The sequence below is a fragment of the Herbiconiux sp. A18JL235 genome (genome assembly GCF_040939305.1).
Taxonomy (GTDB): domain Bacteria; phylum Actinomycetota; class Actinomycetes; order Actinomycetales; family Microbacteriaceae; genus Herbiconiux.
Genome location: NZ_CP162511.1, coordinates 395,630 through 453,300, shown reverse-complemented (window position 1 = coordinate 453,300; position 57,671 = coordinate 395,630). Strand labels below are relative to the sequence as shown.

Annotated in this window: 47 protein-coding genes (2 of these 47 running past the window's edge); 24 read left to right on the top strand and 23 right to left on the bottom strand. The window is 71.4% G+C overall.

Annotated elements, in window-relative coordinates:
• From ABFY20_RS02075 to ABFY20_RS02055, 5 genes are all read right to left on the bottom strand, one after another.
• On the bottom strand, window positions 1-245 hold the 5' end (the start) of the coding sequence (locus ABFY20_RS02075; RefSeq protein ID WP_368498295.1) for an enolase C-terminal domain-like protein. It extends 1,024 nt beyond the left edge of the window; only the first 245 of its 1,269 coding nucleotides appear in the window; the start codon lies at window positions 243-245; the stop codon falls past the left edge of the window.
• Between the two features lie 29 nt (window positions 246-274).
• Window positions 275-1,153: an NAD-dependent epimerase/dehydratase family protein gene (locus ABFY20_RS02070; RefSeq protein WP_368498293.1), complete on the bottom strand. Its 879-nt coding sequence runs from the start codon at window positions 1,151-1,153 to the stop codon at window positions 275-277.
• Window positions 1,150-2,100, bottom strand: coding sequence for a carbohydrate ABC transporter permease (locus ABFY20_RS02065; RefSeq protein WP_368498292.1), 951 nt, complete (start codon window positions 2,098-2,100; stop codon window positions 1,150-1,152). Before ABFY20_RS02065 ends, ABFY20_RS02070 begins: the two co-directional genes overlap by 4 nt.
• Window positions 2,097-3,041 (bottom strand): carbohydrate ABC transporter permease, encoded by a 945-nt coding sequence (locus ABFY20_RS02060; RefSeq protein ID WP_368498291.1) that lies wholly within the window; start codon window positions 3,039-3,041, stop codon window positions 2,097-2,099. Before ABFY20_RS02060 ends, ABFY20_RS02065 begins: the two co-directional genes overlap by 4 nt.
• Before the next feature lie 74 nt (window positions 3,042-3,115).
• Window positions 3,116-4,477, bottom strand: coding sequence for an extracellular solute-binding protein (locus tag ABFY20_RS02055; RefSeq protein ID WP_368498290.1), 1,362 nt, complete (start codon window positions 4,475-4,477; stop codon window positions 3,116-3,118).
• A gap of 250 nt (window positions 4,478-4,727) precedes the next feature.
• Between ABFY20_RS02055 and ABFY20_RS02050 the strand changes: the two genes are divergently transcribed.
• From ABFY20_RS02050 to ABFY20_RS02035, 4 genes are all read left to right on the top strand, one after another.
• Complete coding sequence (locus ABFY20_RS02050; protein WP_368498289.1) at window positions 4,728-8,297, top strand: sugar-binding protein; 3,570 nt, start codon at window positions 4,728-4,730, stop codon at window positions 8,295-8,297.
• Window positions 8,298-8,395: 98 nt separating this feature from the next.
• The gene (locus ABFY20_RS02045; RefSeq protein ID WP_368498288.1) at window positions 8,396-11,143 is read left to right on the top strand and encodes a family 78 glycoside hydrolase catalytic domain; all 2,748 of its coding nucleotides are present in this window, start codon (window positions 8,396-8,398) and stop codon (window positions 11,141-11,143) included.
• A gap of 51 nt (window positions 11,144-11,194) precedes the next feature.
• Window positions 11,195-12,385 carry a mandelate racemase/muconate lactonizing enzyme family protein gene (locus ABFY20_RS02040; RefSeq protein WP_368498287.1) on the top strand — a complete coding sequence of 397 codons (1,191 nt, stop codon included), beginning with the start codon at window positions 11,195-11,197 and terminating at the stop codon, window positions 12,383-12,385.
• Entirely contained in the window at window positions 12,378-13,184 is an 807-nt protein-coding gene (locus ABFY20_RS02035; RefSeq protein WP_368498286.1) for an SDR family NAD(P)-dependent oxidoreductase, read from the top strand. Before ABFY20_RS02040 ends, ABFY20_RS02035 begins: the two co-directional genes overlap by 8 nt.
• A 24-nt stretch (window positions 13,185-13,208) precedes the next feature.
• Here ABFY20_RS02035 and ABFY20_RS02030 read toward each other — a convergent pair whose 3' ends face one another.
• Window positions 13,209-14,504 (bottom strand): GNAT family N-acetyltransferase, encoded by a 1,296-nt coding sequence (locus ABFY20_RS02030; protein ID WP_368498285.1) that lies wholly within the window; start codon window positions 14,502-14,504, stop codon window positions 13,209-13,211.
• A 223-nt stretch (window positions 14,505-14,727) separates the two neighbouring features.
• Here ABFY20_RS02030 and ABFY20_RS02025 point away from each other — a divergent pair, with 223 nt between their 5' ends.
• The 8 genes from ABFY20_RS02025 to ABFY20_RS01990 all read left to right on the top strand — a co-directional run bounded on the left by ABFY20_RS02025 (window position 14,728) and on the right by ABFY20_RS01990 (window position 25,510).
• Window positions 14,728-16,044: a sugar ABC transporter substrate-binding protein gene (locus ABFY20_RS02025; protein ID WP_368498284.1), complete on the top strand. Its 1,317-nt coding sequence runs from the start codon at window positions 14,728-14,730 to the stop codon at window positions 16,042-16,044.
• 65 nt (window positions 16,045-16,109) lie between these two features.
• The gene (locus ABFY20_RS02020; RefSeq protein WP_368498283.1) at window positions 16,110-17,003 is read left to right on the top strand and encodes a carbohydrate ABC transporter permease; all 894 of its coding nucleotides are present in this window, start codon (window positions 16,110-16,112) and stop codon (window positions 17,001-17,003) included.
• Window positions 17,000-17,875 carry a carbohydrate ABC transporter permease gene (locus ABFY20_RS02015; protein WP_171706298.1) on the top strand — a complete coding sequence of 292 codons (876 nt, stop codon included), beginning with the start codon at window positions 17,000-17,002 and terminating at the stop codon, window positions 17,873-17,875. The genes ABFY20_RS02020 and ABFY20_RS02015 overlap by 4 nt, the downstream gene beginning before the upstream one ends.
• 47 nt (window positions 17,876-17,922) lie before the next feature.
• Window positions 17,923-20,757 (top strand): hypothetical protein, encoded by a 2,835-nt coding sequence (locus ABFY20_RS02010; RefSeq protein ID WP_368498282.1) that lies wholly within the window; start codon window positions 17,923-17,925, stop codon window positions 20,755-20,757.
• A gap of 104 nt (window positions 20,758-20,861) precedes the next feature.
• Entirely contained in the window at window positions 20,862-21,662 is an 801-nt protein-coding gene (locus tag ABFY20_RS02005; protein WP_368498281.1) for an IclR family transcriptional regulator, read from the top strand.
• Between the two features lie 175 nt (window positions 21,663-21,837).
• Window positions 21,838-23,103, top strand: coding sequence for an aspartate aminotransferase family protein (locus tag ABFY20_RS02000; protein WP_368498280.1), 1,266 nt, complete (start codon window positions 21,838-21,840; stop codon window positions 23,101-23,103).
• Window positions 23,100-24,638, top strand: a complete 1,539-nt coding sequence (locus ABFY20_RS01995; RefSeq protein WP_368498279.1) for a M81 family metallopeptidase — start codon at window positions 23,100-23,102, stop codon at window positions 24,636-24,638. The genes ABFY20_RS02000 and ABFY20_RS01995 overlap by 4 nt, the downstream gene beginning before the upstream one ends.
• A complete protein-coding gene (locus ABFY20_RS01990) occupies window positions 24,635-25,510 on the top strand; it encodes a fumarylacetoacetate hydrolase family protein (RefSeq protein WP_368498278.1) in 876 nt (291 codons plus the stop codon). The genes ABFY20_RS01995 and ABFY20_RS01990 overlap by 4 nt, the downstream gene beginning before the upstream one ends.
• Here ABFY20_RS01990 and ABFY20_RS01985 read toward each other — a convergent pair.
• From ABFY20_RS01985 to pdxY, 4 genes are all read right to left on the bottom strand, one after another.
• Entirely contained in the window at window positions 25,486-27,543 is a 2,058-nt protein-coding gene (locus ABFY20_RS01985; RefSeq protein WP_368498277.1) for an acyl-CoA thioesterase/BAAT N-terminal domain-containing protein, read from the bottom strand. The genes ABFY20_RS01990 and ABFY20_RS01985 overlap by 25 nt on opposite strands.
• A 3-nt stretch (window positions 27,544-27,546) precedes the next feature.
• Window positions 27,547-28,620: an alpha/beta hydrolase gene (locus ABFY20_RS01980; RefSeq protein ID WP_368498276.1), complete on the bottom strand. Its 1,074-nt coding sequence runs from the start codon at window positions 28,618-28,620 to the stop codon at window positions 27,547-27,549.
• A gap of 67 nt (window positions 28,621-28,687) precedes the next feature.
• Window positions 28,688-29,614, bottom strand: a complete 927-nt coding sequence (locus tag ABFY20_RS01975) for a hypothetical protein (protein ID WP_368498275.1) — start codon at window positions 29,612-29,614, stop codon at window positions 28,688-28,690.
• 54 nt (window positions 29,615-29,668) lie between these two features.
• Window positions 29,669-30,520: a pyridoxal kinase PdxY gene (pdxY, locus tag ABFY20_RS01970; RefSeq protein ID WP_368498274.1), complete on the bottom strand. Its 852-nt coding sequence runs from the start codon at window positions 30,518-30,520 to the stop codon at window positions 29,669-29,671.
• A gap of 89 nt (window positions 30,521-30,609) precedes the next feature.
• Between pdxY and ABFY20_RS01965 the strand changes: the two genes are divergently transcribed.
• From ABFY20_RS01965 to mnhG, 6 genes are read left to right on the top strand one after another with little or no spacing between them, the layout of a single operon-like run.
• Window positions 30,610-33,621, top strand: a complete 3,012-nt coding sequence (locus ABFY20_RS01965) for a Na+/H+ antiporter subunit A (protein ID WP_368498273.1) — start codon at window positions 30,610-30,612, stop codon at window positions 33,619-33,621.
• Window positions 33,618-34,130, top strand: a complete 513-nt coding sequence (locus ABFY20_RS01960; protein ID WP_368498272.1) for a sodium:proton antiporter — start codon at window positions 33,618-33,620, stop codon at window positions 34,128-34,130. The genes ABFY20_RS01965 and ABFY20_RS01960 overlap by 4 nt, the downstream gene beginning before the upstream one ends.
• Window positions 34,127-35,725, top strand: coding sequence for a Na+/H+ antiporter subunit D (locus ABFY20_RS01955; protein ID WP_368498271.1), 1,599 nt, complete (start codon window positions 34,127-34,129; stop codon window positions 35,723-35,725). The genes ABFY20_RS01960 and ABFY20_RS01955 overlap by 4 nt, the downstream gene beginning before the upstream one ends.
• A complete protein-coding gene (locus ABFY20_RS01950; protein ID WP_368498270.1) occupies window positions 35,722-36,294 on the top strand; it encodes a Na+/H+ antiporter subunit E in 573 nt (190 codons plus the stop codon). Before ABFY20_RS01955 ends, ABFY20_RS01950 begins: the two co-directional genes overlap by 4 nt.
• Window positions 36,291-36,554 carry a monovalent cation/H+ antiporter complex subunit F gene (locus ABFY20_RS01945; RefSeq protein WP_368498269.1) on the top strand — a complete coding sequence of 88 codons (264 nt, stop codon included), beginning with the start codon at window positions 36,291-36,293 and terminating at the stop codon, window positions 36,552-36,554. Before ABFY20_RS01950 ends, ABFY20_RS01945 begins: the two co-directional genes overlap by 4 nt.
• Window positions 36,554-36,928 (top strand): monovalent cation/H(+) antiporter subunit G, encoded by a 375-nt coding sequence (gene mnhG, locus ABFY20_RS01940; RefSeq protein ID WP_368498268.1) that lies wholly within the window; start codon window positions 36,554-36,556, stop codon window positions 36,926-36,928. The genes ABFY20_RS01945 and mnhG overlap by 1 nt, the downstream gene beginning before the upstream one ends.
• A 94-nt stretch (window positions 36,929-37,022) precedes the next feature.
• On the opposite strand, the gene ABFY20_RS01935 is transcribed toward mnhG, so the two are convergent.
• Window positions 37,023-37,388 (bottom strand): UBP-type zinc finger domain-containing protein, encoded by a 366-nt coding sequence (locus ABFY20_RS01935; RefSeq protein ID WP_368498267.1) that lies wholly within the window; start codon window positions 37,386-37,388, stop codon window positions 37,023-37,025.
• Between ABFY20_RS01935 and ABFY20_RS01930 the strand changes: the two genes are divergently transcribed.
• The gene (locus tag ABFY20_RS01930) at window positions 37,387-39,084 is read left to right on the top strand and encodes an FAD-dependent oxidoreductase (protein WP_368498266.1); all 1,698 of its coding nucleotides are present in this window, start codon (window positions 37,387-37,389) and stop codon (window positions 39,082-39,084) included. The two genes, ABFY20_RS01935 and ABFY20_RS01930, sit on opposite strands and share 2 nt — an antisense overlap.
• A gap of 56 nt (window positions 39,085-39,140) precedes the next feature.
• Here the strand turns inward: ABFY20_RS01930 and ABFY20_RS01925 are convergent, their stop codons facing one another.
• Genes ABFY20_RS01925 through ABFY20_RS01915 form a run of 3 tightly spaced genes read right to left on the bottom strand, consistent with a single transcriptional unit; the run spans window position 39,141 to window position 41,496 of the window.
• Complete coding sequence (locus ABFY20_RS01925; RefSeq protein WP_368498265.1) at window positions 39,141-40,457, bottom strand: molybdopterin molybdotransferase MoeA; 1,317 nt, start codon at window positions 40,455-40,457, stop codon at window positions 39,141-39,143.
• Window positions 40,454-40,741, bottom strand: coding sequence for a DUF6457 domain-containing protein (locus tag ABFY20_RS01920; RefSeq protein WP_368498264.1), 288 nt, complete (start codon window positions 40,739-40,741; stop codon window positions 40,454-40,456). The genes ABFY20_RS01925 and ABFY20_RS01920 overlap by 4 nt, the downstream gene beginning before the upstream one ends.
• Window positions 40,738-41,496 carry a molybdenum cofactor guanylyltransferase gene (locus tag ABFY20_RS01915; RefSeq protein ID WP_368498263.1) on the bottom strand — a complete coding sequence of 253 codons (759 nt, stop codon included), beginning with the start codon at window positions 41,494-41,496 and terminating at the stop codon, window positions 40,738-40,740. The genes ABFY20_RS01920 and ABFY20_RS01915 overlap by 4 nt, the downstream gene beginning before the upstream one ends.
• Window positions 41,497-41,641: 145 nt before the next feature.
• On the opposite strand from ABFY20_RS01915, the gene fdhD reads away from it, so the two are divergent.
• The 5 genes from fdhD to ABFY20_RS01890 all read left to right on the top strand — a co-directional run bounded on the left by fdhD (window position 41,642) and on the right by ABFY20_RS01890 (window position 47,303).
• A complete protein-coding gene (gene fdhD, locus ABFY20_RS01910; RefSeq protein ID WP_368498262.1) occupies window positions 41,642-42,574 on the top strand; it encodes a formate dehydrogenase accessory sulfurtransferase FdhD in 933 nt (310 codons plus the stop codon).
• Window positions 42,571-44,877, top strand: coding sequence for an FdhF/YdeP family oxidoreductase (locus ABFY20_RS01905; protein ID WP_368498261.1), 2,307 nt, complete (start codon window positions 42,571-42,573; stop codon window positions 44,875-44,877). Before fdhD ends, ABFY20_RS01905 begins: the two co-directional genes overlap by 4 nt.
• Window positions 44,878-45,025: 148 nt before the next feature.
• Window positions 45,026-45,601: a TetR/AcrR family transcriptional regulator gene (locus ABFY20_RS01900; protein ID WP_368498260.1), complete on the top strand. Its 576-nt coding sequence runs from the start codon at window positions 45,026-45,028 to the stop codon at window positions 45,599-45,601.
• 188 nt (window positions 45,602-45,789) lie between these two features.
• Window positions 45,790-46,731 carry a DMT family transporter gene (locus ABFY20_RS01895; RefSeq protein WP_368499848.1) on the top strand — a complete coding sequence of 314 codons (942 nt, stop codon included), beginning with the start codon at window positions 45,790-45,792 and terminating at the stop codon, window positions 46,729-46,731.
• Window positions 46,732-46,790: 59 nt separating this feature from the next.
• On the top strand, window positions 46,791-47,303 hold the full coding sequence (locus ABFY20_RS01890) for a hypothetical protein (protein ID WP_368498259.1): 513 nt from the start codon (window positions 46,791-46,793) through the stop codon (window positions 47,301-47,303).
• Between the two features lie 495 nt (window positions 47,304-47,798).
• On the opposite strand, the gene ABFY20_RS01885 is transcribed toward ABFY20_RS01890, so the two are convergent.
• The 9 genes from ABFY20_RS01885 to ABFY20_RS01845 all read right to left on the bottom strand — a co-directional run.
• Complete coding sequence (locus ABFY20_RS01885; RefSeq protein WP_368498258.1) at window positions 47,799-49,322, bottom strand: aldehyde dehydrogenase (NADP(+)); 1,524 nt, start codon at window positions 49,320-49,322, stop codon at window positions 47,799-47,801.
• A gap of 33 nt (window positions 49,323-49,355) precedes the next feature.
• On the bottom strand, window positions 49,356-50,498 hold the full coding sequence (locus tag ABFY20_RS01880) for a LacI family DNA-binding transcriptional regulator (RefSeq protein ID WP_368498257.1): 1,143 nt from the start codon (window positions 50,496-50,498) through the stop codon (window positions 49,356-49,358).
• Complete coding sequence (locus ABFY20_RS01875) at window positions 50,495-51,715, bottom strand: fumarylacetoacetate hydrolase family protein (protein WP_368498256.1); 1,221 nt, start codon at window positions 51,713-51,715, stop codon at window positions 50,495-50,497. Before ABFY20_RS01875 ends, ABFY20_RS01880 begins: the two co-directional genes overlap by 4 nt.
• 157 nt (window positions 51,716-51,872) lie before the next feature.
• Window positions 51,873-52,667 (bottom strand): enoyl-CoA hydratase/isomerase family protein, encoded by a 795-nt coding sequence (locus ABFY20_RS01870; protein WP_368498255.1) that lies wholly within the window; start codon window positions 52,665-52,667, stop codon window positions 51,873-51,875.
• Window positions 52,664-53,905 carry a hypothetical protein gene (locus ABFY20_RS01865; RefSeq protein ID WP_368498254.1) on the bottom strand — a complete coding sequence of 414 codons (1,242 nt, stop codon included), beginning with the start codon at window positions 53,903-53,905 and terminating at the stop codon, window positions 52,664-52,666. The genes ABFY20_RS01870 and ABFY20_RS01865 overlap by 4 nt, the downstream gene beginning before the upstream one ends.
• Entirely contained in the window at window positions 53,902-55,194 is a 1,293-nt protein-coding gene (locus ABFY20_RS01860; RefSeq protein WP_368498253.1) for a CaiB/BaiF CoA transferase family protein, read from the bottom strand. The genes ABFY20_RS01865 and ABFY20_RS01860 overlap by 4 nt, the downstream gene beginning before the upstream one ends.
• 99 nt (window positions 55,195-55,293) lie before the next feature.
• Window positions 55,294-56,415: an aldose 1-epimerase family protein gene (locus ABFY20_RS01855; protein ID WP_368498252.1), complete on the bottom strand. Its 1,122-nt coding sequence runs from the start codon at window positions 56,413-56,415 to the stop codon at window positions 55,294-55,296.
• Window positions 56,412-57,155, bottom strand: a complete 744-nt coding sequence (locus ABFY20_RS01850) for an SDR family NAD(P)-dependent oxidoreductase (protein ID WP_368498251.1) — start codon at window positions 57,153-57,155, stop codon at window positions 56,412-56,414. The genes ABFY20_RS01855 and ABFY20_RS01850 overlap by 4 nt, the downstream gene beginning before the upstream one ends.
• Window positions 57,156-57,191: 36 nt before the next feature.
• Window positions 57,192-57,671, bottom strand: partial view of a sugar phosphate isomerase/epimerase family protein gene (locus ABFY20_RS01845; protein WP_368498250.1) — the 3' portion only. 435 nt of this gene lie beyond the right edge of the window; 480 of the gene's 915 nt are visible here — the last part of the coding sequence; its start codon lies beyond the right edge, outside the window — the gene reads right to left on this strand; it ends in the stop codon at window positions 57,192-57,194.

The following is a 57,671-nucleotide window of genomic DNA, read 5'->3' as shown; positions in this document are numbered from 1 at the left end:
CCCGGGTAGCGGCCCACCACCAGCCTGCGCACGTGCTCGAGGTACCCGACGACCGCCTTCCAGCGCTGCGTGAAGGTGGCGCAGCCGAGCCCGTAGAGCCCGTCGTCGCTGGTGTCGATGCGGATGACGACGAGTGGGATGCCCTCGGGCGCGGTGACGATGGCCCTGACGTCGGTGATGCGCACGTCGTCGCGCGGCACCCAGGGCTGGGCGAAGGTGGCGGGCGTCACGTCGAGGTCGGACATGGTGCGTGATCTCCTAGCGGGTCAGACGTCTAGCTGGTGGGAAGCGCGGCGGGTGACGGCGTGGCCGACCCGTCGTGGATCGACTCCGCCGCCTCGAACCCGAGCAGCGCGCGCGCCCGGCTCGTGTCGACCAGGCTCTGCCTGCCGACGAGCGGTCGGGTCACCGGCACCTGCGGCGCCCACCGCCGCAGCAGCTCGTCGGTCGGGGTGTCGAGCAGGGTGTCGCGGGCGCTGAGGGCGATCACCTGCGCACCCCGGGCATCCGACTCCAATGCACACTGCACGGCACGCGCGGCGTCGGCCATGGTGAGGTACGACCACCCCTCCCGCACCATGCGCCCCGGGTCGCCGGAGATCTCGGCGCGCACCTCGTCGAGCACGTGCGGCCACTTCACGAGGGGGAAGCGCAGCGCGATCACGTCGACACCCCACCTCCGGTGGGCGAGTGCAGCGGTGCGCTCGTCGACGAGCTTCGACAGCGAGTAGGCGTCGGCGATGTCGGGAACCGTCGACTCGTCGAGCGGGAAGCTCGGCGGCAGCACGTTGTGCGGGTTGTTCGGGTAGCCGATGGCGTTGATGCTGCTCGCGATGACGGCGCGCCCCATGCCGCGCTCCCCCGCCTGGCTCAGCACGTTGAAGGTCGAGTCGGTGTTCACCCGGAACACGTCGTAGGGCGTGCCGAGGCTGGGGTGGGGGATGGCGGCGAAGTGGGCGAGCGCATCCGCCCCGTCGAGCGCTCGGGCGACGTCGTCGACCGAGGTGGCGTCGCCCTCGAGCACCCGGTCGGCCGGATGCGCGCCGGAGTATGACAGCGACAGCGCCGTGACCTGGTAGCCCTGGGCGAGCAGCCGCTCGGAGACCGCGCGGCCGATGATGCCGTCGGCGCCCGTGACGAGTACGCGGGTCATCCTTTGATTCCTCCCGACATGCTGGCGCCGCGGAGGAACTGGCGCTGGAAGATGAGGAAGAGCACGACGGGCACGATGAGCGACAGGAACAGTGCCGCCATCTGCACGCTCAGCTCGGTCTGCTCGGCGAGCCTCGGCAGCGCCACCGACACCGGCTGGTTCTCGGGGTTCGGCAGCACCAGCAGCGGCCACAGGTAGTCCTTCCAGGAGGCGACCACCGTGAGCAGCCCGACGACGCCGAGGATGGGGCGGGCCAGCGGTAGCACGATGCTCCACAGGATGCGCAGGGCGCCGGCCCCGTCGATGCGCGCCGCCTCGTACAGCTCGGCCGGGATCGACTCGAGGAAGCGGGAGATGATGAGCACGTTGAACGCGGTCGCCGCCGCCGGCAGCCAGACCGCCCACCAGGTGTTGACGAGCGAGATCCCCACCACGGGCAGGTCGCGCACCGTGAGGTAGAGCGGCACCAGCGAGACGATGCCGGGGATGAACAGCGTCGCGAGGATGGCCCCGGAGAACAGCCCGCCCCAGCGCGGCTTCAGCACCGTGATGACGAAGGCAGCCGTCGTGGAGATGAACAGCGTCGCCACCATCGAACCGAGCGCGAGGATCGCCGTGTTGAGCAGGTAGTGGCCGATGCGGCCGCGCTCCCACGCGATGCCGAGGTTCTCCCACTGCACGGTGCCGCTGCTGAAGAAGGAGAACGGGCCCTGGATGAGGTCTTGGGTGGGCGAGACGGCGGCGAGCGCGAGCCACACCAGCGGACCGAGGCCTGCGATGAGCAGCAGCACGAACACGACGACCTGGCCGATGGCGAGGGTCGCCCGCACCACCGGGCGCGAGCGGTCGGCGTCGGAGATGTTGGTGCGGGTCTCGGGGTCGGCGTTCTCGGCACGGCGGCGAGCCCGGCCGCCGAGAGGGCGGATGCGGGGGGCTGCGGCGGTCATGAGCGGCTCCAGCGGCGGGTGAGGAGGAGGTAGGCGACGGAGAAGATGCTGAGCACGACGGCGAGCAGCACGCTGAGCGCGGTGGCCGCCCCGTAGTCGACCCTGATGAAGGCGTAGTCGTAGACCGACATGAGCAGCGTCTTGGTGGCGTTCTGCGGCCCACCGCCGGTGAACAGGAACGGCTCGGTGAAGATCTGCATGGTGCCGATCACCTGCAGCAGCAGCATCGTGCCGATGATGCCGCGCATCTGCGGGAGGGTGATGTGCCAGACGCGCTTCCAGATGCCGGCGCCGTCGAGTTCGGCCGCCTCGTAGAGCTCGCTCGGAACACTGGTGAGGGCGGCGATGTAGATGATGACCGCCGAGCCGGCACCGGCCCAGGTGGTCTCGAGCACGATGGAGGGCATCGCCATGGCGGTGGAGTTGAGCCAGGGCAGCGGGCCGATTCCGACGAGACCGAGAATCGAGTTGAAGACGCCGTCGGAGCTCGGCTCGTAGAAGAACTTCCAGAGCAGGATGGCGACGACCGGCGGCACCACGACGGGGAGGTAGGCGAGCCCGCTGAAGTACCAGCTCTTCTTGCGCAGCTCCGAGATGAACACGGCGAGCGCGAGCGGCACCGGGAAGCCGAAGAGCACGGCGAGCACCGTGTAGTAGACGGTGTTGAGGGCGGCTTGCGGGAGACCGGGGTCGCTCAGCACGTAGGTGAAGTTGTCCCACCCCACCCACTCCGCGGTGCCGCCCGGGATCGGGTTCTGCCAGCTCATGATGAGCGAGCTGACGATCGGGCCCCAGGAGAAGTAGAGGTAGACGAGGATCGCCGGAAGGGCGATGCCGAGTGCCACGAACCCGGGGCGGGCACGGCGCCAGCGCCGGGTGAGGGCGGGCACATCACCCGCCCGGGGAACGGCGGTGCGACGCAGACGAAGCTGTTCGCTCATCGGGAGACTCCTGTCGTGGTGGTGGAGAGGAGAGGGGAGGCGGGCCCCACCACGAAGCCCGCCTCCCCGGTGCGTCAGCGACCGAGTCGCGACTGCACGTCCGACTGGGCCTTGCTGAGCAGGCCCGGGATGTCGGCGTTCTGGTCGGTCAGCACGGTCTGCACCACGGTGTCGAGTGCACCGTAGACCTCCTGAGCGTTGTTCACCGGCTCCGCCACGACCGGGATCTCGGAGGAGGCTGCCTGATAGGGCGCGAAGTTGGCGGTGGGGACGTTGACGTAGTCGGCGATCCACTGGAAGTAGGTGTCGTACTCGTCGGAGTTCACGACCGGCAGACCGGGGAGACCCGTGACGGAACCGGCCTCGTTCGACGCCTTGGCGGCGGCGACGGCGGTCTCCTCGTCGAGGTAGGGCTGCAGGTAGAAGAACTTGACCCACTTGACAGCGGCCTCCTTCTCCTCCTCGGTCGCCGACGGGTTGACGATCTGCACCGTGCCGCCGCTGAGGGTGCCGTTGACACCGTCGTTCTGCGGCATGCCGCCGATGCCGAAGTTCTCGGCGGGCAGCTTCAGGTTCTGCACCACGGTGTAGTAGTAGTCGGATGCGCCGATGACCATGCCGATCTTGCCGGCGGCGAAGTCCTGGCCCTGCGACTGCACGTCGTAGAGCGCGTTCTCCGGGAGCGTTCCGTCTTCCCAGCGCATGGCCTGGATGTTCTCGAGCGCCTCGGTCGACGGGGTGTCGTCGAAGGTCGCCTCACTGCCGTCGGCGTTCTCGACGGTTCCGCCGTAGGAGTAGGTGATGCCGGTGAACTGCCAGCCGCCGGTGTTGTTGGTGCTGAGCACCGAGAAGCCGGCAGCGCCGGTGGCCGCCTTGATGGCCTTGGCCGCCTCGCGCACCTCCTCCCACGTCGTGGGTGGGTTGTCGGGGTCGAGGCCCGCCTTCGTGAACAGGTCGCGGTTGTAGACGAGGCCGAAGGAGTAGGCGTTCGTGGGGATGGCGAAGGCCTGGCCGTCGCCGTTCTCGGCGAGCTTCAGGATGGTCGGGTTGAGCGAGTCGTAGAGACCCTCCGACTTCAGGGCGTCGGTGAGGTCGGCCGCCTGACCGCGGGCAATGAGGCCCTGCGGCTCGGTGAGCGGCACGCTCATGACGTCGGGGAGGCTCCCGCCGGCGGCGAGCGCCTGGAAGGTGGTGGCGTCGTAACCGGTCTCGACGGGGTCGAGGTCGATGTCGGGGTTGGCCTCCTCGAACGCGGCGACGCGATCGTCGAAGTACTGCCGGTCTTCGGGGCGGTCGGAGCTCGGCCGGTCGCCGATCTGGATCACGACCTTGCCGTCGGACTCGGCGGACGTGCCGCTCGAGCACCCGACGAGGGTGGCCGCGGCGAGACCGCCGAGGGCGAGGAGAGCCGCTGCTGAGCGGATGCGTTTCGTCATTGAAACTCCTTGGGGAGGATCTGAGGATGAGGACGGGGGTGCTGGGAAGAAAATCGCTTTCCCTGATCGATGTCTACCACCCAAAGGGCCGCTCGTCAAAACCAAATTTGGAAAGATCCGCCGAATGATGCGGAATTGTGGCCAAAGCCGGTTTCTCAAGAACCGTTTGACACCAACGCCGCGATGTCCCGACAATGTCCCACAAGGAAAACGCTTTTCCTGCATCAATAACTCGACGAGGAGACAACAGGTGTCAGGTCATCCCCCGCCCTTCCCCCGCCGCAGCGCCCGGCGCGCCCTGGCGGTGATCGCCACGGCCGCCCTCGCAGGGGTCGCCCTGCTCGCGCCCGCGACAGCCGCATCCGCAGCCACGACCGACCTCGGCGTCGAGTCGGCCGACGGCTGGTCGGGGGTGAGCTTCGACGGCACCACGGGCAGCGGCGTGCCCGCTGCCGTCTCGGCCGACTCGCACTCGGGTGCCGCGGCGCTCGCGATCGATCTCGACACCGCCGCGGTGTCGGACGCCGGATGGGAGATGGCCTACCGCCCGCTCGCAGGCGTGGAGGTCGACTCGCTCAGCTTCTGGGTGAAGACGGTCAACGTCTCGAGCCTCGGCGTCCAGCTGGTCGACAGCACCGGCCAGACGCACCAGACCTTCCTTCCCGTTCCCGCCTCCGACGGCTGGCAGGAGATCACCCTCGCCTCACCGGCCGGCGAGGAGCAGCACGGCTCGTGGGGCGGCGCTGCCGACGGCGTCTGGCACGGCCCGGCCCAGCAGCTCGGCTTCGTGCTGAACGCCTTCGCGCGCACCGATACCTCGGTGCCCACGGCGAGCCTGCTCATCGACGACATCGTGGCTCACGCGGCCGACCAGGCATCGTCGTTCGCCCTGGGGCAGAGCACGGTCGGCAACATCTTCACCCCGGGCGAGCCGACAGCGTTCCCGTTCACCACGACCGCCGACCGACTCGACTGGCGGGTGACCGACACCTCGGGCGCCGTCATCTCGTCGGGCGAGCATCAGGTGGAAGGCGGAGCCGGATCGCTCGGCATCGACGGACTCGACCTCGGCTGGTATGAGCTCACCGTCGACGCCTGGGAGGGCGACACGGTGATCGGCCACCAGGAGACCACCTTCGCCCGGCTCGCAGAGCCGCTGTCCAGCGACGAATCTGCCGAAGGCCGCTTTGCCGCAGCGACGCACTACGGCCAGAGCTGGAGCCCCGACAGCATGCAGCTGCTCGCGGAGGGCGGCTTCGCCCAGCTGCGCGACGAGGTCTACTGGAGCGAGGTCGAGACCGAGCCGGGCGTCTACGACTGGGCCCGGCCGCGCGCCGAGTTCCTCGACCAGGCCGACGAGCTGGGTGTCGCCCCGCTGCTGCTGGCCGGCTACGGCAACCCGCTCTACGACTCGGGCAACGGCCCGGTGAGCGATGAGGCGGTCGCGGCGTACTCCTCGTACGCTGCCGCGATGGCGAGCGAGTTCCAGGACAGCGCCTCGGGCATCGAGCTGTGGAACGAGTGGGACCTCGGCCTCGGCGGCAACACCAACGTCTCGGCAGCCGACTACGTGAACCTGCTGAAGTCGGCATCTCCCGCCGTGAAGGCAGCTGCTCCCGGCTTGCCCGTGATCGGCCCTGCGGTCGCCGACCTCAACACCTCGTGGCTCGAAGACACCTTCGCCCTCGGCGCGCTCGACTACGTCGACGGCATCGTGCTGCACCCGTACAGCTACCCGGCAGGTGCCGAAGCGCTGGCCGACCGGCTCGAGCAGGTCGACGCGCTGGTGCGCGAGTACAACGACGGCCAGTCGAAGCCGATGTGGATCACCGAGCACGGCTGGCCGACCGGCACGAACGCGCGCGCGGTGAGCGAGGCCTCGCAGGCGGCGAACGTGGCGAAGTCGGCACTCATCGCCACCATGGACGGCGTCGAGCGGTACTACTACTATGACTTCGTCAATGACGGCACCGACCCGGCCGAGACCGAGAACAACTTCGGTCTGCTGCACCACCCCGACGACGCGCTCGGCGCCTTCACCCCGAAGCCCGGCTACGTGGCCTACTCGACGGCCGCTCACCAGCTGGCCGGTGCGAGCTTCACCGACCGCGATGAGAGCATCGCCGATGTCTGGAACCTCGGCTTCACCACGCCGGGCGGCCCGCTGCGCGCGCTGTGGTCGCTGAGCCCCCAGGTGGTGAGCGTCGAGGCGACCGGCACCGTGACCATCACGGATGCGTACGGTGCGGCCCACACGGTGGATGCCGGTGACGGCGCCGAGCTCACGCTCGATCTCGGCGAGGCCCCGGTCTACCTGAGCGGCGACGTCTCCGCCCCGGTGAGCTCGGCCACCTCGCTCACGCTCGACGCGGCCTTCGTCGGGGCGCCGGTCTCGGCGCACTGGACGATGGACAACACTGCGGGTGCGACGGAGACGGCGTTCACCCTGACGTTCACCGACGGCACGGAGGTCTCGCAGACCGCCGGCGCCGGGGAGCAGGCGACGCTCGACTTCGAGCTGCCCGCCCCGACCGCCACCGGCAGCTACAGTGTGTCGGCTGAGCTCACCGGAGCGGGAACGTATCTCGGCACGCTCAGCGCCTCGACCACGGTCTCGGAGGCACTCCAGCTCTCGGGCGGTCACGCCATCGACGACGACGGCGCCTCGGTGCTGCGGCTGCGGGTGAGCAACGCCTCCCCCGACGCCACCACGGTGTCGGAGTTGTCGTACACGCTCGGGGACGCCTCGGGAGTGCTGGTGACGGACGGAGCGTTGGCCGGCTCCTCGGAGCTCGTCGCCGACGTGCCCCTCGCCGAGCTCGCCGACACCACCGCGTGGACCGCCCGGGCGTCGGTCGACGGTGGCGAGCTCACCGCATCCGGCAGCGTGCGTCCGCTCGACGTGGGCGCCGCAGCCGAGGTCGCGCACCGCACCATCGCGGTCGACGGGGTGCTCGACGACCTCGAGGGCGTTCCGTCGATCGACCTCGCGGCTGTCGGCGACGACCAGACCGTGGGTTCGACCGGCCCCGCCGACTTGTCGGGCACGGTCTGGTACACCTGGGACGACGACAACCTGTACCTGAGCGCCGACATCGCCGACGACGTGCACGACCAGCCCTCCTCGGGCAGCACGATCTGGCAGGGCGACTCGATCCAGTTCACCGTCGCCGACGGCGCACCCGGCGAGGCGACCGCCTGGAACGAGTTCGGTGTCGCGCTCACCGCCGACGGCCCGCAACTCTACCGCTGGCTCTCCGTCGGCGAAGGAGCGGGAACCGTGACCGGCGCCCAGGTGCAGATCACCCGCGACGACGCCGCCGGCCGTACCGTGTACGAGGTGGCCGTGCCGTGGCAGCGACTCGGCGGTGCGCGTGCCGACTCGGCACTGTTCAGCGGATCGCTGCTCGTGAACGAGGCCGACGGCTCAGGTCGCGCCGGCTACATCGCCTGGGGAGGCGGCATTGCCGCCGAGAAGGACTCGGCACAGTTCAACGCGCTGCACCTGCTCGCGGCGCAGGAGCCGGAGCCGACGCCCGAGCCGTCCCCGACGCCCGAGCCCACGGGCACGCCCACGCCGACCGACACCCCGGCTCCCGGCACTCCCGGCGCTACCCCGGCCCCCGGAACGCCGGGCGGCCCGGGCAACGGCAACGGCGGCGACGACGGCGGGTCGGGCGACGGGAGCGGCGGTTCCGCAGGCGCCTCGGCGCTCGGCGAGACCGGCAACGCGGCGGCGGGAGTGCTCGCCGTGGTCGCCTTCCTGCTCCTCGGAGCCGGCGCCTTCGCTCTCGTGCGACGCCGTCGGGCGGAGAGCTGAACACCCCCGACGGGCACGGCCCGGCCTCGGCGCGCATCGCGTCGCTGAGGCTGGGCCGCCGACGCGGCCGGGCTCCGATCACGGAGCCCGGTCCGCCGGTGTCGTGGATCGTGGAGGCCCACGGGCCCTGGGCGCAGGCGGGCGCGCGCCTCCGCCTCGACGGAACCGAGGTGCGCGAGCTCGCGGGCGCCGAATCCGTGCTCGTGCCCTGGCCCTTCCCCCCGCTCGAGCCGGGCACGCAGCACTCGCTCGACCTGCAGCTCGTGGGCGACGACGGCTCGCTCACCCCCTGGAGCGAACCGCTCCCCTTCCTCACCGCCTTCCGCGAGGAGCCCTGGCGCGCTCCCCTGCTCTCGCACCCGGCACCCACCCTTGAGGCACAACCGGTGCTGCTGCGCACCGAGCTCGATGTCGCCGCATCCGTCACCCGAGCCACCCTGTTCGCCACAGCCCTCGGCGTCTACCAGGTCGCCGTGAACGGCGTCGACGTCGACGACCACCTGCTGAAACCCGGGTGGACGGTGTACCAGCATCGGCTCGCCCACGAGACCACCGACGTGACCCCGCTTCTGCGCACCGGCCGCAACGCCCTCGCCGTGCGGCTCGCGGGCGGCTGGTACACCGAGGCCTACGGCTTCGGCGCCCGGGCTGCCCGCTTCTACGGCGACCAGCCCGCCGTCTCGATCGAGCTCAGGCTCGAGCACGCCGACGGCACCGTCGAGCGCCTCGGCTCCGCTGACGGCTGGCGCAGCACCGTCGAGAGCGAGTTCGTGTCGAGCGGGCTCTACGCCGGAGAGACGACGGATGCCCGCCGCCGGCAGCCCGGCTGGAACCAGCCGTTCTTCGACGACTCGTCGTGGCATCCGGTCGCCACTCGCCCGCTCGCGCTCGAACCGGAGTCGGTCGACATGGAGCCGGTGCGGCGCATCGGGGAGATCGCCCCGGTCGACGTGCTCACCACCCCCTCCGGCGCGACCGTGCTCGACTTCGGGCGCATCGTGGTGGGCCGCGTGCGCTACACCGTCGACGGCCCCCGCGCCGCCACCATCACTCTCCGGCACGCCGAGGTGCTCGAAGACGGCGAGCTGTGCGTGCGGGCGCTGCGCGCCGCGAGCTCGATCGACACGCACGTGCTGGCGGGGGAGGGCCCGGAGACCGTCGAGCCCGAGTTCACCTTCCACGGCTTCCGCTACGTCGAGGTGGCCGGCTGGCCCGGCGAGTTCGACATCGACGCCTTCCGCGCCGTCGTGCTGCACACCGATCTCACGCGCACCGGGTGGTTCAGCTGTTCCGAGCCGCTCCTCGAACGCCTTCACGAGAACGTGGTGCAGAGCCTCCGTGGCAACGCGCTTGCGCTGCCCACCGACTGCCCGCAGCGCGACGAGCGGCTGGGCTGGACCGGTGACGCCCAGGTGTTCGCCCCGGCAGCCACCTCCCTCTTCGACGTCGACGCCTTCTTCGGCAGCTGGCTCACCGACCTCTCCCTCGAGCAGCGCGAGCGCGGCGGGAGGGTGCCGACCGTGGTGCCCGACGTTCTGGGCGAGCTGAGCGACGTCGCCGCAGCCGGCTGGGGCGACGCCGCGACTGCAGTGCCGAGCGTGCTGTTCGAGCGCTACGGCGACCTCGCCCTGCTCGAGCGCCAGCTGCCCAGCATGGCCGCCTGGGTCGACCACGCCCTCGAAGCCGCCGGCCCCGGCCGGCTGTGGGAGCGCGGTTTCCAGTACGGCGACTGGCTCGACCCCACCGCCTCCCGCCCCGACAAGGCGAAGGCCGACCCCGGCGTGGTGGCCACGGCCTGGCTCTTCCGCTCGACCCGGCTGCTCGCCGACGGCCTGTCGCAGCTGACGGGCCCGGTGGCCGACATCGTCTCGCCGTCTGCCGAGGCGAGGCGGTACGCCCGAGTGGCCGAGGAGATCCGCGCGGCTTTCGTCGGGGCCTACCTCACGCCTGCCGGGAGGTTGATGTCGGATGCACCCGCCGCGTACGCGCTCACACTCGCCTTCGGCCTGGTCACCGAGGCATCGATGCGCGCGGCCCTCGCGAGCCGGCTGGCGTTCCTGCTGCGCGCGGGGGGCTACCGCATGGCCACCGGGTTCCTCGGCACGCCGCACGTGCTCGACGCCCTCCTCGACAACGGCCAGGCGCACGCCGCCGAGCAGCTGCTGCTGCAGCGGATGTGCCCGTCGTGGCTCTATCCCGTCACCATGGGCGCCACCACGATGTGGGAGCGCTGGGACTCGATGCTTCCCGACGGCTCCATCAACCCCTCGGGCATGACCTCCTTCAACCACTACGCCCTCGGCTCGATCGCCGATGTGCTGCACCGCCGGGTCGGCGGACTCGCCCCCGCCGCTCCCGGCTACCGCCGGCTGCGCGTCGAGCCCTGGTTCGTCGAGGCGCTCGAACACGCGGCGGTGAGGCACGACACCCCCTACGGGCGGGCGGAGGTGCGGTGGCGCAGGAACCCGGCCGACCCCGCGGAGGTCTCTGTCTCGGCGGTCGTTCCACCTGGCACGCTCGCCGACATCGTCCTCCCCGATCGGGCCCCCTTCACGGTGGGCGCAGGCGGTTACGAATGGCGAGTCGCCGCTCCGCTGGGCGGGCGGCTTCACCAAGCGGTGACGGTCGACTCCGATCTCGCCGACGTCGCCGACACAGGTGATGCGTGCAGGGTCGTCTCGACGACTCTGGCTGAGCACGACCCCGATCTGGCGCGGGAGTTCGACGCGTTCGTGCGGTGGGTGCCCGGCCGCGCTCTCCGGGCGGAGTTGGCGGCGGTCTCACCGCCGGCGTCGTCGGTCGAGGAAATCGACCGACGATTGCGCGCATTGCGTGTTGATATGTGAAACGTATTGCTTGCATGATGTAACAAGCGATTCGACCGAAGGAGCACCCCCATGAAGATCACCGCCATCGAGACCCTCTCGCAGCCCGAGGGGCCCTCACCGTCGGTGACCTTCGTGCTGCTGCACACCGATGAGGGCATCACCGGTCTCGGCGAGACCTACTACACGCCGAAGACCGTGGCAGCCTACGTGCACGAGGCGATCGCGCCCGTCGTTCTCGGCGCCGACGCGCTTCACGACTCCGTCTGGGACACCCTCTACGCACAGTCGGCCCGCCGGGTGGGCGGCGGCACCGACATGCGGGCCATCTCGGCGATCGACCTCGCCCTCTGGGACCTCAAGGGCAAGGCCGCCGGCGCACCCGTCTACGCCCTCCTCGGGGGCGCTGAGCCCTCCCGAGCGGGAGTGGCCGTCTACAACACCTGCGCCGGAATCGCCTACGCGGCATCGACCCACGTGGGCCGCGGCGGCCAGGCCGGCCCCGACGACCTGTGGCGCGCGGCGAACGACCCGGGCGGGCTCGCGCAAGAACTGCGCGACGAGGGCTTCGTGGGCATGAAGGTCTGGCCCTTCGACGCCGCCGCCCAGCAATACGGCGGCATGCGCATCTCCTCCGCCGAGGTGAGGGCGGGCCGCTCGGTGGTGGAGCGCATCCGAGACGCCGTCGGCGACGACCTCGAGATCATGCTCGAGGGGCACGCTCAGTGGGACGCGTCGCCCGCTCTCAAGATCCTGCAGTCGGTCGCGGAGTTCGACATCCAGTGGGCCGAGGACTTCGTGCTCGCGCACGATCCCGCGACCCTGCGCTGGCTCTCCGAGCGCTCACCCGTGCCGCTGGCCGCGAGCGAGTACCTGGGTGGGCGCTGGCAGTACCGGCAGCTGCTCGAGCAGGGCGCCATCCAGTACCTCCACCTCGACCCCAGCTGGTGCGGGGGCATCAGCGAGGCGCAGAAGATCCTCGCGCTCACCTCGGCCCACGGCGTCGTGGCGTCGATGCACGACTGCACCGGTCCGATCAATCTGCTCGCGGGACTGCACCTGGCCATGGCCAATCAGACTGTGGCCTACCAGGAGGTGCTGCGCAGCTACCTCAGCGACGTCTACCCCTCGATGGTCGACACCGAGTGGACCCGCAGCGGCGGCCTCATGGCGGCACCCGACCGCCCCGGCCTCGGTGCGGAGCTGACCGAGCAGTACCTCGCCCAGCCGGGCCTGGTGCGGCAGGTGTCGCGTCGTGACTGACGGCGGCTCCGCGCGCGAGAATCTCTCCGCCGCCCGCCCGCGGGTCGTCGTCGTCACCGGCGCGGCTCAGGGCATCGGCAAGGCCGTCGCCGCCCGGTTCCACGCCGACGGGCACGCGGTGGCCCTGCTCGACATCGACCCCCTCGTGCACGAGACCGCCCGGCAGCTCGCCGCGGCCGGGCCCGCCCCGGGGGCGGGTGCCTTCGCCGCCGTCGTCTCCGAGCTCGCCGATGTCGGCGACGACGCCTCGGTGACCGCCGCCATCGCCCGGGTGCGGGAGCGCCTCGGCGAGGTCGAGGTGCTCGTGAACAACGCCGGGCTCAGCCGGCACCGCGACTGGCGCACCATCACGCCGGCCGACTGGGACGACGCGCTGCGCGTGAACCTCCGCTCGGCGTTCCTCGTCTCGCGCGCGGTCGCGCCCGCGATGGAGGCCGCCGGATGGGGGCGCATCGTCAACCTCTCCTCGGTCACCTACCTGGGCGGCCAGCGGCACCTGCTCGACTACGTCTCAGCCAAGGGCGGCGTGATCGGGTTCACCCGCGCGCTGGCGCGCGAGCTCGGGGCGAGCGGAGTGACCGTGAACGCGGTGCTCCCGGGCGCCATCCAGACGGAGTCGGAGCTGGCCTCGTTCCCCGACCAGGAGGCGCTGGCGAAGCGCATGGCCGAGGTGCAGTCGGTTCCGCGGCGGGGCACCGTCGACGACGTCGCGCACGCGGTGGCGTTCCTCGCCGAGGAGCGCTCCTCGTTCATCACCGGCCAGTCGCTCGTCGTCGACGGCGGCTGGTACCTCGACTGAGCGACGGGCGAACGGATGCGCGGCTCAGAACTCCGTGACCCCGTAAGGAGCGCTGTCGGTACGCAGCAGGCGTGCGAAGCGGTCTGCGGCGCCCGGGGTGAGCTCGCGCATCCTCCCCGACCGGGCCACGGCACGCCCCTCCGTGCCACCGAGGTACAGGCTCGCGAGCGTGGGTGCGTCGAGCTCGAGGTCGACGGGCACGTCGGCTGCGACGCGCTCCACACGGCCCGCCCCCTCCCGCACGACGAGACGGTAGGCGCCCGCGGCGTACCCCTGCGGGTCGCTCACCGAGAACACCAGCTCGCCGTCGCGTTCGTACCCGCGTGCCGAGAAGGCCTCCGCCACGTCGAGCACGCGGAGCCAGACCGCGTTGCGCTGGCGCTCGACGCGCACGCTGTCGGGGTCGGTCACCGCCCAGGGCAGCACGGGGTCGACCGGAGCGTGCCGCCAGGTGACCGTATCGACCATGTCGACCCCGGCGAGGAAGTCCCAGAGCGCGAGCTCAGAGGCGGTGTCCGCCGCGACCAGGTCGACGACCTCGATCGAACCGGGCTCGCCCGTCCAGCCCGAAGGCCGGTAGCAGAGCACCGCGTCGACCGAGCCGTCGGCGGCGAAGGCGGCCGCGTAGCGCACGGCGGCGTCGGCGTCACCCGTGGGCGAGTAGGGGTGCAGGGTCTGTTCAGGGTACGAGGAGGGCCTGCCGATCGAACCCACCCTGGCGCCGTGGAACCGGTCGAACACCCGCTCCGACTGCTCGGCGGCGAACTCCTCGGTCACGAGCTCCACGCTGTGCACGAGCGGAGCAGCGAGCGCGAACGGCTTCGAGGAGTCGAGCACGACGGAGACCGTCGACGTGGCCGGACCGAAGCCGAAGCGGCCGTAGATGGCGCCCTCGCTCGCGGTGAGCGCGGCCAGGGGCCGGCCCGCCTCGACCGCGCGGCCGAGCGACCGCTCCATGAGCTGCCTCAGCAGTCCGCGCCGGCGATGGGTCGGCCGCACCGTGACGTAGGCCACGAGGTGGGTCTCCAGCTCGCGCCCCACCGCGACCGTGAGCGGCTTGCCGTAGTCGGCGAAGGTCGCCACCGGCGCCTGCAGCGCACCCGGGCGCGAGCTCTCGGGCCACGCCGCGTCGAGCACGGCCCCGTCGTCCGCGAGCCAGCTCGCGAGACGATGCCGGTGCTGCGGCGAGGCCTGTGGCACCAGGAAGCCGAGGCTCATGGCGTCGAGCCAGGCGTCGCAGCGCGGGTCGACTCCCTCCGCGTCCCGCCGGGCGGGAAAGGCGTCGAAGCGGTAGGCGACGTGCTCGGGATGCGAAACCATGCACCGAGAATAGCGGGCATCGTTCATGAGCGCCATGCCAGCCTCTCCAATTTGCTCGCATCGTGTTACAAACATGTTGCGATGTAAAACACAACGGTTGACCTCAGACGCGGTGAGTGATTACTGTCACCTCCGTGGCCGGTTGCGACGATGCAGCTCGATCGTCTGAGGGCACGCGAGCCGCCGGGCTCGACTCGACAGCGACAGACAGGACGGAACACCCATGGCACTAGGCCGAAGGAACAGAGGCAGACTCCTCGCGGCGATCGGCGCGACGATCGCCGGCACCGCATTGCTCGCGGGATGCTCGGGCGCGACGCCGAGCGCACCCGACCCCGACGAGGTGAGCGGCTCCATCACCGTGTGGAGCTGGGAGACCACCGTCGAAGACACGGTGAAGATGTTCGAGGAGGAGTACCCGAACATCGACGTCACCCTCGTGCACCAGGGCGACGGCAACACGCTCTACCAGCAGATCCAGACAGCCTTCGAGGCTGGCTCGGGCGCACCCGACGTCACCATGGTGGAGTTCGACATGATCCCGCAGTGGGCGCTGTCGAAAGACATCACCTCGCTCTCGGCGCTCGGCGCCGACGAGATCGCGGGCGACTTCACCGACGCCACCATCGGCCTCGCCACCATCGACGGAACGCTCTACGGCATCCCGAGCGACGCCGGCCCCATGGCGCTGGCCTACCGCACCGACCTGTTCGAGCAGGCCGGCATCGCCGTGCCCACCACCTGGGACGAGTTCGCGAAAGCGGCGGAGGCCTATAAGGCCGCCTACCCCGACTCCTACATCGCGAACTCGCCGTTCGCCGACACGAACACGCAGCAGATGCTCTGGCAGGCCTCGGTCTTCCCCATCCACATCGACGGCGACACCATCGGCATCGACTACGACTCGCAGGAGGCTGTCGACGTGGTGTCGTTCTGGAACGACCTGGTGCAGCGCGACCTGGTGTCGAGCATCCCCGTCTACTCCCCCGACTGGAACAAGGCGATCGCCGAAGACACCATCGGCAGCATGCTCGCCGCGGCCTGGAGCGAGCAGCTCACCGCACCGGCAGCGGAGGGCACGAACGCCGGCAAGTGGACCGTCGCGCCCCTCCCCACCTGGAAGGCGGGCACGCCCGCATCGGCCCTCTGGGGCGGCAGCGCCTACGCGGTCACCGAGCAGAGCGCCAACAAGCAGGCAGCAGCACTCTTCGCGGAGTTCGCGGGCCATGACGAGCGCATCTCGAAGCTGCCGAACGCCGGCTTCCCGGTGCTGAAGCAGTACGCCGAGAACGACGAGTTCCTCGCCACCCCGGTCGACTTCTACGGCGGTCAGGCCTCGAAGGCCGTGTTCGCCGAGGCCATGACCACCGTGCCCGACGGCTGGGAGTGGAGCCCGTTCTCCTCGACCGTGATGAGCGCCTTCAACGAGAAGCTCGGCGACATGACCAAGGGCAAGCTGACGCCGGAGGAGGCGATGGCCGAGATCCAGTCGACGGTGACCGACTTCGCCACCGACCAGGGCTTCACGGTCAGCGAGTAGTCGCTCGACCGGTTCGCGGGGGCTCCGCCGAGGGGCCCCCGCGAACCGCTGAGAAGGAGATCACCATGTCAGTCAGCTCATCGGCCCGCAGGCGACGGCTCATCCCGTACCTGCTCGTCGCCCCGTTCGTCGTCGCCTTCGTCGTCTTCGTCGTGGCGCCCATCCTGCTCGCCCTCTACAACAGCCTGTTCGTCGACCGGCTCATCGGCGGGGTGTCGTTCGTCGGTGTCGACAACTACGTCAAGGCTTTCACCGACAGCGACTTCTGGGCCGGCTTCGGGCGCATCGTGCTGTACGCGCTCGTCTTCGTGCCACTGCTCGTGATCGTGCCGCTCGGCCTCGCGCTCGTGCTCGACGCCAAGGCGGTGAAGACGCGCGGGCTGTACCGGCTCGTCTTCTTCCTCCCCTACGCCGTACCCGGCGTGATCGCGACGCTCATGTGGGGGTTCCTCTACGGGCCCTCGATCAGCCCGCTCAACTTCGTCGCCGAACAGCTCGGCCTCCCCGGCCCCAACCTGCTGAGCGACGACGCGGTGCTGTGGTCGATCGTGAACATCGGGCTGTGGAGCTGGGCCGGCTACAACATGATCATCTTCTACACGGGCCTGCAGACCATCGGCCACGATGTGGTGGAGGCCGCTCGGCTCGACGGCGCGAGCACCTGGCGCATCGCCCTCAGCATCAAGGTGCCGCTCGTCGCGCCCATCGTCACCATGGTCGTCATCTTCGCCATCGTCGGGTCGCTCCAGCTGTTCACCGAGCCGTTCGTGCTGCAGCCGCTCGCGCCCACCTCCATCCCCAACGACTTCACCCCCAACCTGTACGCCTACACCCTCGCGGGAGCCGGCCGGCAGCTCAACTACGTGGCGACGCTCTCCTTCGTGCTCGCCGCGCTGGTGGGGCTGGTCGCCCTGGTGTACCTCCGCATCACCCGCAAGGCGAATCGAGTCGACTCATGAGCATCCGCACCTCCCGCCGCATCGACCGCGACCCGACCAGCGCGCTGGCGACGGTGGTGTTCATCGGCTTCGCGCTGTACATCCTGGCGCCGATGCTCTGGCTCGTCATCAACGCCACCAAGTCGAACAGCCAGCTCTACACGAGCTTCGGCTTCTGGTTCTCCGACACACCCCAGCTCTGGCAGAACATCGTCGACGTGTTCGCGCAGCGCGACGGCATCTTCCTGCGCTGGATGGGGAACACACTCCTCTATTCAACGGCGAGCGCCCTCGGCGCCACCCTGGTCTGCTTCCTCGCCGGCTACGCCTTCGCGAAGTGGGAGTTCCGCGGGCGGTCGGCGCTGTTCTGGACGATCATGGCGGCGATGATGGTGCCGACCACGGCGCTCGCCATCCCGACCTACCAGATGCTGAGCGGCGCGGGTCTCGTGAACACCCCGTGGGCGATCATCCTCCCCTCCATCGCCAGCCCGTTCGGCCTCTACCTCATGCGGCTCTACACCGCGTCGGCGGTGCCCGACGAGCTGCTCGACGCCGCTCGCGTCGACGGGGCGGGGGAGCCGCGCATCATCAGCGGCATCGTGCTGCCGATCGTGTCGCCGGGGCTCGCGACGGTGTTCCTCATCTCGTTCGTGAACACGTGGAACAACTACCTGCTGCCGCTGCTCGTGCTGAACGACGTGAACATGTACCCCGTGACCCTCGGGCTCACCGGGTGGAACAACCAGGCGACCTTCCCCGCGGCCGGCAGCACCGTGATGTACCCGCTGGTGATCACCGGGTCGCTGCTGTCGATCATCCCTCTCATCATCCTCTTCCTCTTCATGCAGAAGTACCTGCGCAACGGCCTCACCCTGGGCGCCGTGAAGTGACCCCGCACCCGACGACCCCGCACGAGACGACGAACCCGAAAGCGACGATGAACGAGACCATCGACTGGAACGCCCCGCACGCCATCACGACCGGCGCGGAGCTCGCCGCCGAGGTGGCGCGCCTCGCCGCCGCCGCCGGCCCGCCCAGCGCCTTCGACGACAGCCCCACCCGCGACGGGGTGCAGCTGCAGTGGCGGGTGCGCACCCTCGAGACATTCACCCCGGGCGACGGCGCGCCGGTCGCCGACGCCCGCGGCGACGACGACTTCGCGCCGGTGGAGCTTCCGCACACCGCGATCGCGCCCTACCTCCACTTCCGCAGCACGGCGCGCGACATCGACGGGCTCGGCGAGACCCTGAACCTCACCGTGGGGGCCGCCGACTATGAAGCGTGGGTGTTCGTCGACGGTGTCGCGCTCGCCCACCACCGCGGGTACTTCGCACCGTTCTCCGCACGCTTCGACCGGGCCGGGCGCGACGAGGTGCAGATCGACGTCGTCACGAGGCGGGCCGTCGACTCGGTGACGTGGGACGGCACCGACAGTGCGCCGAACGCCGGCGACGCGCACGGCAAGGGTCTCGGCTCGGTGTGCGAGGGTCTGCCGACCGCAGGCACGGGGTTGCTCCAGCCCGTGCGGCTCGAGGCCCTGCCTGCGATCGGCATCACGGATGCGTGGTGCCGGCTCGGCGATGCAGCCGTGGTCGTCGAGGTGGAACTGGAGACAGGGGCTTCGGCCGCCGCGGCCGGGGAGGATGCGACCGCCACCCTGCAGGTGCTGCTGCGCTCTGCATCCGACGGCACCGTCCTCGCCGAGACCAGCACCGAGCTGGGGGGCGACCCCGCAGGCCGGCACACCCTCACCCTCGACCCGCCGGCGCTGCCCGAGTGGTCGCCTGTCGCCCCCGAGCTCTTCGTGCTCGAGATCGAGGTGCGCCGGGCGGGCGAGCTGCTCGACCGGCACGCCCAGCGCACCGGGGTGCGCCGCTTCGAGCGCCTCGCCGACGGCTCGCTCGAGCTCGGCGGCACACCCCTGTTCGTGCGCGGCACCACCACCATCGGCGACCTCTGGGAGCCCGCCTGGTCGGGCGATCGTGAGCTGCTGCTCGAGCGCCTGCTCGAACTGCGCGCACTGAACGCCAACGTGCTGCGTGTCCACGTCTCGGTACTGCCCGACCTGTTCTACCGCTGCGCCGACGAGCTCGGCATCCTCATCTATCAAGACGCTCCCCTGCAATGGCACTGCTTCGAACCGGTGCGCGACGACCTCGACCCCGAGGTGGAGCAGGTCGCCGAGCTGTTGCGGCTCGTGCGCCGGCACCCGAGCGTGGTGGTGCTCTCGTTCCCTAACGAGATGCACATGTGGGAGCCCTTCCACGACAGCGACGTCGAGTTCGTCACCCGCGCGGCCGAACGCGTCGAGGAGCTCGGCCACTCCCTACTTGTCGTGCAGGACCACTCCGGGCCCACGCGCCCGCAGGTCACCCCGCAGAGCTTCCACGAGTACCCGGGGTACTTCGACGGCACCTCCGCGAGCACCTTCTCGGCGATCGCGTTCGAGGGCGAGGGAACGAAGGCGATCATCTCGGAATTCGGAGCAGGGGGCGCGCCCTCCTGGGAGGCGCTCCAGCGCACCGCGCGCGCCCACCGCATCGACGACTCGCCCTTCCCCCTTCCGGCCTCGCCCGCAGAGGCGTGGCACGCCGAAGCCGCACGCACCCACGTGATCGGCGGAACGATGGACCTGCTGCAGCGTGCCGTCGGCCGTCACCCCGACTTCGAGTCGACCCGGGCGGCCTCGCAGGCCCATCAGGCCCGCGTGCTCTCGCGGCAGGCGGGTCGCATCCGTCGTGACCGTGCTGCGTCGAACGGATGCATCCAGCACTACTTCCGGCAACCCACCGACTATCTCTACAACTCGTGGTTCGATCTGGCCATCGTCGATGCCGCAGGTGAGCCCACCGCCGCCTTCCAGGCCCTTCGGGAGGCCTACCGCCCCGTGGCCGCGGAGCTGCTCGGCTTGCCCGAGCGCGTCTTCGAAGGGTCTGCGGCGAGCGGCACACTGTGGCTCTACAACGACCTCGCCGAGCGCGTCGGGCTGCGCGCCCGATGGACCGTGACGCGCGACGGAGTGCACGTCGGCGGCGGCGAGGTCTCACGAGCGGTCGAGCCCCACAGCTCGCTCGACGCCGGGCCCATCGTCTTCGTCGAGGGCACCGAACCGGGCCGGCACGAGGTCGAGGTCGCGGTGCATCTCGACGACCGGGAGTACACGACCCTGCGAGCCGCCTTCGAGGCGCGCCCCGCCCTGCAGCCCCTCGACCTCGAGGTGGCCGTGCTGGGCGACGTGGAGGGCTTCGCCGAGCGCACCGGTGGCTGGCTCGGCGAGGTGGTGCCGTGGGCGCCCGGCGCGGCCACCGTCGTCGTCACCCCGGGAGCCCCGCTCGACGACGAGACACGGCAGACCTTGATCGAACGTGTTGCGCGCGGCGGCCGGCTGGTGCTGCTCGAGCGCCCCGCGGGTGAGGACGTGGGGTGGACGAGCCCGTCCGTCTCGGCGGTCATCGCGGGCGACCTGCACACCGAGCTCGCGCACGCCGAGTTCTCGCTTCTCGACAGCGGCCTGCGCACCGACGACCTGAGTCGCTGGCCCACCCCTGACGGCAGGGTGGTCACCCACCCCGTGCTGGCCGCCGACGGCCGGCAGTCGCCCGGCTGGGCGAGCACGGGCCCCCGGCTGCAGTACTGGGCGGTGCAGGAGTTCAAGAACCGCTACGGGTCGACCGTCGTGTGCCAGGCGCACGTCTGGGACTGCGTCGACGACCCCGCCGCCGCGGCCCTGCTGCGGCACCTGCTCGCCAAGCCGGCGCGGGTGATCGCGTGAGGTGCCCCTGATGCTCGGGATGCGCGCAGCGCGTGTCACTATGGAAGCGGCATGGTCTGCGATGTACCGCGCCCAGAGCCGCCCGCCCAGGAGAGGACAGCATCGTGACCGACGACGAATCACGACGTTACGACGTCGGAGTGCTGGTGAAGGCCATCGACGTCATCGAGGCCTTGGTGGGTACGAACGGACTGGGATTGACGGAGCTCGCCGCGGCGGCGGGTGTCAGCCGCGGCTCGGTGTTCCGCATCGCGACCACGCTCGAGGGCAGGGGCTGGCTCAGCAAGCATCCCGACAGCAAGAAGTACTACATCGGAGAGCAGTTCCTCGCCCTGCTGTCGCGCCTCGACTCACGGGTCGACCTCGTCTCGCTCGCCCAGCCCGCGATGACGCGGCTGCGCGATCAGTTCGGCGAGACCGTGAACCTCGGGAGGCTCGCGGGCGGCACGGTGGAGTACGTGCACATCGTCGAGAGCGAGCACGGGCTGCGCATGGCATCGAAACCGGGAGCGCGCGACCCGCTCCACTCGACGGCCATGGGCAAGGCCCTGCTCGCACGGCTGAGCGACGACACCGTCGAGGCCCTGTTCCCGCCCGCCTCGCGCGAGCGTCGCACGAGCCGCACGATCACCACCCTGAACGGCCTGCTCGCCGAGATGGAGCGGGTGCGCGAGGCCGGGTGGGCAGAAGACGCCGAGGAGAACGAGATCGGCTCGCGCTGCATCGCGGTGGCCATCACGGGTGTCGACGGCACCCCCGTCGCCGCGCTCAGCATCTCCGGGCCGACGGCCCGCATCGACGACGCCCTCGCGGCTCAGATCGCCGAGAGCCTGCGCGAGTCGGCGGCGAAGCTCGAGGAGTCGCTCGGCGCCGGGCTCATGCAGACGGCGGCCGGCGCGCTTTAGCGCCGCCCGGTCGCCGCGCCCGCGCCGGCCGATCCCTCCACCCCCACGGCACCTGCCGGTGGGGGTGCTCCGTGCTGCATGCTTCGCACATGCTCGCATTGCAGAACATACTGCTTGCACTACAAAAAACTCACGGCTAGCATCGCTGCTGTCACCCCGCGACCGAAGAGAGACCATGTCAGACACACGCACCTCAACCGCCTCAGCCGAGCTCTTCTCGCAGGCCCTCGACCTCACGCCCGGTGGAGTCCACTCCAACGTGCGACTCGCCTCGCCCAAGGTGTTCTTCGCCCGTGGCGAGGGCTCCCGGCTCTGGGACGTCGACGGCAACGACTACCTCGACTACCTCCTCGGCCAGGGCCCGATGTTCCTCGGCCACGCCCCCGCCGACATCAACGACGCCGTCGCCCTCGCCGTCTCTCGGGGAATGGTCTTCGGTGCAGAGCATCCGCTCGAGATCGAGGCGGCAGCCGGCGTGCTCACCACCCTCGGCTGGGCCGAGAGGGTGCGCTTCGGCCTCACCGGCACCGAGGCCGTTCAAGCAGCGCTGCGTCTCGCCCGCGCCGCCACAGGCCGCACGCGCTTCGTGCGCTTCGAGGGCCACTACCACGGATGGCTCGACAACGTGCTGCTCGGGCCCGACCCCGAGGTTCCGGCGAGCGCCGGCCAGCTCGCCAGCCACCTCGGCGACTCGATCGTCATCCCCTGGAACGACGCCGACGCGCTCGAGTCGCTGCTCGCCACCCGCCACGACGAGATCGCCGCCGTCATCATGGAGCCCGTCATGTTCAACATGGGCGCCGTGCTCCCCCGCGACGGCTACCTGCAGAAAGCGCGGGAATTGTGCGACCGCTACGGCATCGTGCTCATCTTCGACGAGGTCATCAGCGGCTTCCGGGTGGGGCCGCAGGGCGCCGTCGGCCTCACCGGCGTGGTGCCCGACCTCGCCACCTACGGGAAGGCGATCGCGGGCGGCTGGCCGGTCGCCGCGCTCGCCGGCTCCGAGCGCCTGATGGGCATGTTCGGCACCGGCGAGGTCAACCACTCCGGCACCTTCAACTCCTCGGTCATGGCCTGCGCCGCCGTGGCCGCCACCATGACCCGCCTGCGCGAGAACCCGCCGTACGCCGAACTCGAGCGGGTGGGCACATCTCTTCGGGAAGGGCTCGCCCGTCTCGCCGCACGCCACGGGCTGCCGCTGCACCTGCAGGGCCTGCCGATGGCCTTCCACGCGTCGCTCGGCGGCCCCGACGGCGAGTACCACGACTACCGGGGGCTCACCTCGCGCGACCTGGCCGGTTACGCCGCTCTCAGCACCCAGCTCGCCGAGCACGGCGTCTGGGTGGCGGGCCGCGGCATCTGGTACGTCTCGGCCGCGCACACCGACGACGACGTAGCCGAGACCCTCGACCGGGTCGACAGCGCATTGGCGGCTCGATGACCAGGGTCGGGGTGGTCAGCTTCTGGCACGAGACCAACGAGTACTCCGCCCGCCTCGCCGGGCTGCAGCAGTGGATCGACTACGAGCTGCTCACCGGCGAGGCACTGCTCGCGGCCCACGCCGGCACCTCCTCGGTGGTGGGCGGAATGCTCGAGGCGCTCGGCGAACGGGCGGTGCCCGTGTTCGCCGCGGGCGCGTGGCCCTCCGGCTGCACTCCGGCCGATGCGATGGCCGAGCTGCTGCGGCGGCTCGACGAGGCGCTCGAGGCGGCGGGCCCGCTCGACGCCGTCGCCCTCAACCTCCACGGCGCCACCGTCGCCGTGGGCGAAGCCGACGTCGAGGCGCGGGTGGCCGAGCTCATCCGCGCCCGTGTGGGCGACGTGCCGATCGCCGCCGTGCTCGATCTGCACGGCAACCCCTCGGTCGAACTCGCCGCGCAAGTCGACGCGGTCATCGCCTATCGCACCTACCCCCACGTCGACATGCGCGAGTGCGGGCTCGAGGCGGTGGCGCTGATCGACCGGATGCTCGGCGGCGAGCGCCTCGCCACCAGCGTCGCCAAGGTGCCCGTGCTCAGCTGCCCGCTCGTGCAGGGCACCGAGCACGGCGTGCTCGGCCGGCTGATCGCGGAGGGGAACGCGCGGGCTGCCGAACTCGGACTCGCGCGCATCTCCGTGCTTGCCGGTTTCGCCTATCAGGACGCCGAGCGCGCCGGCATCTCGGTGCTCGTGGTGGCCCCCGTCGCCCGTCGCGCCGAGGCGGAGGGGCTCGCCGGCGAACTCGCCGAGCGTGTTCTCGCCGCCGAGGGCGCCGGGGAGTTCCGGCTCGAGCTGCCCAAGGCCGACGAGGCTGTCATGCGGGCCAGGCACAGCGGGCTGCGCCCGGTGGTGCTCGCCGACGTCGCCGACAACATCGGGGCGGGCAGCGCCGGAGACGGCACGGTCATCCTCCGCGAGCTGCTGGCGAGCGGCACCACCGAGGGGCTCGCCGTCATCGCGGATACCGAGGTGGTGGCGCAGGCGTGGGATGCGGGCGAGGGCGCCGAGATCGACTGCGCGCTCGGCGGCAAGACCGACTCGCTGCACGGAGACCCGCTTCCGCTGCGCGCCGAGGTGGTGTCGCTCTCCGACGGCACCTACGTCTCCGAGGGGTCGTGGGCGGCCGGCGTGCGCTTCGAGATGGGCCGCACCGCGGTGCTCGGCGTCGCCGGCAACACCGTGGTGGTCACCGAGCGGGCCACGCCCCCCTTCCACCGCGAGCAGGTGACCTCGCTCGGCATCGACCCGGCGCGCGCGAGCATCATCGTCGCCAAGGGTGCGCTCGCCTGGCGGGCCGCCTACGGCGACATCGCCGCGCTCACCATCGAGGTCGACGCCCCCGGCGCCTGCCCCGTCGACCCAGGTGTGCTGCCGCGCGTCACAGAGCCGGTGACGGTGCTGCCCGCGCAGACGCCGCGCGCCGGGGCGCCCTTCTCGCCGGTCGCCGACCGCGCATCTACCCCTGTACCCGCACCCGCACAAGGAGACACCGCATGAGACTGCTGCGCATCGGAGCGCCCGGGGCCGAGAAGCCGGCCGCCCTCGTCGACGACGACACCTACCTCGACCTCTCCGACCTCGTCGGCGATTTCGACGAGGAGTTCTTCGGCTCGGGCGGTCTCGACCGCATCCGTCCCGTCGTCGCCGAGCGGGTCGAGGCCGTACGAGCCGGGCGTGTCGCGGCCGAACCCCTCGCCGGTCAGCGCGTCGGCGCTCCCATCGCGCGGCCCCACCAGATCATCTGCGTCGGGCTCAACTACGCCGACCACGCGGCCGAGAGCGGGCAGGCGGTTCCCGACGAGCCCATCCTGTTCACCAAGTCACCGAACACCCTTGTCGGTCCCGACGACGAGGTGCGGTTGCCCCGCGGCTCGTCGAAGACCGACTGGGAGGTCGAGCTCGGCATCGTCATCGGCCGCCGCACGAGCTACCTCGACTCGGTCGACGACGCCCGCGACTCCATCGCCGGCTGGGCGCTCGTCAACGACGTCAGCGAGCGCGCCTTCCAGCTCGAACGCGGCGGTCAGTGGCTGAAGGGCAAGTCGGCCGAGACCTTCAACCCCGCCGGCCCCTGGCTCGTCACGCCCGACGAGGTGCCCGAGGTACGCGACCTCGGCATGTGGCTCGACGTGAACGGCGTGCGCCGGCAGACCGGCTCGACCTCGACGATGGTCTTCGACCCCTTCGTCATCGTGCACTACATCAGCCAGTTCATGGTGCTCGAGCCGGGCGACCTCATCAACACCGGAACCCCGCCCGGCGTCGGCCTCGGCCTGAACCCTCAGGTCTACCTCGCCGCCGGCGACGTGATGACCCTCGGCATCGACCGCCTCGGCACCCAGCGTCAGCTCGTCGTCGCCTCCCGCTGAGCGGCGGCGACGGCCGACTGCAGGAAACCCCTGACCGCCGGCCAGAGCTGGGCTTCTGCTGCGGCATGTCCCTCACGGCTGCCGCCCAGCTCGATGCCGCCGGTGAAGAGCGCGTCGGTGGGCTGCAGGCCGAGGCGCAGCAGGTGCCCGGCGTGGGGGAACTCGTGCCGGGCATCGGCACCGGCGACCCCTTCGTCGCGCCGGGCGCGCATCAGCTCGGCCGCCATCGACGCCGACGGCCACACCGCGTCATCGGCGCCCGCCGCCACGAACAGCGGCGCCGCGATCCGCTCGCCGACGATGCGCGCGGCCTCGCGCTCCACCCGCCCGGCGTGCGACAACCCGCCCTCGTAGGCCGGGCGCAGACGCAGCAGGGTGGGACGGTCGTGCGCGGCGTCGCGGCGCAGCCGCCATCCGTTGCGCGCGAGCTGGGGCACGAGCTCACCGGTACGCACCGGGAGCCACCCCTGCTCGCTGCCCGCGAGGGTCCACGACCCGACGCCGGCCTGTTCCCCGCCGTCACCCACCGCCTGCCAGCGCGTGGAGCTCGGGCTGAGGGCGACGTAGGCATCGGCTCGCGCCGCACCCGCCGCTGCGGCGGCGAGCAGGCCCTCGGCCCCGCGCGAGATCGCGTAGCCGGCCACGCGTGCCGAGTCGACGTCGGCGCGAGCCCGCAGCCAATCGAGCGAGGCGCCGAAGCGCTCCAGCGGGATGCGCGAGATGACGGGGGCGCCCGACTCGTCGGCATCGGTCCAGTCGGTGACGAGCGCGACGAATCCCGCGCTGGCCAACAGCGTCGCGGCCAGCCGCAGCGAGTCGACGCCGCCTTCCGATCCGCCGAAACAGGCCACCGCCGGGTGCTCGTGCACTCCGTCGGCTGCGGGAAGCGCGAGCAACCCGCGCCGGCCGTCGACGTCGACCTCCGACACCGACACGCCCGCGGCTGCGGGAAGGCGCAGCACCGTCCGCCGCGCCAGGGGTGAGCCTGAACTCCCGGGCTCACGCACCTCGATCGTCACCCGCAGGGCGTCGACGGGCGGTACGAACAGATCGGGCACCTGGCCGGGCTGGGCGAAACGCAGCGCGGTGACCGCCACCCCCGGCGCTGCCGTCGACCAGTCGCCCGAGCGGGGTGCGGTCGTGGCGAGGTCGAGACGACCGTCGGCGGACGCATCGAACACCGCGGCCGCGGCCCAGCGCCGCCCGAGCAGATCGGCGCAGCTCGACACCACCTCGACGCGCCGCCCGGAAGGGAGCCCTTCCACCACGACGGGGAAAGGGTCGGAGTAGAGGCTCTCGGCGGGCGCCTCGACGCGCACCCCTCCGGGAGCGAAGTCGGGTTCGCCGACCGCGGTCGACGCGGGTGCCACCCCGTGCTCCTCCGCACCGTGTTCCTCCACCGCGGGCTCCTCCGCCGCGGGCGCCGACGCGGCAGCCGCCGCAGCCGCGTCGAGCCGCCCGGTCGCCCGGTCGAACCACCCCGGGAACACCGCCGACACCGTCCCCGCCACCCCGAACAGCGTGAACGGCACCACCCAGTAGCAGACGATGGAGAGCGTGCTCGCGTCGTCGCGGATGGTGGCCGAACCCTCGGTAAGGGGCGGGATGAGCGATGACACCGTCATGAGTCCGAACACCGCCACCCACATCCAGGTCATCGCTGTGGTGATGTAGCGGAACCCGTCGGTGGCCGCGGTCGCCGCATCGACGGTCGACCGGGCGGCGTCGCGCACGAACGGCCGGCCGACCAGCACCCCCACGAGCGCGATCAGGAAGAGGGCGCCGTTGCTCGCCGGCTGCAGCCACCGCTCCACCACGGCGTCGTCGAGCACGAAGGCCGAGACGAGCGAGAGCGCGAAGAAGGCAAGACCGCCCACCTCGAGCGACCCCGGCCGCGCGTGCCTGATGAGCTGCACCAGGAACAGCGCGACGGCCACGGCGAACGCGACAGCCACGGCGATGAGGTAGGTCGCGTTGCCGATGAGGATCCAGTAGACCACCCACGGCAGGAACGCCGTCACGAACCCGAACATGTCTCACGCCTCCTGAGCGCTCGTACCGAACGACCGGCGCAGCGTGCGCGCGGCCTGGGAGTAGGCGGCATCCTGCTCGGCGGCGTGGATGCCCGGGAAGAAGTAGTAGCCGTGCGGCAGACCCTCCGGGTACAGCGCCGTCACGTCGCAGCCCTTCGCGCGCAGCCGCGCCTCGAACTCGGCTGCCGAGTCGACGATGGGGTCGTGCGTGCCCGCGGTGAGGAAGGTGGGCGGGTAGGCGCCGAGTTCCCCCTCGATCGGGCTGGCCCACGGATGCGCCCAGCTCACGGTCGGCAGGTACGCACCGCGGATGAACCCGAAGAAGGCGCTGTCGTAGACGATCCCGCGGGGCGCCAGCCGTGTGAAGGAGGGGTACCGCTCCGCCTGGAAGTCGACGAACGCGCCGAGCAGCACCACCGCATCCGGAACCGACTGGCCCTCGTCTCGCGCCCGCAGCGGCAGCGCCGCCGCGAAGTTCGAGCCCGCCGAGTCTCCCGCCACGGCGACCCTCGCCGGGTCGCCGCCGAGACGGCCGGCCTCGAGGCGCAGCCAGCGATACACATCCATGGCGTCGTCGAGCGGAACGGGGAACGGGTGCTCGGGCGCGAGCCGGTAGCCCGCCGAGACCACGAGCGCACCGCTCTCGACGGCGATGCGCCGGGTGAGGTAGTCGGTGTCGTCGCAGGAGCCGACGGTGAATCCCCCGCCGTGGAAGTAGAGCACAACGGGCAGTGCCTCGTCGGGCGCGGCCGAGCGCGGTCGGTAGACCAGAGAGCGCACCACCCCGTCGCGCACCGGCAGGAAGACCTCGTCGACGTCGACCTCGGGCACCGCCTCCGCACCGCTCGGCGGAACCAGCGCCGGGTCGGGCTTCACCCGGTCGGCGCCGATGTACCCGGTGCGCACGGGCGCGATCATGATGTCGCGGAGCGCCGCGGGCACCCGGTTGTTCGCGATGATGCGGTAGTCGACGAGCGAGGGGTCGCCGGGATCGACGTCGGCGAGCGGATCGAGCTCCACCACGACGCTGACGTCGGTGAGACCCTCGGGAACAGAACGAAGTCGATCGTCGATCATGACTCGAGGTTAGCGAGAGGGCCCGGCGCGGGTCATCCCCCTCCACGGGGGTGTGGGCGCTCCCCGCTCAGCGGGCGACGGCGAGCAGCGCGCCTGTCTCCATCGCCACCCACACGGTGCCGGAGGCGTCGACGGCGAGGCCGTGGGGCTCCTCGTGCCCCGAGGGAGCGAGGTCGATGAGCTCGACGGTGCCGTCGACGTCGAGGTGGGCGAGCTCGTTCGCCCCCCAGAGCGTCACCCAGAAGCCGCCGGCGGGGTCGACGCAGAGTGCGTGCGGCTTCGATTCCGGCCACGGCAGCGGATGCTCGGTGAACTTCCCCTGCCTGTCCACCCTCCCGACGGCGCCGGCGAGGATCTCGGTGAACCAGGCCGCCCCGTCGTCGCCCACGACGATGCCCACCGGCCCGGAGTGCGGGGTGGGGATCTCGAACAGCTGCACCGCCGAGTCGCCGCCCCTGATGTAGCCGATGGCGTTGGCCTGGTTCGCCGTGAACCAGAGGCTCTCGCCGGAGGAGGCGATCATCGACACGAAGCCCTCGTCGGTGCCCGACGGGAATTCGGTGACCCGCCCGAACAGGTCGATGTGCCCGAGCGCGTCGCGCCCCAGCTCGGTGAACCAGGCCGTGCCGTCGGCCTGCGAGGCGATGCCGAACGGCTGGGCCTCGGGCGTCGGAACGTCGATGCGGCGCACCACGCCGGCCGGCCCCACCAGCACGAGCGCGTCGCCGCCGGTGTCGGAGACCCAGACGGTGTCCTCACCCGCGGCGACCACCTGCGAGCTCTGCATCGGGCCCACCCCGGATGCGACGGAGACCTGCGTACGCTCGAACGGCAGCCGAGCATCCGTTCCGGCAGCACCGGGCCGCCCGGGCACTGCCCGCACCACCGCGCCCGCGTGCACCAGCGTGCACCACACCGCCCCGTCGTCGGTGATCGCCACCGAGTAGGGGCCCTCGCCCCGCGAACCGACTTCGTGTACCGCGATGGAACTCATGCCGCGAGCCTAGCCGGGGGCGCGCCGCACGAGAGGGCCGGCGGGCGACGCGTGTCAGCGCACGCGGCGAGCGGTGAACTGCAGGCGGGGGTGGGCGAAGGCCTCCTGCGTCTCCACGATGCGGAGTTCCCGCTCGCCGGAGCGGTGCGTGGCCTCGATGAGGTCGAAGACGCTCGATGCGGTGCGCTCGAGCGCGGTCTGCAGGCTCCCGGTCTCGCGGTAGTGGGCGGTGAACAGGGCGGCGGTGACGTCGCCCGAGCCGTTCGCCTTCAAGGGGATGCGGGGGGTCTGCACGAGCCACCCCTCGTCGCCGTCGGCGGCGAGCATCTCGATGGTGTCGGGCTCGCGGTCGGGGCGCTCCACGCTGGTGACGAGCACCACCGAGGGGCCCATGTTGCGGGCGAGGTCGACCGCGTCGAGGGTCGATTCGAGCGAGGCGGGCTCGGTGCCGGTCAGGTAGCCGAGCTCGAACTGGTTGGGGGTGATGATGTCGGCGACCGGCACGACCCGGTCGCGCAGCAGGTCGGGGATCTCGGGGGCGACGAAGCACCCCGACACCGCGTTGCCCATCACGGGGTCGCAGGCGTAGACGGCCGAGGGGTTCGCGGCCTTCACGCGGCGCACGGCGTCGATCACGACGTCGGCGACACCCGAGTCGCCCTGGTACCCCGAGAGAACGACGTCGACGCTCGGGAAGGCGCCGCGCTCCTCGATGCCGAGGATCACCTCGTGCACGTCGGAGGGGGCGATGCGCGGTCCGCGCCAGGCACCGTACCCCGTGTGGTTCGAGAAAGTGACCGTGTAGACGGGAAGCACCTCGACCCCGATGCGCTGCAGGGGGAAGACCGCCGCCGAGTTGCCGACATGCCCGTAGGCGACCGCAGACTGGATGGAGAGCACCTTCATCCCTCGACGATATCCCAGATGGCGACAGGGTCTGCCGTCAGGCCGGGTAGACTGGGGTACCTGCCCTCTCCCCGACCTGAGGAGTCCGCGTGATCGTTGTCCTGCTGCTGTTCGCAGGACTGACGGCGCTCACTCCCCTCCTCACGCGCATCCTGTCGACCCGGGTCTTCTACCTCGTGGCCTCGCTGCCGGCCGGAGCCTTCGTCTACACGCTCACGCAGGCGCCCGTCGTGCTCGAGGGCGGCTCGGTCGCCGAGATGCTGCCGTGGATTCCGCAGTTGTCGATCGCCCTCTCGTTCCGCGTCGACACGCTCAGCTGGCTGCTCTCGCTCGTCGTGCTCGGCGTCGGAGCGCTCGTGCTGGTGTACTGCGCCCGCTACTTCTCGCCCCGGGAGCCGCAGCTCGGGCGCTTCGCCGCTCTCCTGCTCGCCTTCGCCGGCGTCATGTACGGGCTCGTCACCGCCGACGACATCTACGTCATGTTCATGTTCTGGGAGATCACGAGCGTGCTCTCCTACCTCCTCATCGGCCACTACACCGCCCGGAAGGAGAGCCGAGGCGCCGCACTGCAGGCGTTGCTCGTCACCACCTTCGGCGGGCTCGCGATGCTGGTCGGCATCATCCTGCTCACGGTCGACGCCGGCACCACATCGCTCGCCGAGCTCGTTGCGGCGCCGCCGGAGGGCAGCGCGCTCGTCACCACCTCCATCATGCTCATCCTCGCCGGGGCGCTGTCGAAGTCGGCGATCGCGCCGTTCCACTTCTGGCTGCCGGCCGCGATGGCCGCCCCCACCCCGGTGAGCGCCTACCTGCACGCCGCGGCCATGGTGAAGGCCGGCATCTACCTCATCGCGCGCCTCGCCCCCGGCTTCGTCGACACCCCCGGCTGGACCCCCGTGCTCGTCACGCTCGGGGTCTGGACCATGCTGCTCGGCGCCTGGCGCTCGCTCCGCCAGTACGACCTCAAGCTGCTGCTGGCGTACGGCACCGTGTCGCAACTCGGCTTCCTCACCGTGGTCGTCGGCTTCGGCACCCGCGACACCGCTCTCGCCGGAGCGGCGCTGCTGCTCGGTCATGCCCTGTTCAAAGCGACCCTCTTCCTCGTCGTCGGCATCGTCGACCACGACGAGGGCACCCGCGACCTGCGCGAGATCTCCGGTCTCGGGCGGCGGCGCCCGGTGCTCGCCACCGTCGGCTTCATCGCCGTCGCCTCCATGGCGGGGCTGCCGCCGCTGCTCGGCTTCGTGGCGAAAGAAGCAGTGCTCACCTCCCTCCTCGAATCGCATTCCGTCTGGGGCATACTGGCGCTCGTCGGCGTCTCCCTCGGCTCCGTGCTCACCGTCGCCTACTCCGCCCGCTTCTTCTGGGGAGCGTTCATGGCGAAGAAGCAGGTGCAGCCGGCCGAGCAGCCGGCGCCGCAGCACAAGCCCGACCCGCTCATCCTGATCGCCCCGCTCATCCTCACCGTTGCCACGATCGCCGGAGGCCTTCTCGCCACCCCGCTCGGCAAGGCACTCGAGCCCTACGCCGACACCGTGCCCCACGACTTCGCCTACGTGGCGGGCGAGGGCCCGTACCACCTCGCGCTCTGGCACGGTCTCGAGCCGGCGCTCGGCATCTCGGCCCTCATCATCGCCGCAGGGCTCGTGCTGTTCGCCCTGCGACGACCGTTCGCCCGCCTGCAGCGCAAGGTGCCGCACACCTTCGACGCCGCCCGCGACTACCTCCGCATCGTGCGCGGGGTCGACGCCCTCGCCGCGCGCACGACGGTCTTCGCGCAGAAGGGCGGCCTGCCCCAGTACATCGGCACCATCCTCATGGTCTTCGTCATCTGCCTGGGAGCGACGACCGCCCTCAACCGCACCTGGCCCGACACCTTCGTGCTCTGGGACTATCCGGCGCAGGTCTTCGTCGCCGCCGCCATGGGCGTCGCCGCCGTGATGGCCGCGCGCGCCACCCACCGCCTCGCCGCCGTGCTGCTGGTGGGCGCGACCGGCTTCGGCCTCGTCGTGCTGTTCGCCTTCCACGGCGCGCCCGACCTGGCCCTCACCCAGGCGCTCGTGGAGACGGTGACGGTGGTGGTGTTCATCCTCGTGCTCCGCCGTCTCCCCCCGAAGATCGCTCAGCACAACAGGCCGGTGCGCCGGGGCCGCCGCATCGTGATCGGCGTGCTGGTGGGCGCGACGATGGGTGTGGTGGGCTACGTCGCCGCGGGGGCGCGGCAGGCCGGCAGCATGGCCGAAGAACTGGCCCGCCTCGCCGTCGAGGAGGGCCACGGGCTGAACGTCGTGAACGTGATGCTCGTCGACATCAGGGCCTGGGACACCATGAACGAGCTCTCCGTGCTCATCGTGGTGGCCACCGGCGTCGCCAGCCTGCTCTTCGTCACCGGCCGCAACATCACCATTCCGAGGCTCCGCGAGTCGAAGGGCCGCCGGCAGGGCACGGCCCGGGTGAAGCTCGTGAACGACCCCCACACCTCCGACGACGCGCCCGACGACCGTCAGCACTCGTGGCTGCTCGGCGGCAAGACGCTGTCGCCGGTGAACCGCTCGCTCATTCTCGAGGTGCTCGTGCGGCTCATCTTCCACCCGGCGATCGTGGTGTCGATCTTCCTGCTGTTCGCCGGCCACAACGAACCGGGCGGCGGCTTCGCCGGCGGCGTGCTCGCGGGTCTCGCGCTCATCGCCCGCTACCTCGCCGGCGGTCGCTACGAGCTCGGCGAGGCGCTGCCCATCGGCCCTGGCGCCCTGCTCGGCGTCGGGATGCTGCTGGCCACCGGCACCGCGATCGGCTCGCTCTTCCTGGGCGCCGACGTCCTCACCTCCGCCTACTTCTCCACCGAGCTGCCGGTGCTCGGCTACGTCTCCTTCGGCACCTCCACCATCTTCGACATCGGCGTGTACCTCGTGGTGGTCGGCGTCATCCTCGACATCCTGCGCGCCCTCGGCGGCGAGGTCGACCGGCAGCAGGCGGAGGCCGAGGCCGGCGGCGACGGTTCGGGAGACGACGACGCCGACGGCCACTCGGTCGTCGCCGACGAGGCCGAGCGCGGCGCAGTCACCGCCGGCACCGCCCCGGGAGGAGGTGGCCCCCGATGAACGCCTCCCTCACCCTCATCGTGCTGATGGCGCTGATGTACGGCACCGGCGTCTACGTGATGCTGGAGCGCAGTCTTACGCGCATCCTCATCGGCTTCCTGCTCGTCGGCAACGCCACGAACCTGCTCATCTTCATCATGTCGGGCCGCTCCGGAGCATCGCCGATCATCGACGACGGCACGACGGGCGCAGAGATCGTCGACCCGGTGCCCCAGGTGCTGATGCTCACCGCGATCGTCATCAACTTCGGTGTCACCGCGTTCATCCTCGCCCTCATCTACCGCTCCTGGTGGCTGTCGAACCTCGGCGACGAGGGCGACGACGTGATGAGCGACGAGGACGAGGAGGACGCCATCTCGGCCGACCAGGCGGAGCAGTTCCACGCAGGGCTGAGCGGAGACGACGCCGCGGTGCTCGAGGTTCTGGAGGAGGACGCCGATCACGACGACGACGAGCACGACCTCGACCACGTCGATCCGAGCGAACGCGACAGGGACGTGATGCGATGAACGCCCTGGCACCCCTGCTCGTGCTCATCCCGCTCGTCGGGGCGGCCTTCACGCTCATCCTCGGCCGTTACCCGAGGGTGCAGATCGCCATCTCCGTCACGGCGCTCACCGCGGTGACGGCGGCTGCCGCCGTGCTGCTCGGCTACGTCGACAACACCGGCGACCCGGTGGTGGTGCGGGTCGGCGGCTGGGAACCGCCCTTCGGCATCGTGCTGGTGGTCGATCGGCTGTCGGCGATCATGGTCGTGGTCTCGGCCCTGATGCTGCTCGGCGTGCTCGTGTTCGCGGTGGGCCAGGGCATCGCCGACCGCGACCGCGACACCCCGGTGTCGATCTTCCACCCCACCTACCTCATCCTGTCGGCGGGCCTGTTCGACGCCTTCATCGCGGGCGACCTGTTCAACATGTACGTGGGCTTCGAGATGCTGCTCGCGGCCAGCTACGTGCTGCTCACCCTCGGCGGAACCGGGTCGCGCATCCGGGCCGGCGTCACCTACGTGGTGGTGAGCCTGGTGTCGTCGTTGCTGTTCCTCGGCGCGATCGCGCTGATCTACGGGGCCACCGGAACCGTCACCATGGCACTGCTGTCGGAGCGTCTCGGCGATCTGCCGCTCGACGTGCAGGCGATCCTCTGCGCGGCGCTGCTCGTGGGCTTCGCGGTGAAGGCGGCGGTGTTCCCGCTGTCGTTCTGGTTGCCGGATTCCTACCCGACGGCGCCCGCGCCGGTGACCGCGGTGTTCGCGGGCCTGCTCACGAAAGTGGGCGTGTACGCGATCATCCGCACCGACAAGCTGCTGTTCTTCGACGTTCCGCTGATGGTGCCGCTGCTCATCGTGGGCGGGCTGACGATGCTCATCGGCATCCTCGGCGCGCTCGCCCAGGCCGATGTGAAGAGACTGCTGTCGTTCACATTGGTGAGCCACATCGGGTACATGATCTTCGGTGTCGCCCTGGGCACCGAACTCGCCATGGGCGCCACGATCTACTACATCGTGCACCACATCGCCGTGCAGACCGCGCTGTTCCTCGTGGTCGGACTCGTCGAACGCGTCGGAGGCTCGACCTCCATCACGAAGCTCGGCGGGCTTCTGCGCAAGGCGCCGTTCGTGGCCGCCCTGTTCTTCATCGGGGCCCTCAACCTCGGCGGCATCCCGCCGTTCTCGGGTTTCCTCGGCAAGGTCGGACTGTTCGAAGCCGGTGCGCAGAGCCCATCGCCGCTCGTCTACGTGCTCATCGGGGCCGGAACGGTCACGTCACTGCTCACCCTCTACGCCCTCATGCGGGTGTGGAACATGGCGTTCTGGCGGTCGAAAGACGAGGTCGAGGGCTACGAGTCGCCCCTCATCGAGTCGCTGCAGGAGAGCCCGGATGCGAACCGCGGCACCACGAAGACGGCGACCGTGACCGAGACGGGAACCCTCGCTCCGGTGCGCACCTCGAAGCTCATGACGGGCGCGACGACGGGCCTCATCGTGTTGACCCTCTGCCTCACCGTGTTCGCCGGGCCGCTGTTCTCCCTCACTCAGCGGGCGGCGATCAACGTCGTCACCCCCGCGAACTACGTCGACTCCGTCTTCCCGGGAGGTGCGCCGTGAAAGCCGTGATCGCCTCCGGTGTCGTCCCGTTCCTCGGGTTGGTGCTGCTCTGGATGCTGCTCTGGGGCGAGTTCACCGTCATCAACCTGCTCATCGGCGTGCTGCTGGCCCTTCTCGTGTCGATCACCTTCTATCTGCCTGCGGTGCGGCTGAGCGGACGGCTCAACCTGTTCTGGGCCGCCGTGATGTTCGGGCGTCTGCTCGTCGACATCGTCGTGGCGTCGCTGCAGATCACCTGGGTGGCGATCAACCCGCGCTACCGACCGTCGAACGCGATCATCGCGGTGCAGCTGCGCAGCCGCTCCGACCTCGTCATGACCTTCACCGGGGAGGCGGTCTCCCTCGTGCCCGGCTCGATCGTGCTCGATCTCGATCGGGACGAGGGGATCCTGTACCTGCACTCGCTGAACGTCACGTCTGCCGATCAGATCCCGAAGCTCAAGCGCGACGTGCTGTCGACCGAGCGGCGCATCATCCTCGCGGGCGGGTCGCGCGACGACCTCGAGCGGCTGCGCGCCGAGGAGCAGAAGACGGCGGATGCCGGCGCCGGAAAGGAGTCGGCATCGTGATCGTCGTCATCGTCATCGCCGGAGCGCTCATGGCCGCCGGCGCCGTGGGTGCGCTCTACCGCATCATCACGGGCCCATCGGCCCTCGACCGCATCATCGCCTCGGATGTGCTGGTCGCCACCGCGATCATCGCCATCGGAGCCGAGATGGCGATCAACCGGCACACCGACAACCTGCCCGTCATGCTCGGGCTCGCCCTGTTCGGCATCGTGGGCTCGGTCAGCGTCGCCCGCTTCATCTCGTCGAGGGACGACACCTGATGGACATCCGTGACGTCATCACCGCCGTGCTGGTGCTGCTCGCCGCCCTCATGTGCTTCGCGGCCGGGGTGGGCCTCATCCGCTTCCCCGACGTGCTGTCGCGCCTGCACGCCGCGACGAAACCGCAGATTCTCGGACTCATCGCCATCTCGGCCGACGTGGCCGTGTCGAACCCCTCGGCCGGCACCATCACGCTCGCCGTCGCCATCGTCTTCTTCCAGAGCCTCACCGCCCCGGTCTCGGCGCATCTCGCGGGCCGGGCGGCATACCGCACCAACCACTTCCGCCGCGACATCCTCATCGTCGACGAGTACACCCCCACCGACCCGCCGCGCGAGCCCCGCTCCGCATCTGACGGCGCGCCGCAGCTCTAGGTCAGCCTGTCGGCATCGAGCAATGCTGGACAACGCCGAGGCCGCGTTGTGGGAGGCCTGATCGCCGGCGTCCAGGCGCCCGCGTGAGGGCGGTTCAGTGGAGGAGGGACTGCCAGTTCGCGGGGACGTGGCCGCGGGGGCCGGGGGCGGGCTGGTCGAGGGGGTGGTGCGTGGGGGCGGCGAGGTGCGGGCCCTCCGTCTCGGAGGCGGTCTCGTAGTCCCAGAACCAGTCTTCTCCGGGTTCGTAGCTCTGGATGACGGGGTGGCCGGTCTCGGCGAAGTGCGCGGTGGCGTGCTGCGAGGGTGAGGAGTCGCAGCATCCGATGTGTCCGCACTGGGCGCAGCGGCGGAGGTGGAACCACCACCCGTGCTCAGGGTCGCAATCGGCGCAACCGGGGCCGCTCGGGGTGGCCAGGGGGTCGATTCCGCGGAGGGCTGTCACGGTAAAATCGTACGTCATGGACGACGCCGCGGCGCGGGAATGGAACGAGTTGGTGCGCGCCTCGCACCCCGAGCTCACGCCGGAACAGTTCGAGCGTCTCGCCGGCTACGGCGACTCGGCGCACCGCGAGACGGGAGAGGTGCTGTTCGCGGCGGGACAGGCGGCGCCCGACCTCATCGTCATCCGCTCGGGGTCGGTCGACCTCGTGCAGGCCGCCACCGTCGATGCGCCGGAGGAGGTGCTCGCCCGGTTCGAGGCCCACGACTTCCTCGGCGAGCTCAATCTGCTCACCGGCCAGCGCGTGTTCTTCGACGCGCGCGTCGCCGAGGCGGGCGAGATGGTGATGGTGTCGCAGGAGGCGTTCCGCCGCATCATGGCCGACGAGCCCGACCTCTCCGACCTCCTCCTGCGCGCTTTCATCGCCCGCCGCAGCAAGCTCCAGCGCAGTGCCGGCGCTCGCGGCATCGAGATCATCGGCAGCGCCTACTCCTCGAGCGCGCTCGCCCTGCGCACCTTCGCGGCGCGGCAGCAGCTCGCCCACGCCTGGTTCGACTGCGACAGCGTCGACGGCCACTCGCTGCTGCGCGCAGCAGGGCTCACCGCCGACGACCTGCCCGCCGTCATCCTCCCCGACGCCGTGTTGAAGAACGCCACCCCGGGGGTGCTGGCCGAGAACGTCGGCATCTCCGTGCCGCGGGGGTCATCAGAACGGATGCTCGACCTCGCCGTCATCGGAGCCGGCCCCGCCGGGCTGGCCGCCGCCATGTACGGCGCCTCGGAGGGGCTCGCCACCGTGCTGCTCGAGGCGGTCGCCACCGGCGGCCAGGCGGCGTCGAGCTCGCGCATCGAGAACTACCTCGGGTTCCCCTCGGGCCTCAGCGGCGCCGAGCTCACCGGCCGCGCCATGGTGCAGGCCGAGAAGTTCGGCGCCCGCCTCTACAGCCCGTGCAAGGTGGTGCGGCTCGACACCGGGTGCGGGCCGCTCGAGCTCACGCTCGACGACGACGAGGTGGTGCGGGCGCGTGCCGTGGTGATCGCGACCGGCGCCCAGTACCGCACCCTCCCCCTGCCCGGATGGTCGCACTTCGAGGGCGCGGGCATCTACTACGCCGCCACCGAGCTCGAGGCGAAGGCCTGCGGGCGCAGTGCGGTGACGGTGGTGGGCGGTGCGAACTCCTCCGGTCAGGCGGCGCTGTTCCTCGCCGAGCGCGGGGCGTCGGTGACGATCGCTGCCCGCCGCGACGAGCTGGGAGCCACGATGTCGGCCTACCTCGTCGATCGGCTGAAGGCCCACCGCCGCGTCACCATCCGCACGCGCACCGAGGTCACCGCGCTGCACGGCGACGCCTCGGGGGTGCAGCTCGCGGGCGTGACGCTCACCGACCGGGCGACCGGAGCATCCGTCGACCAGGAGTGCCGCGGACTGTTCTGCTTCATCGGCGCAGCGCCCTCGACGGCATGGCTCGGCGATCAGCTGCTCACCGATGAACCCGGCTTCGTGCTCACCGACGGCCTCCTCGGCCGCGACGAGTCGGAGTGGCCGGCGGCGTACGGCATCCTCGGGCGGGCGCCGCTCGCCTTCGAGACCAGCGTGCCCGCGGTGTTCGCCGCGGGCGACGTGCGCGCCGGTTCGATGAAGCGCGTCGCCGCCGCCGTCGGCGAGGGCGCGAGCGCCGTGCGCTCGGTGCACCAGGCCATCGGCGCCCGCGCCTAACGCAGGCGCTGCCCGCTCATGCCCACGCGCGAGTCGGTCGAGGGCGGGCCCGCTGCTTACCAGGGCAGGGGCAGGTAGCGCGCAAGGGCGCCCGCGTGGGCGCCTTCACCGGGCGCGACGAGCACGCCGTCGGCGTCGGCGAGGCCGCGCAGCATGGCGGCGCCGTGCCAGGGTGTCGGGAACGCCAGGTCGACCCCCGGGCGCGCTGCGTCGGGATGACGCGTGAAGGGGCGGAGCAGGGTGTGAGACCGGGCCGGGTCGATCGGCGTTCCGAGTTCGATCTCGCGGAGCGCCGCGAGGGGCCTCTCGAGCAGGCCCGCGAGGAGCGGGTGGAGGAGGGTCGTGCAGGTGAGCAGGGCGGCGAGCGGGTTGCCCGGGAGCCCCACGAACCAGCGGCCGTCTGGAGTACGGGCAAGGAACGCCGGGCCGCCGGGCCGCACGTCGATGCCGTCGACGACGAACTCGGCACCGGCCTCGAGCAGCACCGCGCGCACGTGGTCGGCGGCGGAGGCGCCCGTCCCGCCCGTGGTGACGACGACGTCGGGCGCCGGTACGGGCTCTCGTGCGCCGCCCGATGAGGAGGGGTTCAGGCCGAGCGCGAGCGTCGTCGAGCCGGCGGAGTCGCCGACGCGCTCCAGCGTCACCACCTCGCCGCCGAGGGCGTCGACGATGCCGGGGAGTGACGGGCCGAAGCTGTCACGCACCTGACCGGCGAGGGGCGAGCCCTGCGTCACGACCTCGTCACCCGTGAACGCGAGCGCGACGGTGGGGCGTCGCCTGGCCGAGAGGGTGTCGCATCCGGCCCCCGCCGCGACGGCCAAGTGCACTGGGCCGAGCACACTGCCGCGCGTGATCAACACGTCGCCGACGGATGCTTCGACCCCCGCGGCCCGCATGTGCTGCCCCGGGCGGGGTTCGTCGGCGGGACACCACGGGGCGCGGTGCAGCACGGGATGCGTGCCGTCGAGCATCCGGATCCGGCCGTTCTCGCTACGGAGCACGGCGTCGCAGCCCTCGGGGAGCAGCGACCCGGTGACGACGTCGACGGCGTCTCCCGGAGCGAGCACCTGCGGTGAGTCTGCGGGCGGAGCATCGGGGCGGAGCCGCCACGGGCCGGGCCCGCACACGGCCCAGCCGTCCATGGCCGATGACGCGAAGTGCGGCAGCGGTGTGCGCGCGACGACGTCGAGTGCAGCGACCCGCCCCAGGGCTTCGGCGAGCGGCACCTGCTCGGTCCACTCGGCGCCGTGGGCCGCGGCGGTGGCGGCGCCCGCCTCATGTGCCAGGCGCCGTGCATCGTGCCAGGTCGTCGCCGTGGGCGTGCGCGTGTCGGCTCGGGGTGCATCGCACGCAGGGCGGTGGGCTCGTGTCACGGCCGCCGACCGCCGTGCCGCTCGGCGAGGGCGGCGAGCGCCGCCGAGGCGCGGGCCTCGGCCTCGACCGGGTCGTCCCCCGCGGCCATCGCCCGGCCCACGGCGATGCCGAGCAGGTACGTGGTGACCGGCGCGGCAGGCCGCCGCACCGCGTGCGCCGCGACGCCGGCCAGGTCGAGCACGGCCGTGACGTCGGGCGTGAACCCGCTGATCTCGAGCTCCTCGCAGGCCAGCGCGGCCCACCCTGCGAGTTCGGCGGCGGTGTCGTCGGTGGGGGTGGTCATCGTGCTCCTCCGGAGTGCGTCGGGTGGTCGCCGGCGGCGACGGATGCGGTGGGCGGCGTCGCATCGAAGCGGGCGGCGTCGGCCCAGGTGTCGATGTCGGCGGTGTCGACGGTGGGGACGGGCACAGGGGCGAAGGTGAGGCCCTCGGTCAGGGTGCGCATCGAGGCGCCGTCGAGGCCGTGGGCGCGCTCGCGGCGGACGGCGGCGACCCGACGATCGAGGGCGGCACGACGGTACACGGCGAGGAGGGGCTGGAGGCGATCGTCGCGCCCGCGCGCCGCCCACGCGTCGATGGACTCGTCGGCGCCGTCACGGAGGACAGCCGCGAGCACTGCCGGAAGCGCACGGTCGACTCGGGGGTGGTCGCAGGCGATGACCGCGACGAGCGGTGCACGTGCGGCGGCGGGCCCCGCGGCCGCCGGGGCGGGCGGGCCCGAGAGGGCGGCGAGCCCCGCTGCGATGCCCGCCGCCGGGCCGCCGAAGGGCGGCGCCTCGCGCGTGCGCAGCACCGCGCAGGACGAGGCTCGCGGGTCGCGGAGGGTGTCGCCGAGCGCGGTGGTCTCGTCGTCTGGGCCGACCACGACGACCCTGCCGCCGGTGCCGGGCGAGCCGCCCTCACCGACGGCGACGGCCCCGCGGCCCGCCTCCACCGCTCGCTGCAGCAGGGTCGTGCTGCCCACCACGAGCGACGCCTTCGCCACACCGTCGAGGCGCGACGAGCGGCCCCCGGCCAAGACGATCACGTCGACGTGCATGTCTCCACCCTAGGCTCGACACCCGACTCGACACTCAACTCGACGCCGGGCGCGACCCCCGCCTGGTACACAGCACACCAGCCCCCCACAGAAGCGGGCCCGACGCCACCTTGCTCCCCGCGGCACCGCGTGATACCCCTGGACGATGGCCAGAATCACCGCCCGTCGCCGGGTGACCCGCATCACCGTGGGCGGCCCTCGCCAGCGCCGCGAAGACGTGCTCGCCGCCGAGGAGCCGCTCGAGATCAGGGTGGGCGGCCGCTCCCTCGCCATCACGATGCGCACGCCGGGGCACGATGTCGACCTCGCAGCGGGGTTCCTGGTGTCGGAGGGCGTCATCCGGCACGGCGACGACTTCGCCACCGCCCGCTACTGCGCCGGCGCCACCGACGAGGGCCTCAACACCTACAACGTGCTCGACGTCACCCTCGCCCCCGGCGTCGCAGCCCCCGACCCGAGCCTCGAGCGCAACTTCTTCACCACGAGCTCGTGCGGAATCTGCGGCAAGGCGAGCATCGACGCCGTGCGCACCCTCTCGCACCACGAGGTGCGCGGCGATGCGTTCGAGCTCGATGCCTCCGTGCTCGTCACCTTCCCCGACCGGCTGCGCGAGCAGCAGGCCGTGTTCGAGAAGACGGGTGGCCTGCACGCCGCCGCCCTGTTCGACGCGCTCACCGGCGAGCTGCTCGTGCTGCGTGAAGACGTGGGCCGCCACAACGCCGTCGACAAGGTGATCGGATGGGCGGTGAAAGAGAATCTGCTCCCCCTGCGCCACACCGTGCTCATGGTCTCCGGGCGCGCGAGCTTCGAGCTCACCCAGAAGGCATCGATGGCCGGCATCCCGATGCTCGCCGCCGTGTCGGCGCCGTCGTCGCTCGCGGCGGAGCTCGCCTCCGAGCTCGGCATGACGCTCGTCGGATTCCTCCGCGGCGAATCGATGGTGGTCTACAGCGGTGCGGAGCGCATCCGGTCGTCCGACACCGACCGCCGCGACGAGAACGCACCGGCACCAGAACCCGCACGCGCCCGCCCCGACCACCCGACCCCCGCCCTCTCCCCGACCGGAGCCACCCGATGACCGCCAAGCCCCCCGTCGACGACGTGACCGACGACGGCATCGAGGTCTCGCATCCGAAGCACTACGCCGTAGGCCTCCCCGGAGTCGTGCACTCCATGGAACCCGCCCTCCGCCAGCTCGGCGCCCGCCGCACCCTCGAGCTCATGACCTCGATCAACCAGCAGGGCGGCTTCGACTGCATGAGCTGCGCCTGGCCCGACCCCGATCACCGCAAGACGCTCGAGTTCTGCGAGAACGGCGCGAAGGCGGTGATCTGGGAGGCCACCCCCGTCACCGTGCCCTCGACGTTCTGGTCCGAGCACTCGCTCACCGAGCTGGCCGAGAAGTCGGAGTACTGGCTCGGCATGCAGGGCCGGCTCACCGAGCCGGTCTACAAGCCCGCCGACTCCGATCACTACCGCCCGGTCGGCTGGGACGAGGCGTTCGAGCGCATCGCGGCCAACCTCAACGCGCTCGACTCGCCGAACCGCGCGGCCTTCTACACCAGCGGCCGCGCGTCGAACGAGGCGGCCTTCGCCTACCAGCTCTTCGTGCGCGCCTTCGGCACCAACAACCTCCCCGACTGCTCGAACATGTGCCACGAGTCGACCGGCACGGCGCTCAGCGAGACCATCGGCATCGGCAAGTCGACGGTCTCGTACGACGACTTCGAGAAGGCCGAGCTCATCATCGTGATGGGCCAGAACCCGGGCACGAACCACCCGCGCATGCTCACCGCCCTCGAAGACGCCAAGAAGGCGGGCGCCACCATCGTGTCGGTGAACCCGCTGCCCGAGGCCGCGCTCGAACGCTACAAGAATCCGCAGTCGGTGCGCGGGATGCTCGGCAAGGGCACCGTCATCTCCGACCAGTTCCTGCAGATCAGGCTGGGCGGCGACATGGCGCTGCTGCAGGCGCTGTCGAAGCGGGTGCTGGCGGCCGAGGCGGCGGCGCCCGGCACGGTGCTCGACCGCGTGTTCCTCGACGAGCACTGCATCGGCTTCGACGCCCTCGCCGCGCACCTCGCCGAGCTCGACGAGGCCAAGGTGATCGAGGCGACCGGGCTCACCTCGGGCGAGATCGACGAGCTCGCCGATCGGTACATCCGCTCGAACGCCACCATCATCACGTGGGCGATGGGCGTCACCCAGCACAAGAAGGCCGTGGCGAGCATCAAGGAGATCGTCAACCTCCTGCTCCTGCGCGGCAACATCGGCAAGCCGGGCGCGGGCGCGTCGCCGGTGCGCGGGCACAGCAACGTCCAGGGCGACCGCACGATGGGCATCTGGGAACGGATGCCCCCCGCCTTCCTCGACGCGATGGAGCGCGAATTCGGGCTGCCGATGCCGCGCGAGGTCGGGGTGGATGCGGTCGACGCCATCCGGGCGATGCAGCGCGGTGAGATCTCGACCTGGGTCTCGCTCGGCGGCAACTTCGTGGGTGCGATCTCCGACACGGCGGCGGCCGAGGCGGCGATGCGCGGCACGGGCATGACGGTGCAGATCTCGACCAAGCTCAACCGCTCGCACGCGGTGACGGGTGCGGAGGCCATCATTCTGCCGACGCTCGGGCGCACCGAGATCGATCTGCGCGAATCCGGGCCCCAGATCGTGAGCGTGGAGGACTCGGTGTGCGCGGTGCACGCCTCGCACGGGCGCATCCCGCCCGTCGCCGACGGCCTGCTCTCGGAGGTGGCGATCGTGTCGCGGATGGCGCGGGCCACGCTCGGCTCGGCGGGCGTCTCGGGCGCGGGCATCGACTGGGCGGGCTTCGAAGACGACTACGACCTGCTGCGCGAGCACATCGCCCGCGTGGTTCCGGGGTGCGAGGGGTACAACGAGAAGATCCGGCGCAAGGAGGGGTTCGTGCTGCCGAACGGGCCGCGCGACTCGCGCACGTTCACCAACGCGGTGGGCAAGGCACTCCTCACGGTGAACGAGCTCGAGCCGCTGGTGTGCCCGCCGGGCCGCCTGCTGCTGCAGACGCTGCGGTCGCACGACCAGTTCAACACCACCATCTACAGCCTGAACGACCGCTACCGGGGCATCAAGAAGGGCCGCAACGTCGTGTTCGTGAACCCCGACGACCTGGCGTCGCTCGGCCTCGCCGACGGGCAGCTCGTCGACGTGTTCAGCGAGTGGCCGGGGCAGCCCGATCGCTCGCTGCGCGGGTTCCGCGTGGTGTCGTACCCCACGGCTCGCGGATGCGCGGCCGCCTACTTCCCCGAGGCGAACGTGCTCGTGCCGCTCGACTCCACGGCGGAGCGCAGCAACACCCCCGTGTCGAAGGCCATCGTGGTGCGGTTGGAGGCGGCGGCGGGGTGAGGGCTCGCGCCTCGAGGGACGCCCGGGATGGTCGCGCAATCTGCTCCTCAGACCACGGATGCGCGCAGTTCGAGCGACCAGGAGGCGCCATGGGTAGAGGTCGGGGCGGGCATCTAGGTAGACTGGTCTACCTAATGGGAGGGCTGTCATGGTCGGTGGTGCTGCATCCGCCAAGTCGCGTCTGCTCGATGCCGCGTCGCGGCTGTTCTACGAGGAGGGGATGACGGCCACCGGGATCGACACGATCACCGCGGCGGCCGGGGTCGCCAAGCAGAGCCTCTACAACAACTTCGCGTCGAAGGACGACCTCATGCTCGCCTACATCGAGGCCAGGCACGAGGAGTGGCTCGGGCTGTACCGGGAACGATTGGCCGGCGCCACGACCCCGCGGGAGCGGGTGCTGGCGGTGTTCGACGCCTACATCGACCACGCGCGATTCGAGTACGCGCGGGGGTTCCGCGGGTGCGGGCTGCTCAACGCGGCGGCCGAGCTGCCGGCCGGAGCGACGGGGCGGGATGCGGTGCGGCGACACAAGGAGCAGGTGGAGGGGCTGGTGCGGGAGCCGCTCGGCGAGCTCGTGCCTGATGCTCCGCGCGCCGACCGCCTCGCCGAGCACCTCTCCTTCCTGCTCGAGGGCTCGATGAGCCGCGCCGGCCTCGAGGGCGGCACACCCCGCCTCGAGCACGCCCGCGCCCTCGCGCTCGACCTGCTCGACGCGCTGTGAGCGGCACCGGCGGCGGCAGCGCGAGCCGGGCGCGCCTCGGCGGCATCGGGCGGCGCGCTGTGAGCCGCGGCAACCGGGGCCGCGCTGTGAGCGGTGGCGGCGCCTTCGGCGACACCGGGCGACGCCCGGCCAGCGGCAGTGGCGGCCGCACGGGCGGCCGCACTGCGCGCCGAGCGCGGCTCGGCGCCATCGGGCTGATCGCCCTCGCCTCCCTGCTGTGGGGAACGACGGGAACCGCGGCCACCTTCGCCCCCGACGCCGGGCCGCTCGCCATCGGCGCCGCCGCCCTCGGTATCGGCGGGCTGATGCAGGCCGCTATCGCGGTGCCGGCGTTGCGTGCTGCGTGGCCGGCCCTGCGCATCCGTCTGCCCCTCGTGCTGCTCGGGGCGGTCGCCGTGGCGGTCTACCCCCTCGCGTTCTACAGCTCGATGCGTCTCGCCGGCGTCGCCGTGGGATCGGTGGTGTCGCTCGCCTCGGCGCCCCTGGCCTCGGGGGTGCTCGAGCGCATCGTCGACCGCCTGCCACTCAGCCGGTGGTGGATGCTCGCCGCCGGGCTCGGGCTCGTCGGCTGCGTGCTGCTGAGCGTCTCGAAGCTCGAGGCGGGCGCGGGCGCGGGGGCGGAGGCGGAGGCCGTGGCGGCCGCGGGCGCTGACGTGCCCCTCGGCATCCTCCTCGGCCTGGTGGCGGGCGCCACCTACGCCGTCTACTCCTGGGTGGCGCGCCGCCTCATCGACGACGGCATCGGACGCGCCGCCTCCATGGGCGCCGTCTTCGGAGCCGGCGGCCTGCTGCTCATGCCCGTGCTGCTCGTGACGGGCGCGCCCCTCGTGGCGACCCCGCAGGCCTTCGCGGTGGCGGCGTACATGGCGCTGGTGCCGATGTTCCTCGGCTACCTGCTGTTCGGGTTCGGTCTCACGCGGGTCTCCGCGAGCACGGCCACCATCGTCACCCTCACCGAGCCCGCGGTGGCGGCTGTGCTGGCGGTGCTGGTGGTGGGCGAGCAGCTGAACGCGGTGGGCTGGGCCGGTCTCGGGGTGATCGCCCTCGTACTGGTGCTGCTCTCGGTGGCCCCGACGAACGCCCGCACATCCACCCGTCAGGGGATCACCACCGACCCGATCCTCGGCTAGCGTCGAGGAGACCGCCTCCGCGAGAGTCTTCTCCACCTACCAGAACGGCCCGCCCACCTATGAGCGACCTCACCCGCAGAACCCTGATCGGCACCGTGTGGGCTGCGCCCGTCATCGTCGCGGCGGCGGCCGCGCCCCTGGCTGCGGCGAGCACCGGCCCGACCATCGCCCTCGGCATCGCGGCGAACCCGGGCTCGGTCATCATCCATCGCGGCACCTCGCTCCGCCAGACTGTCGAGGTCACGGTCACGAACAACACGGGGCGCGCGACGCAGGGGGTGGTCAGCGTATCGATGCCCTACCAGGCACCCGCATCGGGCATCTTCATCGCCGACTTCCCGTCGGTCACCGGATGGTCGGTGACAATCGACGGCGGCACCGCGGTTCTGCAGACCCTCACCCCGCTCGCCGACGGAGCGAGCATCTCGTTCACCGCCACCGTCGAGTCGCAGAGCGCCTCCCCCGACTGGAACTTCCGCACCGGCCAGACCATCATCTCCGTCACGGTCTCGACACCCGGCGCAGCATCCGCCTCCCTCCCCCTCTGGGCAGCGACGGTCCCCGAGAGCTGACCCACCCCGCCTGCACGCCTTCCCGCCTTCCCTTCCGGGCGCGCACGCAGCACGAGCGCCCATAGACCTGTCACAAAGTGCCCCCTCACCACGCTCCAAGCGGCACTTTGTGACAGGTCGGCACCGCAGTGCCGCGCGCCGCGGGCCGCACTCCACTGGGCCGTCGGGTCCGTCGGCCCAGCAGGCCCCGACCGCACGATCGACACGTCACAAAACGCCGCCTCAGCACCCTTCAAGCGGCACTTCGTGACGGGTCGGCGACACGGTGGCGCGCGCATCGGCCCGCACCCCGCTGGGCCGTCGGCCCCGTCGGCCCCGCAGGCCCCGATCGCACGATCGACACGTCACAAGACGCCGCCTCAGCACCCTCCAAGCGGCACTTCGCGACGGGTTGGCGACACGGCGGCGCGCGCATCGGCCCGCACGCGGCGCGCGGGGGGGCGGCCCGCGGTGCGGCAGCGGAGCGCGCACCGGCGCTCGGCGGCGCGCGCCGCGCTACGCGGGCAGCACGAGCACGCCGTCGACGCGGCGCGGGATGCCCGGGTCGGCGTCGCGCAGCTCGACGGGGAGCGCCGCCTGCGGCGCGTTCTGCCACGCGAGCGGGCGCAGGAAGCGGCGCACCGCCGTGACGCCCACCGAGGTGTGCTGCGAGTTCGTCGAGGGCCACGGCCCGCCGTGCTGCTGCGCCCAGGTCACCCGCACACCGGTGGGGAACCCGTTGAACACGATGCGCCCCGCACTCGCCTCGAGCGTCGGCGCCAGCGAGGCGACCAGGTCGGACTCGTCGTCTTCGACGTGCAGGGTCGCGGTCAGCGACTTCGGGATGCGCCCGAACGCCTCCTGCACCTCCTCCAGCTCCGAGTACCTGGCCACCACCACGAGCGGCCCGAAGCACTCCTCGGCGAGGGTCTCGTCGAGCGCCCCCGCCGTCGTCTCGAGCAAGGTCGGCGGCACGAAGAACCCGTCGGCCGAACCCGCGCCGTCGGGCACGTCGGCAGAGCCCTGGGCCGCCACCGGCGCACCCCCCGCCTCGAGCCGCGCCGAGATCTCACCGAACGAGTCGCGGATGCGGTCGTTCAGCAGCACCTGCGCCCCCGCCTCCCGCGTGAGCCCCTTGAGCTGCTCGACCAGCGCCTCACCGGCAGCCCCAGAGGGCACGAACGCGATGCCGGGCTTCGTGCACAGCTGCCCGGCCGACCCCGTGAACGACGTGAACAACCCGCTCGCGATCTCGGCGGTGCGCGCCGCCGCGGCGCCCGGGGTGATGACGAGGGGGTTGATGCTCGAGAGCTCCCCGAAGAACGGGATGGGGTCGGGCCGCTCGTCGATCGCCGCCTGCAGCGCCGACGCCGCCCCCAGCGATCCGGTGAACCCCGCCGCCTTGATCGACGGATGCTTCACCAGCGCCACCCCCGCCCGCTGCCCGTAGACGATGCCGAACGTTCCCCGGGGCGCCCCGACGGTCTCCGCGGCACGCTGCAGCACCTCGAACGAGAGCTTCGAGGTGAGCGGATGCGACCCGTGCGCCTTCACGACGACGGGCGAACCCGCAGTGATGGCCGAGGCGGTGTCGCCGCCGAGCACCGAGAAGGCGAAGGGGAAGTTGCTCGACCCGAACACCGCAACCGGACCGATCGAGACCAGCATGCGCCGCACATCCGGGCCCGGGCCGAGCGGGGTGTCCCCGGCGTGGTCGATGGCGGCCTCGACGAAGCTGCCCTCCCGCACGGCTTCGGCGAACAAGCGGAACTGGAAGGCGCTGCGCCCGGCCTCCCCGGTGAGCCGGGCGACCCCGAGCCCGGTCTCGGAGTCGGCGACGGCGACGAGTTCGTCGCGGGCCTCGTCAACGGCGTCAGCCATGGCGTCGAGAAGCCGGGCGCGGAACTCGCGCCCGCGCGACTGCAGTTCGTGGGCGGCGGAGGCGGCCCAGCGGGCGATCTGGTCGACGCCCTCGACGGTAGTCGGCTCCAGGTCGGTGGCAGCGCTAACACCCGAGCGTGGATCGGTGGTGGTGAGCATGAGGTGCATCCTTCGTGTGGGGGTGGGGGCAGGTCAGGCGCTCTCGCGCGCGACCACGGAGTAGCCGAGGTCGATCTCGGCGGTGTCGACGGTGCGGTGGGTCATCCGGGCGAGCAGCAGCTCTCCCGCCACCGTGCCGATCTGACGGTTCGGCACGGCCACCGTGGTGAGCGTGGGCACGAGGTGCCGCCCGATCTCGAAGTCACCGAACCCGGTGATGGCGATGTCGCCCGGCAGCGAGATACCCCGGCGCGCGCACTCCAGCACCGCACCGGCGGCGAACACGTCGCTCGCGAACATGAGCACGTCGGTCTCCGGATGCGCGCGCAACGTCTCGTCGAGCAACCGACGGCCGGTCTCGAAGTCGACTGTCGCGGTGCCCGAGTCGACGACGCGCACCGTTTCGCCCGGGAACTCCTTGCGCACGCTCTCCTCGAACGAGGTGCGCCGGGCGAGGGCTCGGAAGTCGCCGGTCTGGAACGAGCCGGCGAAGGTCGGGTGCCGGTAGCCCCGCTCCACGGCGAAGCGCACAAGGGCGGCGATCGACTCGCTGTTCGAGAAGCCGACGACGCTGTCGATGGGGTCGTCGGAGAGGTCCCAGGCCTCGACCACGGGCACCTTCGACTCGCGCAGCAGGTGGGTGGCGTTCGGCGAGTGGTCGGTGCCGACGATGAAGATGCCGTCGGGGCGGCGGCCGAGGAAGGCCCGCACGAGCTCCTCCTCGTGCCCCGGCCGGTAGTCGGTGGAGCCGATGAACAGCTGGTACCCCGCGGGCGAGAGCACCTCTTCGAGGCCGTGGAGCGCGTCGGCGAAGACCGACGCCGAGATGGCGGGGATGATCGCCGCCACTGTCATGCTGCGGTTGGAGGCGAGGTTCGACGCGGCGAGGTTCGGCACGTACCCGGTGGCGGCGATCGAGTTGCGCACGCGCTCGAGGGTGAACTCCGAGACGAGCTCGGGCGTGCGGATGGAGCGCGACACGGTCTGCGGCGAGACGCGGGCGTGGCGGGCGACGTCGTCGAGCGTCACGGTGTTCGTGGAGCGGCGCGACGGGCGCGCGGCGACCACCCCTGTCGCGCCCGGTTCGGTGACGGCGACTGCTCCCGCATCCTCCCCGGTCTCGACGTCGGGCTCGCGATCCAGGGCGAGGGCGGTGGTCGCGCCCTCGGCGCTCACAGCAGCCGCCTCCCGGCGAGGTTCGCCATCAGCGAGCCGATCCCGAAATGCCATGGCTCGCACCTCTCGCTCTGCTCGACCTGATTGACCAGACTACCCAGTTCGGGTGCCGAGATCCGCACGATGTCGCCGGTCTTGTGGGTGAAACCGCGGTCGGGCTCGTCGCGGTCGACGATGGGCGCGAACATGGTGCCGAGCATGAGCACGGCACCGTCGGGGTACTGGTGCTGCGGGCCGACGAGCTGGCCCACGAGCTCGACCGGGTCGCGGCTGATCTGCGCCATCTCCGAGCTGCCGTCGAGGTGGAAGCCGTCGCCGCCCTCGCCCGCGTCGATCTCGAGCGTCACGCGCATCCGTCGCACCGCGTCGAGGTCGAAGCCGTCGTCGAACAGGCGGATGAGGGGGCCGAGGGCGCAGGAGGCGTTGTTGTCCTTGGCCTTCGGCAGCAGGAGGGCGGAGCGGCCTTCGACGTCACGCAGGTTGACGTCGTTGCCGAGGGTGGCGCCGACGATGCGCCCCGAGCCGTCGACGAGGAGCGCGACCTCGGGTTCGGGGTTGTTCCACGAGGAGGTGGAGAGAACTCCCACCTGCACGGCGGGGCCCATCGCCGAGAGCGTCGGGCCCTTGGTGAAGATCTCGGCGTCGGGGCCGATGCCCACCTCGAGGTACTGGCTCCAGAGGCCCTGCTCGACGAGGTAGCGCTTCAGCGCGACCGCAGCGTCGGAGCCGGGCTTGACCTCGCTGAGGTCGGTGCCGATCTCGGCGAGGATGCTCTCGCGCATCCGTGCCGCCGCGTCGATGTCGCCGCGCACGCGCTCCTCGATCACCCGCTCGATCATCGAGACGGCGAAGGTGACGCCGGCGGCCTTGAGCGTCTGCAGGTCGACGGGGGCGAGCAGCCACGGCTCGGCGGGGTCGCGCACCTCGGCGGGCGTGTTGGCGTAGAGCTCGTCGAACGAGCCGAGCCGGGTGGCGGATGCTGCTGCCGCAGCCTCGCGCGCCGCCGACGCCGGGTCGGCGGTCTCGGCGAGCGCCGCCACGGTCGCGTAGCTCGCACTGATGTCGAACACGCCCTCCTGGGTGACGAGCACCGGCGAGGGGCCCTCGACCTCGGGTATCCACGCGCGCCCCACGAGGGCGCCGGCGTAGCGGTCGGCGGGCAGAGCCTGCTCGGCGGTGCCCGCCCACGCGGCGGGAGTGGTCTCGAGGGTGCTCATGAAGTCTCCTGGTGGGTGGGGGTGGCGCGACGCCCGCGTCGGTCGCGGGCGGGTGTGGCGCGACGCTCATCCTGGTCGCGCAAAGTGCTCTCATTCGCGCGCGAGGGAGCACTCTGTCCGACCAACGCGAGCCGGAAGGGGGCGCGGGAGGTGCGCATCAGCGGCGCCTGAACACGCCGGGGCGCTTCTCGGCGAAGGCCGCGCGGCCCTCGGCGGCGTCGTCGGTGGCGAAGGTCACCGTCTGCAGGTCGCGCTCGTAGGCGATCGCCGCATCCTGGGGCAGGTTGTAGGCCGCGCGCAGGTTGGCCTTCGCGGTCTCGGCGGCGATGGGCGGTCGCGAGGCGATGACCCGGGCCAGCTCGATCGCCCGGGGCACGAGGTCGGCGGGCTCGGTGAGCTCCGACACGAGCCCCCAGCCGAGCGCCCGCTGTGCGTCGATCGGGTCGCCGGTGAGCAGCATGAGCGCCGCGTTGCTCGCCCCGATGGAGTGGCCGAGGAAGGTGCTCATGCCGCCGCCGCCGATCCACCCGAGCTTGATCTCGGGCGCCGCGAACGAGGCGGTGGTCGACGCGATGCGGATGTCGCACGTCATCGCCGTCTCGAGCCCCCCACCGAACGCATACCCGTTCACCGCGGCGATGACGGGCTTGCGCAGCTCGCGCAGGGCGTCGCAGTAGTCGGTGCGGTTCCTGAAGTCCCACGGGGTGGCGTACTTGTCGAGCTGACGGATGTCGGAGCCCGCACAGAACGACCGCTCCCCCGCCCCCGTGAGCACGACGACCCGCACCGCGTCGCTGTCGTTCGCCCACTCGGCGAGCACGACCAGCGCATCCGACATCTCCTGGGTCACCGAGTTGAGCTTCTGCGGCCGGTTGAGGGTGACGACGAGCACCTGCTCGTCGAGCTCGGCGGTGATCTCCTCGGTGCCGAGCTCGGGAATGACCTCGCTCATCGCGTGACCTTCTCTCTGGTGGTGGGAACGGATGCCGCGACCGACGCCGCGAACGCCGCCTCGAGCCGGTCGATCCCCGCGTCGACGCCGATCTCGCCGACCACGACGTCGCGCACGATCGCCGACCCCTCGCTCTGGAACGGGATGTACCCGGCGTACCGCGGGCGCACCCACGACTGCTCGAGGGTGGCGCGGGTTCCCGAGTAGAAGCCGCTCGCGGCGGCGTCGACCTCGGGGTCGGCCCAGGCGGCACGCGCCGACGGCTGCCCGTCGTGCTGCGGGATGAACCGGCGCTGCGCCTCGGGCGACATCAGCCACGCGATGTGCGCCACGAGCTCGGGCGTCACCTCGGCGTGCGAGCTCACGGCGAGGCCGGTGCCGCCGATGGTGGAGCCTCGGCGGCCGCCGGGGGTGACGGAAGGAGCATCCGCGAACCGCACCTCGGCACCCGAGTAGTTCACGTAGCCATAGACGAGCGGGCAGTAGGCGATGTCGTCGCCGTCGCTCAGGCGCTGCAGCAGCGCGATCGGGTTCTGCCGCTCGGAGCCCGCCGGGATGCGCGAGCCGATCGACCTCATGGTCTCGAGCACGGCGGAAGCGGTGGCCCGGGAGACGAAGCCGAAGTCCGGATGCGCGGGCAGCTCCTCACCCCAGGCCACGCAGAGCGAGGCGAAGGTGAGGAAGGCGTGGGGGCCGGCGAGCGACAGGGCGACGGGTGCCCGGCGGGAGAGCTGCTCGACCTCGGCCCAGGTCTCGGGCAGCTCGGCCACGGGCACCAGGCGCGGCTTGTGCACGGCGACCTGGGTGGCGGCATCGAGTGGAAGCGCCCACTGGTAGCCGTCGGCCGAGTAGGAGTCGAAGGAGGGGCCGACGCTCTCGCGCGACCAGCGTTCGATGCGCTCGGCGCCCACCACCGCATCCATCGGCTGCAGGGAGTGCAGCTCGAGGGCCTCGCCGAGGTGCGGGTGGTCGAGCACGATGAGGTCGTACTCGCGCGCCAGCTCGTCGATGGGGTGCGACTCGAAGTGCTCGAGGGAGTGCGCGCTCCAGGTGAGGTCGACGGGCGGCGGGGTGGCGGGCGAGCCCTCGCCCCCGGCACCGTCGGCCGCCGCGCCACCGCTCGCCCCGCCGTCACGGTTCGAGCCGGCCGCTGCCGCCGCCGCGCCCGCTGCCGCCGCCGCGGTCAGCGCGTTGCGCCCCCGCGGGTGGTCCCAGGTGATGCCGCGGTAGCCGCTCACGCACGCTCCCCGGCAGGTTCGGGCGCCGGCTCGTCGGCCGGCACCGCCACCGCGCCCGCGGCGGCGAGCTCGTCGACCCGCGCGGGGTCGTAGCCGAGCTCGACCAGGATCTCCCGCGTGTGCTCCCCCGTGAGCGGCGCCCCGCGGTCGATGCGCGCGGGCGTCGCCGAGAGCTTGTACGGGAATCCGGGCGTCTTGACGAGCCCCTCGGTGGGGTGCTCGTACTCGATGAAGGTGCCGTTGTGCTTGATCTGCTCGTCGTCGACGAGGTCTTGATAGCCGTACACGGGCCCCGCCCAGATGCCCACGGCGCCGAGGGCCTCCATCCATTCCGCCGTGGTGCGCGTGGTGAGGCGCTCTGCGGTCTTGCGGTAGATCTCGTCGCGATGGGCCCAGCTGTCGGTCTCGGTGTCCATGCCGAGGAAGCTCGGCTCGCCGATCACCTCGCCGAGCGTGTGCAGGTCGGGCATGGCGAGGGCGAGGTACCCGTCGGCCGTGGAGAAGGTGCCGTAGGGGGCGCGGATGTAGACGTGCGCGTGCGGCTGCTCGCTGCGGTGCTGCCCCACCCCGCCCACGGTGAAGACCGAGAGCTCCTGCATCTGCAGGGTGGTGATGGCGTCGAGCATGTTCACCGTGACGAGCTGACCCTCTCCGGTGCGCTCACGGTGGAAGAGCGCGGCGAGCACGCCCTCGAACGCGGTGGAGGCGGTGACGGCGTCGACGAGGTACTGGCCCGCCGGGGTGGGCGGGTTGCCCGCCGAACCGGCCGAGAGCATCGCCCCGCTCATCGCCTGCAGCAGCAGGTCTTGCCCCGGCCGGTTGCGGTAGGGGCCGTCTTCGCCGTAGCCCGAGATCGAGACGTAGACGAGCGACGGGTTGATCTGGCGCAGCGTCTCGTAGTCGACGCCGAGACGGCCGGCGACCCCGGGCCGGTAGTTCTGCAGGAAGACGTCGGCCGACTTCACCAGCTCGTAGAGGATCTCCTTGCCCTCGGCCGACTTGAGGTCGACGCCGATGGAGCGCTTGTTCCGGTTGAGCGAGAGGAAGGAGACGTTGATGCGGTTGCCCGTCGCGCCTCCCGCCGCCGCGTGCCGCTGCCACTCGCCGGTGGGCGGCTCGACCTTGATGACGTCGGCGCCGAGGTCGCCGAGGCGCTGGGCCGCGAAGGGGCCCGCCATGGCGATGGAGCAGTCCAGCACCCGGATGCCCGAGAGCACCTCGGGGGCGGACTCTGCGGATGCAGATGCTTCGGATGCAGCGGTGTAGGCACCCGTGCCGGTGTCAGTCATGGTCGTTCCTCATCGATCGTGGCCGCACATTCGTATGATGGAATGGCAGCGCTAACATCAGCATATCAGCGGGAGTGCGGCAGGTCATCATCGACGTGCTTACTCGGGCTGACCGTGGATGGCGCGGATGGCCTCGCGCACGGCCGAGGTCTCGGCCTCGCCCTCGAGCACCGTGATGGTGGTCGAGTACTCACGGCTCTCGCCGTGCTCGAGGAAGGTCATCGAGCCGTTCTCGCGCGCGGCGCCGTCGCCCGAGACGTGGTGGGTGGAGGGCTCGAGACCCACGGCGTACTGGCCGCTGCGCAGGTTCTGCCACTCGAAGAAGTGCGGCATGCCGGCGGCCTCCCAGGCCACCTCGGCGCCTCGAGACCCGTCGGCCGCGATCAGCGCGACGCGGTGGCGGCCGTCGGGGCCGGCCACGAGCTCGTGCTCGCGCACCTGCTCGACGAATCCTTTGATGGGTGCGGGAAGGGTGCGGTACGAGATGCCCTGCTCGGCGCAGGAGTCGCTCTCCCACAGCATGCGCGCGATCGGGGCCACGAACTCGGTGCCCTCGTCGACGAAGGGCCAGCCGATGTTGAGGTGGTAGAGGAACATGTGCGGCGTCGGCTCGAAGCCGAGGTTGTCGACCACGTCGTGGAGGCGGATCTGCCGCCCGTCGAAGTCGAGCTCGATGGTGCGGGTGAGCCGCAGGTGCTCGCCGAACGAGGTGGCCTGGACGACCTCGCCCACCACCCGCAGCACGGGGGTGCCCGTAGCGCCCGGCACCTCGCGCGCCTCGAGCAGCCGGGCCGGGATGGCCGTGAGCCTGCCGTGCAGCCCGTGCGTCACGCTCTGCTTGGGCGGGTAGGCGTACCGCGTGGCGTCGACCTCTCCGCCGAACAGCGTGTGGTCGAGGCCGCCCGACACGAGCAGCCCGTCGAGGGCGCGCAACCAGGAGAGGCCGCCCTCGTCGTTGTGCTCGTGCAGCCCGGGGTGCCGGAAGCCGTTGCCCGAGCGCCAGCCGAGCGGCGCGCCCTTGAAGCGCGCCGAGCCGAGGTCGAACGCCCGGTCGACGAGCACCTCGAGCTCGAGGCCGGCCGAGGTGCGCAGGTCGATGGCGCGCACGCCGCGCTCCACGCCGTTGTCGAGCACCACCTGACGGATGCCCGCCACGGCCGAGAGGTCGCCGGTGCGTTCCGCGAGCTGCGCCGCGCTGAGGTCTGCGCCGAAGATGTTCATTTCATCACCCATCCGCCGTCGACGTTGATGGTCTGGCCCGTGACGAACGACGAGTCGGGGCCGACCAGGAAGGAGACCACGGCGGCGAGCTCCGCATCCGTTCCCCGGCGCTTCAGCGCCTGGTGCTCGATGACGTGCGCCGAGTACTCGGCGGCGTCGCCCTGGATCTCCTCGGCCTTCGTGGGGAAGGCGCCGGGCGACACCGCGTTCACCCGCACGCCGAACTCGCCGAGCTCGCGGGCGAGGGCCCGGGTGAGCGCCACGGCGGCGCCCTTGGTGGAGACGTAGCTGGCGAGGTTCGACCAGCCGCCGTTCCAGGTGATGGAGCCCACGTTCACGATCGCCCCGGAGCGGCGCGCGACCATGCCGCGCGCCGCCACCTGGGCGGCGTAGAAGTAGCCGCGCTGGTTCACCGTGACGACGTCGTCGTACTCGGAGAGCGGGATCTCGAGAAAGGGCGTGCTCGGGTAGATCGCGGCGTTGTTCACGAGCGCCTCGACGGGGCCGAACTCGGCCTCCGTTCCGGTGATCGCCGACTCGATCGCCGAGGCGTCGCGGAGGTCGGCCTGGAGCATCCGCACCGGCACCCCTGCCCCCTCCAGCTGCGCCGCCGTCTCGGCGAGGTCGTCGCTCGGCCGGCCGAGCACGCCCACGGCGAAGCCGTCGGCCCCCAGCCGCAGAGCCGTCGCCCGGCCGAGCGCGCCGCCCGCGCCCGTGATGATCGCCACCTTCTGATGCACGTCTGTCGTCCCTCTCGTCCCGCTCCCCGATACCGGCTAGATCGTGTACTTCTTGAGGATATCCGTGACGAACTGCTTGGCCCGCGGGATGTCCGACTCGTCGAGGTGCTCGATGATGAGCGGCACGTTGGGGTTCTGCTCGCTGAGGCGCTGCAGGTACAGCTCGTAGTCGAGGGAGCCGAGGCCGGCGGCCGGCAGCTCGATCTCGCCGACGCCGCGGAAGGTGTGCGAGGCCAGCGCGTCGTCGTCGCCGATGTCGGCGTGCTTCTCGCTCTTGTCGTCGCCCGCGCGCTTGACGTCCTTGGCGTGGGCGATGCGCACACGGTCGCCGAGCACGTCGAACACCTCGTTGAGCACACCGGCCTGGTCGTCGATGTTGGAGGCGTCGAAGTAGTTCGTCGGGTCCATCAGCAGCTCGAGGCCGGGGGTGCGGATGTCGTTGAACACGCGCGCGGTCTCGCGCACCGAGCCGATGACGTTGTTCACGTAGGTCTCGAGGAGGAACGTCGCGCCGTG

Coding starts and splice junctions, on each gene's coding strand:
- ABFY20_RS02070 (WP_368498293.1), bottom strand. CDS start 1,153: ATGACCCGCGTACTCGTCACGGGCGCCGACGGCATCATCGGCCGCGCG.
- ABFY20_RS02065 (WP_368498292.1), bottom strand. CDS start 2,100: ATGACCGCCGCAGCCCCCCGCATCCGCCCTCTCGGCGGCCGGGCTCGC.
- ABFY20_RS02060 (WP_368498291.1), bottom strand. CDS start 3,041: ATGAGCGAACAGCTTCGTCTGCGTCGCACCGCCGTTCCCCGGGCGGGT.
- ABFY20_RS02055 (WP_368498290.1), bottom strand. CDS start 4,477: ATGACGAAACGCATCCGCTCAGCAGCGGCTCTCCTCGCCCTCGGCGGT.
- ABFY20_RS02040 (WP_368498287.1), top strand. CDS start 11,195: ATGAAGATCACCGCCATCGAGACCCTCTCGCAGCCCGAGGGGCCCTCA.
- ABFY20_RS02030 (WP_368498285.1), bottom strand. CDS start 14,504: ATGGTTTCGCATCCCGAGCACGTCGCCTACCGCTTCGACGCCTTTCCC.
- ABFY20_RS02025 (WP_368498284.1), top strand. CDS start 14,728: ATGGCACTAGGCCGAAGGAACAGAGGCAGACTCCTCGCGGCGATCGGC.
- ABFY20_RS02020 (WP_368498283.1), top strand. CDS start 16,110: ATGTCAGTCAGCTCATCGGCCCGCAGGCGACGGCTCATCCCGTACCTG.
- ABFY20_RS02015 (WP_171706298.1), top strand. CDS start 17,000: ATGAGCATCCGCACCTCCCGCCGCATCGACCGCGACCCGACCAGCGCG.
- ABFY20_RS02010 (WP_368498282.1), top strand. CDS start 17,923: ATGAACGAGACCATCGACTGGAACGCCCCGCACGCCATCACGACCGGC.
- ABFY20_RS02000 (WP_368498280.1), top strand. CDS start 21,838: ATGTCAGACACACGCACCTCAACCGCCTCAGCCGAGCTCTTCTCGCAG.
- ABFY20_RS01995 (WP_368498279.1), top strand. CDS start 23,100: ATGACCAGGGTCGGGGTGGTCAGCTTCTGGCACGAGACCAACGAGTAC.
- ABFY20_RS01990 (WP_368498278.1), top strand. CDS start 24,635: ATGAGACTGCTGCGCATCGGAGCGCCCGGGGCCGAGAAGCCGGCCGCC.
- ABFY20_RS01985 (WP_368498277.1), bottom strand. CDS start 27,543: ATGTTCGGGTTCGTGACGGCGTTCCTGCCGTGGGTGGTCTACTGGATC.
- ABFY20_RS01980 (WP_368498276.1), bottom strand. CDS start 28,620: ATGATCGACGATCGACTTCGTTCTGTTCCCGAGGGTCTCACCGACGTC.
- ABFY20_RS01975 (WP_368498275.1), bottom strand. CDS start 29,614: ATGAGTTCCATCGCGGTACACGAAGTCGGTTCGCGGGGCGAGGGCCCC.
- pdxY (WP_368498274.1), bottom strand. CDS start 30,520: ATGAAGGTGCTCTCCATCCAGTCTGCGGTCGCCTACGGGCATGTCGGC.
- ABFY20_RS01960 (WP_368498272.1), top strand. CDS start 33,618: ATGAACGCCTCCCTCACCCTCATCGTGCTGATGGCGCTGATGTACGGC.
- ABFY20_RS01955 (WP_368498271.1), top strand. CDS start 34,127: ATGAACGCCCTGGCACCCCTGCTCGTGCTCATCCCGCTCGTCGGGGCG.
- mnhG (WP_368498268.1), top strand. CDS start 36,554: ATGGACATCCGTGACGTCATCACCGCCGTGCTGGTGCTGCTCGCCGCC.
- ABFY20_RS01930 (WP_368498266.1), top strand. CDS start 37,387: ATGGACGACGCCGCGGCGCGGGAATGGAACGAGTTGGTGCGCGCCTCG.
- ABFY20_RS01935 (WP_368498267.1), bottom strand. CDS start 37,388: ATGACGTACGATTTTACCGTGACAGCCCTCCGCGGAATCGACCCCCTG.
- ABFY20_RS01920 (WP_368498264.1), bottom strand. CDS start 40,741: ATGACCACCCCCACCGACGACACCGCCGCCGAACTCGCAGGGTGGGCC.
- ABFY20_RS01915 (WP_368498263.1), bottom strand. CDS start 41,496: ATGCACGTCGACGTGATCGTCTTGGCCGGGGGCCGCTCGTCGCGCCTC.
- fdhD (WP_368498262.1), top strand. CDS start 41,642: ATGGCCAGAATCACCGCCCGTCGCCGGGTGACCCGCATCACCGTGGGC.
- ABFY20_RS01905 (WP_368498261.1), top strand. CDS start 42,571: ATGACCGCCAAGCCCCCCGTCGACGACGTGACCGACGACGGCATCGAG.
- ABFY20_RS01900 (WP_368498260.1), top strand. CDS start 45,026: ATGGTCGGTGGTGCTGCATCCGCCAAGTCGCGTCTGCTCGATGCCGCG.
- ABFY20_RS01890 (WP_368498259.1), top strand. CDS start 46,791: ATGAGCGACCTCACCCGCAGAACCCTGATCGGCACCGTGTGGGCTGCG.
- ABFY20_RS01885 (WP_368498258.1), bottom strand. CDS start 49,322: ATGCTCACCACCACCGATCCACGCTCGGGTGTTAGCGCTGCCACCGAC.
- ABFY20_RS01875 (WP_368498256.1), bottom strand. CDS start 51,715: ATGAGCACCCTCGAGACCACTCCCGCCGCGTGGGCGGGCACCGCCGAG.
- ABFY20_RS01870 (WP_368498255.1), bottom strand. CDS start 52,667: ATGAGCGAGGTCATTCCCGAGCTCGGCACCGAGGAGATCACCGCCGAG.
- ABFY20_RS01860 (WP_368498253.1), bottom strand. CDS start 55,194: ATGACTGACACCGGCACGGGTGCCTACACCGCTGCATCCGAAGCATCT.
- ABFY20_RS01855 (WP_368498252.1), bottom strand. CDS start 56,415: ATGAACATCTTCGGCGCAGACCTCAGCGCGGCGCAGCTCGCGGAACGC.